General features: G+C 48.2%; 36 protein-coding genes and 1 pseudogene (1 of these 37 running past the window's edge). 16 read left to right on the top strand and 21 right to left on the bottom strand.

What is annotated here, in order from left to right; genetic code table 11:
* Positions 1-207, top strand: a pseudogene (locus ACJMM9_RS10880) (biotin attachment protein); the annotation flags it as partial.
* Positions 208-338: 131 nt separating this feature from the next.
* On the opposite strand, the gene ACJMM9_RS10885 reads toward ACJMM9_RS10880, so the two are convergent.
* From ACJMM9_RS10885 to ACJMM9_RS10900, 4 genes are all read right to left on the bottom strand, one after another.
* Positions 339-1,103 (bottom strand): hypothetical protein, encoded by a 765-nt coding sequence (locus ACJMM9_RS10885; RefSeq protein ID WP_405326706.1) that lies wholly within the window; start codon positions 1,101-1,103, stop codon positions 339-341.
* Between the two features lie 71 nt (positions 1,104-1,174).
* A complete protein-coding gene (locus tag ACJMM9_RS10890) occupies positions 1,175-3,673 on the bottom strand; it encodes a hypothetical protein (protein ID WP_405326709.1) in 2,499 nt (832 codons plus the stop codon).
* On the bottom strand, positions 3,673-4,941 hold the full coding sequence (locus tag ACJMM9_RS10895; RefSeq protein ID WP_405326712.1) for a hypothetical protein: 1,269 nt from the start codon (positions 4,939-4,941) through the stop codon (positions 3,673-3,675). Before ACJMM9_RS10895 ends, ACJMM9_RS10890 begins: the two co-directional genes overlap by 1 nt.
* A gap of 185 nt (positions 4,942-5,126) precedes the next feature.
* Positions 5,127-6,392, bottom strand: coding sequence for a sensor histidine kinase (locus tag ACJMM9_RS10900; RefSeq protein WP_405326714.1), 1,266 nt, complete (start codon positions 6,390-6,392; stop codon positions 5,127-5,129).
* Between the two features lie 134 nt (positions 6,393-6,526).
* Here ACJMM9_RS10900 and ACJMM9_RS10905 point away from each other — a divergent pair, with 134 nt between their 5' ends.
* The 7 genes from ACJMM9_RS10905 to ACJMM9_RS10935 all read left to right on the top strand — a co-directional run bounded on the left by ACJMM9_RS10905 (position 6,527) and on the right by ACJMM9_RS10935 (position 14,204).
* The gene (locus ACJMM9_RS10905; RefSeq protein ID WP_405326717.1) at positions 6,527-7,378 is read left to right on the top strand and encodes an RNA polymerase sigma factor RpoD/SigA; all 852 of its coding nucleotides are present in this window, start codon (positions 6,527-6,529) and stop codon (positions 7,376-7,378) included.
* A 153-nt stretch (positions 7,379-7,531) separates the two neighbouring features.
* Positions 7,532-9,283, top strand: a complete 1,752-nt coding sequence (locus tag ACJMM9_RS10910; protein WP_405326720.1) for a S41 family peptidase — start codon at positions 7,532-7,534, stop codon at positions 9,281-9,283.
* Between the two features lie 21 nt (positions 9,284-9,304).
* Positions 9,305-10,078: an ABC transporter permease gene (locus ACJMM9_RS10915; RefSeq protein ID WP_233138544.1), complete on the top strand. Its 774-nt coding sequence runs from the start codon at positions 9,305-9,307 to the stop codon at positions 10,076-10,078.
* Between the two features lie 18 nt (positions 10,079-10,096).
* Positions 10,097-10,420 (top strand): DUF721 domain-containing protein, encoded by a 324-nt coding sequence (locus ACJMM9_RS10920; protein ID WP_173467965.1) that lies wholly within the window; start codon positions 10,097-10,099, stop codon positions 10,418-10,420.
* A 20-nt stretch (positions 10,421-10,440) separates the two neighbouring features.
* Entirely contained in the window at positions 10,441-12,381 is a 1,941-nt protein-coding gene (gene gyrB / locus ACJMM9_RS10925; RefSeq protein WP_405326723.1) for a DNA topoisomerase (ATP-hydrolyzing) subunit B, read from the top strand.
* Entirely contained in the window at positions 12,382-13,386 is a 1,005-nt protein-coding gene (locus ACJMM9_RS10930; RefSeq protein ID WP_405326726.1) for a polyprenyl synthetase family protein, read from the top strand. It begins immediately after the preceding gene.
* 125 nt (positions 13,387-13,511) lie between these two features.
* Entirely contained in the window at positions 13,512-14,204 is a 693-nt protein-coding gene (locus ACJMM9_RS10935; RefSeq protein WP_405326729.1) for a hypothetical protein, read from the top strand.
* A 65-nt stretch (positions 14,205-14,269) separates the two neighbouring features.
* Here the strand turns inward: ACJMM9_RS10935 and ACJMM9_RS10940 are convergent, their stop codons facing one another.
* From ACJMM9_RS10940 to ACJMM9_RS10955, 4 genes are all read right to left on the bottom strand, one after another.
* The gene (locus tag ACJMM9_RS10940) at positions 14,270-15,202 is read right to left on the bottom strand and encodes a magnesium transporter CorA family protein (protein WP_014545607.1); all 933 of its coding nucleotides are present in this window, start codon (positions 15,200-15,202) and stop codon (positions 14,270-14,272) included.
* Between the two features lie 175 nt (positions 15,203-15,377).
* Entirely contained in the window at positions 15,378-17,993 is a 2,616-nt protein-coding gene (gene secD / locus ACJMM9_RS10945; RefSeq protein WP_405326732.1) for a protein translocase subunit SecD, read from the bottom strand.
* A gap of 235 nt (positions 17,994-18,228) precedes the next feature.
* Complete coding sequence (locus ACJMM9_RS10950; protein WP_405326735.1) at positions 18,229-19,488, bottom strand: glycoside hydrolase family 13 protein; 1,260 nt, start codon at positions 19,486-19,488, stop codon at positions 18,229-18,231.
* Positions 19,489-19,607: 119 nt separating this feature from the next.
* Complete coding sequence (locus ACJMM9_RS10955; protein WP_405326738.1) at positions 19,608-21,581, bottom strand: 4-alpha-glucanotransferase; 1,974 nt, start codon at positions 21,579-21,581, stop codon at positions 19,608-19,610.
* An 877-nt stretch (positions 21,582-22,458) separates the two neighbouring features.
* On the opposite strand from ACJMM9_RS10955, the gene ACJMM9_RS10960 reads away from it, so the two are divergent.
* A complete protein-coding gene (locus tag ACJMM9_RS10960; protein ID WP_405326741.1) occupies positions 22,459-24,276 on the top strand; it encodes a BatD family protein in 1,818 nt (605 codons plus the stop codon).
* A gap of 27 nt (positions 24,277-24,303) precedes the next feature.
* Positions 24,304-25,071: a tetratricopeptide repeat protein gene (locus ACJMM9_RS10965; RefSeq protein WP_405326744.1), complete on the top strand. Its 768-nt coding sequence runs from the start codon at positions 24,304-24,306 to the stop codon at positions 25,069-25,071.
* A 1-nt stretch (position 25,072) separates the two neighbouring features.
* On the opposite strand, the gene ACJMM9_RS10970 is transcribed toward ACJMM9_RS10965, so the two are convergent.
* From ACJMM9_RS10970 to ACJMM9_RS10985, 4 genes are all read right to left on the bottom strand, one after another.
* Positions 25,073-25,549 carry a hypothetical protein gene (locus ACJMM9_RS10970; RefSeq protein ID WP_405326747.1) on the bottom strand — a complete coding sequence of 159 codons (477 nt, stop codon included), beginning with the start codon at positions 25,547-25,549 and terminating at the stop codon, positions 25,073-25,075.
* 113 nt (positions 25,550-25,662) lie between these two features.
* Positions 25,663-26,730 carry a tRNA 2-thiouridine(34) synthase MnmA gene (mnmA, locus tag ACJMM9_RS10975; RefSeq protein ID WP_405326750.1) on the bottom strand — a complete coding sequence of 356 codons (1,068 nt, stop codon included), beginning with the start codon at positions 26,728-26,730 and terminating at the stop codon, positions 25,663-25,665.
* 13 nt (positions 26,731-26,743) lie between these two features.
* Entirely contained in the window at positions 26,744-33,856 is a 7,113-nt protein-coding gene (sprA, locus tag ACJMM9_RS10980; RefSeq protein ID WP_405326753.1) for a cell surface protein SprA, read from the bottom strand.
* Positions 33,857-34,034: 178 nt separating this feature from the next.
* Positions 34,035-35,927 (bottom strand): AIPR family protein, encoded by a 1,893-nt coding sequence (locus tag ACJMM9_RS10985; protein ID WP_088640366.1) that lies wholly within the window; start codon positions 35,925-35,927, stop codon positions 34,035-34,037.
* Between the two features lie 253 nt (positions 35,928-36,180).
* On the opposite strand from ACJMM9_RS10985, the gene ACJMM9_RS10990 reads away from it, so the two are divergent.
* The 3 genes from ACJMM9_RS10990 to ACJMM9_RS11000 all read left to right on the top strand — a co-directional run bounded on the left by ACJMM9_RS10990 (position 36,181) and on the right by ACJMM9_RS11000 (position 39,727).
* Complete coding sequence (locus ACJMM9_RS10990; protein WP_405326757.1) at positions 36,181-36,933, top strand: leucine-rich repeat domain-containing protein; 753 nt, start codon at positions 36,181-36,183, stop codon at positions 36,931-36,933.
* 125 nt (positions 36,934-37,058) lie between these two features.
* The gene (locus ACJMM9_RS10995) at positions 37,059-38,387 is read left to right on the top strand and encodes a S41 family peptidase (protein ID WP_405326760.1); all 1,329 of its coding nucleotides are present in this window, start codon (positions 37,059-37,061) and stop codon (positions 38,385-38,387) included.
* Between the two features lie 50 nt (positions 38,388-38,437).
* On the top strand, positions 38,438-39,727 hold the full coding sequence (locus ACJMM9_RS11000; protein ID WP_405326762.1) for a S41 family peptidase: 1,290 nt from the start codon (positions 38,438-38,440) through the stop codon (positions 39,725-39,727).
* Positions 39,728-39,732: 5 nt separating this feature from the next.
* Here the strand turns inward: ACJMM9_RS11000 and ACJMM9_RS11005 are convergent, their stop codons facing one another.
* Positions 39,733-41,043 (bottom strand): M23 family metallopeptidase, encoded by a 1,311-nt coding sequence (locus tag ACJMM9_RS11005; RefSeq protein ID WP_405326765.1) that lies wholly within the window; start codon positions 41,041-41,043, stop codon positions 39,733-39,735.
* Between the two features lie 174 nt (positions 41,044-41,217).
* Positions 41,218-42,030 (bottom strand): FKBP-type peptidyl-prolyl cis-trans isomerase, encoded by an 813-nt coding sequence (locus ACJMM9_RS11010; protein ID WP_088640361.1) that lies wholly within the window; start codon positions 42,028-42,030, stop codon positions 41,218-41,220.
* 129 nt (positions 42,031-42,159) lie between these two features.
* On the opposite strand from ACJMM9_RS11010, the gene glmS reads away from it, so the two are divergent.
* Both glmS and ACJMM9_RS11020 read left to right on the top strand, forming a co-directional pair.
* The gene (glmS, locus tag ACJMM9_RS11015) at positions 42,160-43,989 is read left to right on the top strand and encodes a glutamine--fructose-6-phosphate transaminase (isomerizing) (protein WP_405326768.1); all 1,830 of its coding nucleotides are present in this window, start codon (positions 42,160-42,162) and stop codon (positions 43,987-43,989) included.
* A 289-nt stretch (positions 43,990-44,278) separates the two neighbouring features.
* Positions 44,279-44,659, top strand: a complete 381-nt coding sequence (locus ACJMM9_RS11020; RefSeq protein ID WP_405326771.1) for a hypothetical protein — start codon at positions 44,279-44,281, stop codon at positions 44,657-44,659.
* Here the strand turns inward: ACJMM9_RS11020 and ACJMM9_RS11025 are convergent, their stop codons facing one another.
* Positions 44,660-49,507 carry a RecQ family ATP-dependent DNA helicase gene (locus ACJMM9_RS11025; RefSeq protein ID WP_405326774.1) on the bottom strand — a complete coding sequence of 1,616 codons (4,848 nt, stop codon included), beginning with the start codon at positions 49,505-49,507 and terminating at the stop codon, positions 44,660-44,662. It abuts the gene before it with no gap.
* Between the two features lie 248 nt (positions 49,508-49,755).
* Here ACJMM9_RS11025 and ACJMM9_RS11030 point away from each other — a divergent pair, with 248 nt between their 5' ends.
* Complete coding sequence (locus ACJMM9_RS11030) at positions 49,756-51,909, top strand: segregation/condensation protein A (RefSeq protein WP_405326777.1); 2,154 nt, start codon at positions 49,756-49,758, stop codon at positions 51,907-51,909.
* A 12-nt stretch (positions 51,910-51,921) separates the two neighbouring features.
* Here the strand turns inward: ACJMM9_RS11030 and ACJMM9_RS11035 are convergent, their stop codons facing one another.
* The 6 genes from ACJMM9_RS11035 to ACJMM9_RS11060 all read right to left on the bottom strand — a co-directional run.
* The gene (locus tag ACJMM9_RS11035; RefSeq protein WP_405326780.1) at positions 51,922-52,554 is read right to left on the bottom strand and encodes a GNAT family N-acetyltransferase; all 633 of its coding nucleotides are present in this window, start codon (positions 52,552-52,554) and stop codon (positions 51,922-51,924) included.
* Positions 52,555-52,651: 97 nt separating this feature from the next.
* Positions 52,652-53,500, bottom strand: a complete 849-nt coding sequence (locus ACJMM9_RS11040) for a TIGR02172 family protein (RefSeq protein WP_405326783.1) — start codon at positions 53,498-53,500, stop codon at positions 52,652-52,654.
* Between the two features lie 154 nt (positions 53,501-53,654).
* Positions 53,655-54,371, bottom strand: a complete 717-nt coding sequence (locus ACJMM9_RS11045) for a zinc metallopeptidase (protein WP_405326786.1) — start codon at positions 54,369-54,371, stop codon at positions 53,655-53,657.
* A gap of 155 nt (positions 54,372-54,526) precedes the next feature.
* On the bottom strand, positions 54,527-55,708 hold the full coding sequence (locus ACJMM9_RS11050) for an ABC transporter permease (protein ID WP_405326789.1): 1,182 nt from the start codon (positions 55,706-55,708) through the stop codon (positions 54,527-54,529).
* On the bottom strand, positions 55,705-56,853 hold the full coding sequence (locus tag ACJMM9_RS11055; protein ID WP_405326791.1) for an ABC transporter permease: 1,149 nt from the start codon (positions 56,851-56,853) through the stop codon (positions 55,705-55,707). The genes ACJMM9_RS11050 and ACJMM9_RS11055 overlap by 4 nt, the downstream gene beginning before the upstream one ends.
* Before the next feature lie 86 nt (positions 56,854-56,939).
* Positions 56,940-57,671, bottom strand: partial view of an HlyD family secretion protein gene (locus ACJMM9_RS11060; RefSeq protein WP_405326794.1) — the 3' portion only. Its footprint extends 267 nt past the window's final position; only the last 732 of its 999 coding nucleotides appear in the window; the start codon falls outside the window, past its right edge; the stop codon is at positions 56,940-56,942.

Here is a 57,671-nt window from a genome sequence, read left to right on the forward strand (position 1 = left end):
TTCATCACGGGCTGCCTCCAGACGAAGGCTGGCAACAAGGGTATCGAATTCCTCAAGGGCAACCGCCACATTGGCGTGCCGAAGAAGGACCCGAATGCAGCACCTGCTGTTGACACCAAGAACATGAAGGCAGGGGCAGCAAGCACATACCGTATCGCCCTCGGCAACCAGAGCTGGGACGTTCAGGTTCAGACCCTCAGCAAGTAAGAGGCTTTCGCGAAAGTCTAAAGACTTCGCCCCAAGCATTGAAAAGGCTTCGAGCAAATGCTCGAAGCCTTTTTTGCTTCAATTCAACAAGAACACAGAGCCTATCGAACGGCGTCACGCGTTATTATCGACTAGAAGCTAAATGTCTTGCCGACATTCACGCCATAGCCAACCTTTTGCGCAGCAAAGATACCGCCGTGGAATCCAGACGGATGGAAGTAATTGAGCATAAATCCGACATTCAGCGTTTTGAGCCACATGAAGTCGGCATCAAAAGCAATTACGCCATATTGCCCAAGTCTAGCACCAACGCGAGCCGTAGAATAAAGTTTTGCACCATACCCTTCGTCGTCATTTTCAGCAAGGCTCTTCCCGAGATAGTCGCGAATATCGTCATAATCGCCACCGCCTTCAAACGTCTGGATCCCAGCACCCACGCCTAAGATTACAGGGCCTACGTCAAAGTCAGCGCCGATGGCGATACGTTCTTGCACATTCCAGAACGAATACTTTTTCCTGCCGTCCGGAGTTTCAAGCCAGGCCATATAGCCATCATTGCACTTGCCCGCTTCCGAGCAATTGAGCGATACATTGCCGCCCTTGCCCCCAAAAGCAGCCCCGACATACAACGGTGAAGAAAATCCAAACGGCCTGTAATTCAACGCAACTGTTGCACCCGCAGAAAATCCGTCCTTAACATTTCGTCCCTGCATTTTGGCTCCGCCAAAAGCATCGACAGACAAAGTCATCGCAGAGGAATCCCCGTTAACAGCTAGCCGCGGCTGATGAGCGACAATCATCGTCGATGCCCCCATCGAACCCAAATGCGGATTCAGGCAGCCGCACAACGACAACGCGACGGCGGACAGCATACCTAAAAGAATTGTTTTTTTCATTTTTTAGTTCTCCTACTTATTTGTTTTGCAGAAATAATATACCATAATTTGTTCAGCATATCAAGATAACATTACTCCAGCCTTATTGACTTTACAACACAGCGTTCATTTGCTAAAGACGATTGCAAATTCAAGCGGTGAGCGGATTCAGAGCCATGTGGCGTAACATTCAAATCTATGATTTCGGCCAAAGGTAAAATTTTGCGTACAAAGCCATTTTGCAAACTACCGTTAGCAAGATTGGCCTCAGTCATTTTTTTCGAGTCAAAATAAGCATACGTCCGCTGGCAAGTTCCAGGCCAATAATCAACAACAAGATTTCTATAGTCATCCATCGAAACCAGCCTTCCAAATTCAAAATGTACACCATGTCTAGCTTTTTCATAAAGAATTTCAAGTCCTGAGCCAGACATATCATCATACGGTTTTACATGGACTCCAGAATCCCACGGAACAACCTCATAACTGCTTGGATAAATGCTTGCCGAGCTGATCTTTGGCGGAACAGGAACATCTCCGCGTGTATTCAAGACCATGTGAGGATTCATAATGGTCACATCACCACCATCAGAATTAAGCACTAAGCGGAACCAACGCATTCCATTTAGCGCCCCATCATTTGCTGGCATCCGCCAGCGAAGTGTATGCGTTTTTCCATCAACAGGGACAGGCACTTCCGTCAACTGCAAATAGCCCGAACAACTTTTCAGTCTACAAACCAAAAGCTCCGCCTTCATCCAGTTACCGTTCAGGTTATTCACTTTAACATCCACTTCAAATGAGGAATTTGCCTGAATGTTTACGCCATGGTCCCAAAGAGACACCTTTTTCCAGCCTGCCGGAAGCTTAAACCTCACAGCCGCATTCTTTTCCGAAGCGTCTGCATTGTAGTCATAACGCGCATAGGCAAAAGGATATTCCTGGACAGCGCCCGCATTTCGGATGACATCTGGCATCTTGTTCGCATCCAGGCACTTTGTATCTGGAGAAAAGAACCCAACCAGCTTAGGATTTCTGAATTGCCCCAATTGCGAATCAAAATCATACTTGGCAACCTCACATAAAATTCTCCACAGATCGACCTGCATGCCATTCAGCACAGAAGCATTGACACTTCCATTTTCAAAAGGCATTTCCACATGGCGTCCGCTAATCGCTTCATTATAACGCGGATGCGTCGGATCCACAGCAAAAGCAGCATTTGCCGAACTTCTGTTGCCTGGATTTTCAAACGGGAACCCTATAGAAGACTGCGTAAAGCCACAATCCGACTTGACCGCCAGATCGCCATTGCATTTCAAGTCCATCGCACTTACGGTCGGGATAAATGTGCTACGATCTTGAGTCAGAACATCCTTAGTCCAGGACGCATTCAATTTTATGCTTAACCCAAGCAAATTCAATTTCATGTCTTCCGGCATTGCATCGAGAAATCCCTGACGGAACGAATTGTAAAGCGTCGCTGCAAAAGGATAAGTAGAACCTTGAATAAAATCAAACTCCGTCCTTCCACGAAAATCAGACTTGCTCTCATCTTCCGTTTTTTCTTTCTTGCGATTATAGGCAATCTGACCGTTTTCCGTTTCCGAATAAAACATACGGCTAATAGCAGATCCAAGCGTAAAAGGACCTTTTTCCACATGTCGTTCCAAGCGGAAATACTCATCCTTGTGTTCAGGGATAAAACCTTTCAACTGCCCCTGAGCAATCAATACAGTCGGAAATCCTTTGTATTCAGCCGCCTTACGATAATCCTCAAAAAGGAACCGTCCCTTCGTATTCACTTCCGACTTACAGGATTTTCCTTCACACTTGTTTTCATACAGCAAAAGATCTGCGGCCCCTTTCGCAAGCAAGACATCCTTAAACATCTCCGCAGCAGAAGAACCACCCTCATCGCTCCAGAATGCAACTGTATTAAAAAGGCCCTTCGGCATAACGGCGCCCTGGTGAGGCGAATCCAGTGACGAGAATAAACGAATCGGAGCATCGTTTTTACCACGATGAGTATCGTACAGATATGCACCATAACGTCCAATAACGCCACCTTGGCTTATGCCCATCACGACAAAGCCATCCTCTTTTGCTCCTGGAAACGGGATCTGCTTATTGTTATTCAAAAAAGAAAACAGCTGGCTCAGCACCTTTGAATTTTCCTGTAACGATCGCCGCACCGTTTCTGTAAATTGAACAAGAATCGGCGTATAGCCAAGACTCTTGAGAATCTTTGGAAGGCCAACCTGCTGAACTTCAGCTTCTAAATCCGTCAATGTTTTCTTTTCAACCGGATCCAAATTGATCCCGTCAATAATCATAAACGGGCGTTCCAAGTACACACCTGCCAAAGAACTTTCATCAACAGGAGCATCAACTATTCGGATCCGAACCGATTCCGTTATACCATGACAAACATCTTCGGCAGCATCAACCCCAAATACATTTATAAAAAATTTACTCTTTTCCATGCATAGCCGATCCTGGCTATCCACAAAGAAAGAATAATCTCTATTTTCAGCCATAGCATTTGTCGAAAGCATGGCAACAACGGCAAGCCATATATAGCGCATCATTATTTCACCTCCACAAAAAGATTCTGTTCAACAGTTCTATCACCACGTTTCATCTTAACAACAATCTTTTGCGTTCCCGTCGAAGCAAATTCCAGTTCAGTCTTTCCATTAACCGATAAAACATTGCACTTCCCAGAAACGCAAACAGAAATTGAAGGCAAATCCCTCTGTTTCGTCACAAAAAAATACGAGTCCAGCACAAGAATCATTTTCGATCCCCGCACAAAAGAAGTCGGCAATCCCGCCGTAAGTAAATGCGCATTCACGTTCTTAGCCGTCGAGCAATCCGCATCGGCACACGCCCTATATACATAATCCAGATCCGCAACAAGCAAGGGAATTACCGTATAATCAGATCTTGCAGCAATCGCCTCAGCCTCAAAATAAAGCTGCTTGGGGTTTGCAATTACATTTTCGCGCAACCGGTTACGCACTACAGAATACAAATTATCATACCATGTCGTTCTTGATTTCTGGGGAGTCATTTCAGCAGCGTGAACAGTATTCACAATTTTCATATGCTCTAGTTCACTTATCAGGAAATCACCATTCGTACTTGAAATAAGCGCGTTTCTCAATTGTGGAGAATACGCTGCGCTAAATTCCGTTTCCACGGTCGGTAAAAGTCGCGCATTACGTTGACTAGACCAAGCATCTACATTTGAATATTCATATTCCAAATCGCCCGGTGAATCCGTCACCGTGACAGAAGACGAAGAACTTCCTGCACTAACGCCGTTCTTGACACAGCTGAATTCAACATCATCGATAAAGAGCGTTGTATACTGATACTGTGGAACATTAAACAATCCCACACCCACATTTGCAACATCAAACGCTCCCGTCACGCCAAGACTTGCAAGCGGAATTTCAAGTATTTCCGTTTTTTCCGCAATCAAATTCGCATAGTGGACGCGGCTTTCCGAAGCCTTGCCTTTAAGCCAAACTCCAAAAGTTGCATTTTGTGTAGAACGCACTTTCAGAAGCAGTTCTCCCGCATCAACGCGCAAAGGTAAAGCCGGAAACGAAAGCAATCCTTTCCAATCACTCTGCACGTTCTTTATACCCGACAATCGGATATACGGAGCTTTCATTGCACCGAAATTTCCCCAGTTAGCCCTCCATTCCGGCGGTTCGGGGAAGGTCCTCCCCGTTTCAAGCATTAGACCACTGTCGCTGCCGTTCGAATACAGCGCAACACCCTTACATTCTTCGGCATGGCTATTAAAAAAGCACAAGGCTCCCGCTAAGGCCATACCCTTAAACATCCTACAAAGCATAGGATTTTCCTTCTATTGATTTTGAGAATAAACAGGCTTATTCAGCCGTAAGGATTTATTAAATGATGTAAGGAAAAAATTTAAGCAAGAATATAATAAACCGCCCCGACAAAAATGGAGCGGTAATTAAACTACAATATTTTTTTTAAAGTGTAAAGGGGATTTTTAATAATTTATGAATTTTCTTCTTTTAGGTGAATAATCAAGTCGCTAATATAAACATCATCGACAATATTCACAGAATACTCATACGAGCCAGAATAAATTAAATCCAGGCGCTTTTCAAAAGTCGAAAGGCCAAGCCCGCTATCCTTGCGACTGGATTTTCTCGGGAAATTAGAATTCTCGGAATGGAACCGAAGCTCATTTCCCTTTTGCACAATTGTCACATGCGCAAAGCTTTTGCCTTTGGGATTAACGCAATGCTTCATCGCATTTTCCATCAAGGGCATTATCAACAAAGGCTCAATCATCAAGTTCGGATTTTCAAGATGCACATTAAATGAGAAATCAAAACTGTCATCCAGGCGCAGCTTTTCCAGATCCGCATACTTCTGCAAAATATCCACATCCTCCTGCAACGTGATATATTTATCTTTCACCTGATAAAGCATGACCCTCAAAAGTTGCGAAAGTTTATTCATAGAACTTTCAGCGCGCTTCGAATCGATCTGGATAAGCGCAGAAATATTATTCAAGGTATTAAAGAGAAAATGCGGACTCAGCTGGTTCTTCAAGAAATCAAGTTCATACTGCAATTCCATCCGTTTCCGTTCACGCAGCACAAACGCGCGCACAATCTGGCGAAACATCAAATGGTACAAAACACATAGCACACAGACAAAGCAAACCAATATTACAAAAGATACAACGGCACTTAAACTAAAGTGCCCTTTAACAAACAAAAAACAATATGTTTTAAAAAATTCGCTTACACCTTCGCCAGGCATTCGCTCCATTAAAAAGTACGTCACCTCACGAATAAACAGCGCAACGACCACGAGTAATGAGTTTAGAGCAAAATAACTAGCATAGCGTTTTTTAAACACATACGATGGAACAAGGAATTTTTGGTTCAATGCGAAAATAAACAGAGAACTCAATAGCGGAAAGTAAAAGCGGATTATACCTTCTAAGCGAATAGCAAAGTGCGTCGAGTTCGACGTATCAAGAATCAACACCAGCGGGAACAAAATCATAAACAGCCAGACAAAGAGGACCGGCATGAACAAAGGAATCGGGAACTGGATCAATTCTCGTTCGTCTTTCAAGAGTTCGCGCAACTTCTTTTCATTACGTTCAAAGTCACTTTCTTGTAATACAGCAAGTTTATCGCGTGTCTTTTGGAAAAATCCAGCACATTTTTCCGTGCAATTTGTAGTGCTATTGTCTTTCATAGCAAAAAATTTAGTCATTTGACCACTATTTTTGGCGGTCATGACAATTTCGTGACAAAAATCACGAACTTTTTTAACAAAAACTCAATTTAACTTTTGCACGCAGCACTCTAAGTAATGACACAAGGATTTCAAACTGGAGGTAAATTTGATGATGTAAAAATGAGGAGGTCACCATGAAAACCCTTAACAATCGAGATCAGAAAGACATCTACATGCAATACCTGAATGACATTTCACGCTATCCTTTGCTCACTAGAGAACAGGAAGCCGTATTGCTCCAGAAGTCCGCCGAAGGCAACAAGACCGCTTTGGATATGTTGGTCAACTCCAATCTCCGCTTTGTCGTGAACATCGCCAACCTCTACAAGGGTCGCGGCCTCGACATCATGGAACTGATCAACGAAGGGAACATGGGCCTCATCGAAGCAGCACGTCGATTTGACCGCTCCCAGAAAATCAAGTTTATCAGCTACGCCGTGTGGTGGATTCGCCAGAATATCACTCGCGCCCTTTCTGAAAAAGGCCGCATGATCCGTATCAGCGCCGAAAAGGAACTGATGCTCCGTCGCTTCAACCGTCATGCAAAGGACATGCACCAAGTGATCGGCGGGACATTCACCGTCAACACCCAGAATCTCGAGGGTCTCTCCAAGTACAAGGCCGACGAAATCGAAAAGATCCTGATGATGGGCAGCTCCGCTTCTTCGCTCGATGCTCCGGTCAATGAAGATGGCGACGCAACGCTTGGCGATACCATTTCGGATACGCAGAACCGCACCGACGAGCTTGCTGACAACAACAACCGCGCAGAAGTTTTCGACAAGGTCCTGAACAAGAACCTCTCCAGCCAGGAAAAGGAAATCATCAAGCTCTATTACGGTTTCAAGATGGATTCCGACCTGAACCTGAAGGAAATCGCACCGATGGTGGGTCTTTCCAAGGAACGCGTACGCCAGCTCAAGGAAAACGCCTTGAACAAGCTCCGCGAAGCCGACGTCGAACGCCTCCTCTGCGAAGCTGCATAACGCCCTTATTGCTCCAAACAAGTTTCATACTCTCTCCTTTCATAAAAAACCGGCTATTCATAGCCGGTTTTTCCTTACAAGGTGGTGTTTTTTTTTAGGAAATTGTATTTTTAACGTATGATGTTTAAATCTTTTTGTTTCCGCTCTGTATTTATGGCAACGCTGTCCGCGCTTTGCATCGCGAACGCAGCAACCGACAAGAAAACTCCTCCCGGAGATTTCTACGATGAAGTTTCACGATTGAACAAGGTCCTTTCCGAAGTCAACCGCAAGTACGTTGAAAACGTCAACCCGACGGAACTCACGGACGCCGCCATCAATGGCATCAGAAACATATTGGACCCGCACACAACCGTATTCTCCCCTAAAGACTACGAAAGCCTCCGCGTTTCCATGGAAGGCAAGTTCGGTGGCGTGGGTATTACCATCAGCCTCCGCGACAACATCCTCACCGTCATTTCGCCGCTTTCCGGCACACCGGCATTCAAGCTCGGCATCCGCGCTGGAGACCGCATCCGCAAAATTGACGGCAAGGAAACGAAAGGCATGTCGCTTGATGACGCCGTCAACAAACTCCGTGGCAAGATCGGCACAGACGTGACCGTCGCCATTGAACGCGAAGGCGTTCCCGACCTCATGGACTACACCATTACAAGAGCCGAAATTATTGTACATGCAGTTCCTTACTACGGCATGGTCACTCCGGAAATCGGCTATATCAAGCTTGCAACCTTTAGCGACAAGACTACAAGCGATGTCGAAAACGCCATCCGAGGTCTCCAGAAGCAGGGCATGAAGAAGCTCATCCTCGACATGCGCTACAATCCCGGTGGACTTCTGAACCAGGCTATCGAAATCAGCGAACTTTTCCTCAAGCCGGGTAACGTCATCGTGAGCACCCGTGGCCGCACACAGAAGACCGAAAGCGCCGCCCGCAGGACTCCACTCGTGAAGCCCGAAGTTCCGATGGTCGTCCTTGTAAACCAGGGTTCCGCAAGCGCTGCTGAAATTGTTTCCGGCGCACTGCAAGACTGGGACCGAGCCTTGATCGTCGGTAAGACCTCGTTCGGTAAGGGTTCCGTGCAGACCATCTTCCCGCTCGACAACCAAGGGAACGCCCTCAAGCTCACAACCGCATTCTACTACCTCCCCTTCGGTCGTTGCATCAACAAGCCTGAAAACGGCATCAAGGGACTCAAGCTCCAGGAAGAAGAAGACATCGATGCTGACGAAAAGGAAACCGCCAAGGCTGATACTGTCAAGGCAGACACCGCAAAGCGCGACACGTTCTACACGAACAACGGCCGTATGATGTTCGGCGGTGGCGGCATTACGCCGGACGTCGATGTAGAACTCGATCCGATGCCGTGGGTCGTCCAGGTGCAGGAACGTATGGCCATGTACTTCAAGTTCGCTGTCAAGATCCGCCCGAGCCTCGAAAAGGCAGGCGTCAAGGTGAATTCCGAATGGGCAGTGCCGGATTCTCTCTTCACGCAGTTCAAGGCGTTCTGCAAGAAGGACACGAACTTCATGAAGGTGAAGAGCAACGCACTCGTCGGCGTGGACCAGCTCGAAAAGAGCATCATCCGCGAACAGAACTACATGGGTGACAGCGCAAAGACCATCTCTGATTCAACGCTCGTGAAGCGCATCAGCGAAATGCGCAAGGCTCTTGAAGATAACCGCGATGCCCAGTTCGAAGCCAACAAGGACTACATCAAGGATGGCATCAAGCGCGAACTTCTCACGGCATTCGTGAACGACTCCGTCAGCACGGCATTCTCGCTCAAGCGCGACAAGCAGTTGAACGAAGCTATCAAGTACCTAAGCGACACGCAGCTTTACAAGAAAGCCATCAGCGCTCCGCCGAAACAGAAGAAGAACGCCGCAAAGCCAAAGAAATAACGGTTCAAATTGATTTCGTTAATGAATAAAATGGCCGAGGGCCTCGGACAAGCCGTAAGACGCTTCCTCAATAAGGTTGTAGGTTACGTGCTGTTCATCTGGGAGCTGTTCAAGAACATTCCCGGAGCCTTCACCAACTTGCATACGACCGTAGAACAGATGCATCACGTGGGTATCACGAGTATTCCCGTGGTGTTCGCGGCCTCGCTTGCCACAGGCGCCATTATGTCATGGCAGCTCGCCTACCAGTTTGGCGACATGATTCCCATGATGTTTGTCGGCATGGCTGTCGGCAAGTCCGTGATGGTGGAACTCTGCCCGATTCTTACGGCGATGGTGCTTGCAGGGCGTATTGGCGCTTCGATGTGCTCCGAGCTTGGAACCATGGCGGTTACGGAGCAGCTTGATGCATACAAAGTATTAGGACTCAATCCTTACAAATACTTGCTTGCACCAAGACTCATTGCAACCGTCATCATGCTTCCGGTGCTTACAATTTTGAGCATCTTTATCGGCATTGTCGGTGGTTACGAAGTCGCCCACCTCTACAAGGAAGTTTCGTGGTCGGTGTTCTTCTACGGCGTACGCATGTTCTACCAGAACTGGGATCTGGTCGTTGGCCTTATCAAAGCAACACTTTACGGGTTCTTCATTTCGAGTTACGCCTGCTTCTTCGGTTTCTTTACCCATAGCGGTGCAGAAGGCGTGGGCAAGAGCACCAAGGCAACCGTGGTCGCCGGCATGACAAGCATCCTTATTGGCGGGTTCACCCTCTCCAAATTGCTGCTTGTCTAACGCGATAAATTTGTACAAATGTTCGAAACAAAACGCACGAGCAACAAGAGCTATACGGGGAACAAAGTTCAGGACATCCAGGTCCTTTTGGAGCGCGTTCTCCAGAAGAACCATATCACCGAAGATATCAACTTCAAGACCATTTCGGAGCGGTTTTCGGAGGTGGTTGGGCCCCTCCTGGTAGGCCATGTAAAACCCGAGAAAATCGACAAAAATATATTGGTACTTAAGGTCGCCAATTCGGCGTTGAAGTTCGAAATGAACCTCCAAAAAAAAGCTATTATTGGGAAATGTAATACCCTCTTAGGGAAGCCATTTATTCAAGGAATACGGTTCATCTAAGAGGGGTTTAAAGAGGAATTATGGCAGAAGAAACAGAAGAAGTAAAGAAGGCGGAAGCAGATTATAGCGGTTCAAGCATTACCGTTCTCGAAGGTCTAGAAGCAGTTCGTGTCCGCCCTGCAATGTACATTGGTTCCACCGATATTCGCGGGCTTCACCACCTCGTTTGGGAAGTGGTCGATAACTCCGTGGACGAAGCTTTGGCTGGCTTCTGCAACCATATCGAAATTTCGATTTTGCCGGGTAACGGCATCCGCGTCACCGACAACGGCCGTGGCATTCCGACCGACATCCACCCGAAGGAAAAGGTGGGTACCATCCAGGTCGTGATGACCAAGCTCCACGCCGGTGGTAAGTTCAACAATAGCTCCTATAAAGTTTCCGCCGGTTTGCATGGCGTGGGCGTGAGCTGCGTGAACGCACTTTCTAACAAGCTTATCGTGACCGTGCGCCGCAATGGCCGCGTTGTCCGTCAGGAATTTGCACGTGGCATTCCATGCGGCCCGCAGGTCGATATCGGAGAATCCGACGGAACGACCGGAACATCCGTTGAATTTTATCCGGACGATACAATCTTCTCCGAAACCGTTTACGTGTACGACACGCTCGCCACGCGTTTCCGCGAACTCGCATTCCTCATGAGCGGTCTTCGCTTGACACTCACCGACGAACGCGATCCGGAACACAAGCAGACCGATACGTTCTGCTTCCCCGGTGGTGTTTCTGAATTTGTGCGTTACGTGGACGAGCACCGCACACCGCTTTTTGCAGAACCGATCCACTTGCTGCTCCCCGATGGTCAATACCCGCTCGAAGTTGCCATGTGGTACAACGACGGTTATCAGGAAAACTTCTTCAGTTTCGTCAACAACGTCAATACTTACGATGGCGGTACGCACGTGACGGGTTTCAAGACAGCCCTCACCCGCGTCATCTCGAAGTTCGCACAGGACATGCCAAAGGGCAAGAAAGAAGCGCAGATTACCTCGGACGATATTCGCGAAGGCCTTACCGCTGTTATCGCCATCAAGGTGTCGCAGCCGCAGTTCGAAGGCCAGACCAAGCGCAAGCTCGGCAACTCCGAAATTGCAGGCTATGTCGCTTCTGCATTTGGCGCGAAGCTCGAAGAATACTTCCAGGAAAATCCGGCCGCTGTCAAGATTATCTTGGACAAGGTTTATAACGCTGCCGTGGCTCGTGAAGCAGCCCACCGCGCACGTACACTCGCCCGCCGCAAGAACGTCCTCGAAAGCGGCGGCCTTCCGGGCAAGCTCGCCGACTGCTCCAGCCGCGACCCGAAGGAATGCGAAATGTTCATCGTGGAAGGTGACTCTGCAGGTGGTTCTGCAAAGATGGGCCGTAGCCGTGAATTCCAGGCAATCCTCCCGCTCCGCGGTAAGATCTTGAACGTCGAAAAGGCAAGCCTCCACCGTGTGCTCGACACCGAAGAAATCCAGAACCTGGTGAATGCTATCGGTACCGGCATCGGCACGGAATTCAAGATCGAGAAGCTCCGCTACGACAAGATCATCATCATGACCGATGCTGATGTGGACGGTTCCCACATCCAGACGCTTCTCCTCACGTTCTTCTTCCGCTACATGCGCCCGTTGATTGATACAGGCCATATTTACCTCGCCATGCCGCCTCTGTACAAACTCAAGGTTGGCCAGAAGGAACGCTACCTGTTCGACGAAAACGAAAAGGACAAGGTCATGGCCGAAGTCGAAGACAAGAAGAATGTCACGATTACCCGATTCAAAGGTTTGGGCGAAATGTCGCCGGAACAGCTGAACGAGACGACCATGGACCCGAAGACACGCTTCCTCAAGCAGTGCCATGTAGAAGACAGTGTGCTTGCCGACCAGATTTTCAGCATGCTCATGGGCGAAGACGTGGAACCGCGCCGCAAGTTCATCGAAACGAACGCATATAAAGTCTTGAACGATTTGGATATTTAAATGAGTCCGACAAAGGCAGACTTCAAAGCCGTTTTATCCCAAGCACGAGACTTGGTTAAAGTGGAGCTAGACAAGACAGAAGAAGTCATTATGCAGGTGGCAAAGAACGCCCCCGCAGGAATTAGTGACCGACTTGTAACACTTTTTAGCCGCAAAGGCAAACGCATCCGTTCGACACTCCTTTGCCTGCTCGCAAACTGCGGGACGCAAAAGCCGGACATCGACCGCGTCGCACACGCCTGCGCAGCCGTAGAGCTTTTGCACCTCGCCAGTCTCGTCCACGACGACATCATCGATGGAACGGACGTCCGCCGTGGGCAAAAGACGGCCCACCGTGAGTGGGGTACACAAGTTGCCGTATTGATTGGCGACTATGTGCTTTCGCAGTCCATGCGCTGTGTCATTGACGAAAAAGCCCGTAACGTGCCCGTCATCATCTCCGACGCAGCCGACAAGCTCATCATCGGTGAAATCATGGAACTGGACCATTGCGGCGACATGGGACTTTCCCGCAAGTCTTACAACGAAATCATCGATGGAAAGACGGCTGCGCTCATTGACGCCGCAGCGCGCATCGGTGGCATTTTGGCAGGTTTCGATCAGCCGATGGTTGATGAATGCGCCAAGATGGGAACGCACTTTGGCATCGCCTTCCAGATTATCGACGACCTGCTGGACTATGGCTACGGTTCCGTGAACATGGACAAGGCGAAGTTCACAGACCTCTCGAACGGACTTATCACACTGCCACTCCTTTATTACTTCGAGGACTGCACCGTAGAAGAACGCCGTGAAATGGAAAGCTTTATCGCAAAGGCTTCTGCAGAAGGCATTCCCGAAAAGATTCAGGACCGCTTGTTTGCAAAGAAGAGCTTTGCGAAGGCAAAAGCCGAGGCACAGGAACACATGGAACAAGCGCTCGCCATTGCCGACAAGTTCCCGAAAAGTAACTTCACCGAAGAAATCACCGCCATGTTCGCCAGCATGTCGGAACGCGGGAACTAAGGCGGCTACGCCGCTGTAGACAGTAACTAGTTTTTTACAACGCTTTCTAAAAAAGACAACGTGACATGCGTTGTCTTTTATATTATTTTCTTTACAAGTGTTATGGGGAGCAAGAAGGAGATTTTATGAAAAACAAGCTTTGGGGGCTTGCCGTTTTGGCGTTATACTCGGCGTTTTTCTTTGTAGGCTGTGCACAAAATAATCCAACCGTATCTATAAATCCGACCTGGACTGAAAAACCAACAAAAATTACCGTTGTCTTTACAGAACCTTTTGTTGACAATGTTGACGACCTCGAAGACGATCTCGAAGAATACACCGAAAAATTCACCGACTGGTACAAAGCAGAACTTAAGAAAAACTACGACAGCCTTGTCCATAAATCCATTGACGTGGATTTCAGGCAAGTCAATATTGCAGGCATGAGCATTGAGCACGATTCTGTAGGAGCAACGGAATTCAACATTCCAAAGCCGTCAACGATCAACATGAATGAAGGCTACTACATCGCCATTTCAAATGCGGGCTTCAGCCGCAAAGAAGAAACATACGCTTACCAGGCTTATAGCAATTCAAATTTTTTATTCGGTAGCGCAAATGATTCTAGCTACGTTAAAAATTCAGGGAACGTTATCACAGACAGGGGACTTTGGTTCTTCGCCGATTACGCCATTTACAACCAGTCAGGCGAACGAGTCGCTTTTGGGCACGAAGCGTTCCACAACAAGTTCCCATACGCCATGCACCGCAAGCACTGGGAAAAATGCGTCGCTGAATTTGTGAAAAAGAGCCTCGAAGAGACTCCAATTTTAAATTAAACTATCAAAAAACGCGGCCACAGCGGTCGCGTTTTCATTCCTAATTCCGAACTCCGAAATCCTCACTATTTCTTGCGCATCCAGACGGCAAGGAAGACAAACACAGAGAGGAAGCAGATGGCGATGATGATCCAGAACGCCACCGGGGAGCCGACCGTCGCATCACCATTCATACCAAACGGAAGCTTCACGTTCATACCGAACAAGCTTGCGAAGAACGTCGGGAGCGAAATAGAAATCGTCACGATAGTGAGGTTCTTCATCAACTGGTTCACGTTATTGTTGATGACACTTGCGCGCGCATCCATCATGGATGTCAAAATGTTAGCGTAGATGTTTGCCTGTTGCAAGCTCTGCCCGTTTTCAATCTGAATATCTTCCAGGAGTTCGCGTTCAGCTTCAGTCCAGTTGAGGCTGCGGCCAAGCTGCAACTTACGAAGCAACGTATCGTTACTGTTCAAGGCGCTCACGTAGTAAATCAAGCCCTTGTTCAAGCTGAACATCGAGAGCAAATACTTGTTCTCCATCGACGTATTGAGGCGCAGTTCCAAATCGTCATTGATGCGGTTGATGATCTTCAAGTGTTCATTGAAGTGTGCAATCGCAAAGCTCAACACGCGAAGCACAAACGTATTCAGGCTGTCAATTTTCGAGAACTTGCGTTCATCCATCACCGGGATGTCGCTATCAGTAAGGAGCAAGACCCAGTCCTTGAAAATGAAGATGCCAAAAGATTCCACGCGGAACTGGAAATTATCCTCGGCAGAATAATTCTTGGGCTTCTTAAACACGATGGTCGTAAAATCATCGTCGTATTCGATACGGGAAAGTTCGTCCGAGTCAAATGCGGAGGCAATCGTATGTTCCGTTATCTCATATTCCTTAACAAGGATGCTGCGCTGTTCCTGGCTTAAAGAACCCATCATAACGATGTCAGCAGCTTCTTCGTTCGGAGCTACTGAGAGACGACCGGATTCGATTTTGTAATACTTGAGCATACCGCCCCCTTTATCGAACATGAGCAATATAGAAAATTAGACGAAAGACGAAAGATGAAAGATGAAAAAAATCCATTAAAAACAGCAGATAATAGCAACAGAAAAGCCCCGGCAAAAGCCGGGGCAAATCTCTAGTCTTTAGTCTGTAGCCGCGTAGCGGCGTACTCTCGTCTAACTACACACCCTTCTTGAACTTCTTGCTCCACCAGAGAACGATCGGAGAGCAGACGCACACAGAAGAGTAAGTACCGATAAGGATACCGAAGCACTGAACGAGACCGAAGTCGCGGATGGAAGAGCCACCCTTAACAGCGAGAACCACGCAAACGAAGAGTGTCGTGAGAGAGGTAATCACCGTACGGCTGAAGCACTGGTTCAAAGAGCTATTGATGGTCTGTTCGTACTTAGCAGAACCGAAGAGAGCGGTATTTTCACGGATACGGTCGAAGTTCACGATCGTGTCGTTGACAGAGTAACCAATCATCGTGAGGAGCGAAGCAATCAAGGCACCGTCGAAAGAAAGGCTGAATGCCGAGATGAAGCCGAGCGTGATGATGGTATCGTGAATAAGGCCGAGCACAGCAGCAACGCCGAAGCCAAGGCCGAGCTTACCGAATCGGAACCACACGTAAAGAGCGATGCCAAGCCATGCGAGAATCACAGACAAAATAGCATTGAAGCGGAGTTCCTTACCGATGGTCGGACCGACAGCGTCCTTAGCCACGATTTCGCACTTCTGGTTAGCGGCTTCGAAAGCCTTAGCCATGGCGAGTTCGAAGCTCGTGTCATCACCGCGAACACTGATCTGGTAAGAGTTAGCAGACGTACCGCCGAGAGAGCGGACGCGAGCACCCTGGATGCCAGCCTTGCTCAAAGCCTTGTTCAAGTCGGTTTCGTGCTTAGCGTCATCCTGATACTGGATCGTATAGACCTGACCACCCGTGAAGTCGATGCTGAAGTCAAAGCCCTTCACTGCAATGCAAGCGATACTTGCAATAAGGAGGATGATAGAGAGAGCCTTGAACTTGCCGCGGTTCTTCATGATCTGGAGGTTAGCATTGTTCAAAGACTTGAAGCCAGAACCGATAGAGAGCGTCGTTCTGTCGCGCTTAGCAAGTCTCCAGTCGAACACAGCGCGGGAAATCGTGATAGCGCAGAAGAGAGAAGTGAGGATACCGATCGTAAGCGTAAGACCGAAACCCTTGACGGAACCCGTACCAATCTTGTACAAAATAAGACCCGTCAAAACAGTCGTCAAGTTGGAGTCCAAGATGGCGCTGAATGCACGTTCGTAACCCTTGGCGACAGCGGCGCGAGCCGTGAGGCCGTTCTTGAGTTCTTCACGGATACGTTCGAAAATAATCACGTTCGCGTCGAGAGACATACCGACGACGAGGATGAAACCAGCAATACCCGGGAGAGTAAGCGTGGCGTTAAACACAGACATCACAGCGGCAGTCACGAGAGCGTTGACCATCACGCCGATACTTGCAATGAAACCACCGAGACGGTAGTAAGCCACCATGAACACCAAGCAGAGCAAGAGGCCGATAGCACCGGAACCGAAGCCCTGGACAATGTTTTCTTCACCAAGAGTTGCACCGACGCTACGGCTTTCGATGATCTGCATCGGAGCCTTGAGGGCGCCAGCCTTGAGCACAACAGCGAGGCGGTTAGCTTCAGCCATGTCGTCGAGACCCGTAATCTGAGCTTCACCATTCGGGATACGGTCGCGAATGACCGGAGCGCTGATGACCTGGTTATCGAGAACGATGGCCATCTGCTTACCGACGTTAGCAGCCGTAACAGCAGAGAACTTCTTAGGACCGATGCCGCCGAACTTGAGGTTCACGGCAACTTCACCGGCGCTCATACCATCGCTGACGCGGTACGGACGAGCATCCGTGATATCGTCACCGCCCATTTCTGCACGGCGCTTGAGGAGGTAAAGACGCTTGGCCTTGATGTTTGCATCGCGGCGGAGCTTTTCGAGACCGCTACCGAAAGCGAAAGCGACATCGCGCGGGATGAGCTTCTGGACACCTTCAGTGGCGAGGAGTTTTTTCACCTTTTCGACGCTTTCTTCAGCAATGAAACCGCCATTGCCGAAAGAGATGAAGAAAGAGGAAAGGGACTGTCCAACCACGTCTGCCGGAGCGGCTTCAGCAACAGCGGAATCCTTCTTTTCAGCGGATTCAGTCTTTGCGACACCACCAGCAAGGAGTTCGTCATCAGACATAGCCTTTTCGTCCTTGACTTCAGCCTTCTTGGCGGTATCCGTCACAGCAGAATCAGCAATGATGTCGGTCGTCTGGCGAGTAAGGTACTGGTCGATAAGACCAACAACCTGCGTAAACTTTTCAGATTCGGCGAGAATCTTGAATTCGAGCTTAGCCGTAGAACCCACGAGAGCCTTAGCCGTAGAGTCATCCACACCAGCCAGTTCAACGACAATGCGGTCGTCGCCAGTCGGAGAAATCTGCGGTTCAGAAAGACCGTACTGGTCAACACGGTTACGAATAATTTCAAGAGACTGAGCCTGGATGTCCTTAATATCTTCGCCATCCTTGAGGCTAGACTTGTCGATCTGGAGCGTGATGCTCGTACCACCGGCAAGGTCCAAACCGAAATTGATGGACTTCGTGCCCAGCTTCGGATTTTCCTTAAGGAAGGTCTGCTTGGCTTCACCCTTCTTGGAGTGAACCTGAATAGAAGGCCATACAGTGTAGGCCGAAAGAATGATGACTGCGAGAATGATGAATTCTCGGAAGCCGAATTTGTGTTTATTCATTTGTAATCCCTTAATAAGGCATTATACATACTAGTTGCGGGGTCAAATTTAGAAATTTAGACGAAAGACGAAAGACGAAAGACGAAAGATTAGCACCTTGAAAGCCTAGTATTATTATAAAAGGGGGGAAGAATCCCCCTGATTGCAGCCCCTACGGGTCTTCCATCACCCCTTCAAACGGGCTTCAGACGCCAGCTAGAGCCTGCCCCGGACCTGTTCCGGGGTAACGCCCGGCTTATTTTATCTCAAACGCAGGGTCCGGCTTTGCCGCCGAAATCGCAAGTGTCATCTTCTTCTTGCCAAGAGTTCGGACAATTTCTAGGCGCCCAGCACTATAAGCAATCTCCAGCGAACCATCGCGCAGCACCTGCGACTTTCTACGAAGTTCGATCAGCTCCTTGATAAAGCCGAAAATCGGCTTTTTCATGCATTCCTCAAGTTTATCCCACGGGAATGCCCTGCGATTGTCAGGATCCTTGCCGCCCAGCATGCCGATTTCATCACCATAATATATACAGGGAGCACCCGGCAAAAAGAACAGGAGCGCAAGCGCAAGCTTCACGCGCTGCAAATTTGAGCACGGGAGCGAAGCCAACCGAATCGTGTCATGACTCCCGAGCAAATTCATTTGCACACCGAAACGACCTTCTGGGAACGCCTCGCGCAAACGAGTCGCAAACTCAGCAAGCACAATCGGACTTTCGTCAAAGAGGTACTTAAGTACCGCCTTACGCAAAGGATAATTCATCACGCCGTCAAACTGGTCGCCCTGCAGCCAGCGCGAAGGCTCATCCCAAATTTCACCGACAATATAGGCATCCGGGTTAATCGCCTTGATGCGGCGACGGAATTCCTGCCAGAAGCTATCGTCATCAATCTCGTTCGGAACATCCAGGCGCCAACCGTCAATACCGCGCTTCATCCAGTACTCGCCCACCGAGAAAAGGTAATCGCGAACATCGGGATTGTCGGTATTGAACTTCGGGAGCGCAGGGTAGCCCCACCAGCAATCGTAATTGGGCTTGCCCGAATACGCATGGAGCGGCCAGCCGTGCACATGGAACCAGTCCACGTACGGGGAGTTCTTGCCGAGTTCCATCAAGCTGTTGAACTGGAAAAATCCGCGCGAGCAATGGTTGAACACACCATCCAGAATCACGCGAAGCCCAAGCTTGTGCGCTTTCTTGACGAGCTTATCAAAATCCTTGAGCGTCCCTAAAACCGGGTCTATTTCAAAATAATCAACCGTATGGTAGCGGTGATTCGAATTGCTCTTGAAAATCGGGCAAAGGTAAATGGCATTCACGCCCAAGGACGCAATGTATTCCAGATTTTCGCAAACGCCAGCAAGGTTCCCGCCGAACATGTTTTCACGGGTTGGGATCGTATCCCAATCCACAAACTTCCCGACCGCCCTGTACTTTGCACTACGACAAAAACGGTCCGGAAAAATCTGATAGAAAACAGCGTCTTTAGTCCAATTGGGGAATGTCATAACAAAAGAAGCTACTAAGTTAATTCGGAATTAGGATGTAGGAATTAGGAAATATTTAATTTGGCGGCTTCGCCGCGATTATTTCAATTCCGTACTCCGAATTCCGAACTCCTAATTATCTAAATCTTCCAGAGGGCACGGGCTTTACGTTCTTCGACAAGTTTGCTAATCTCCGAAATCAAGCCCGCATTGGCAAGCAAGTCCTCGACACTGCACGGTGTGCGATACGTCCAGTTCTTGCCACCGACCGTTCCCGGAATGTTGACGCGTTCTTCCTTCGGGTCGCACTCAGAAAGCGAAGCCGAAAGCGCAAAGTAGTCCTGGATCGGCGGGATGCAGAACAAACTATTTGCAGTAAACACATGCGACAAGATGTCGTGCACCACCGGCGGCGTAAGCTTTTCAGGAGCAACGCCCGGCAAGCCCGCATGAGACCAATAGAAGCCCTTGTCAAAATCGCTCTCTTCCCAGAGGCCGCGCAAGGTTGAAGTATCGTGGCAGCTTGTCGTGCAAACAGAAAGACGCGGGTATTCATCCATGCTGTAGTACGGAGAATACGGAACGCTCCAGTTGCGAGCCCAGCGCTCAATACGAAGCGACATGATGTCGAGCTTCTTGAGCACAGTCGGTACACACGGTGGCACAGCACCAAGGTCTTCGGCGCAAACGAGCATATCCGTTTCGTTGGCGAGTACAGACAAAAGTTTCATGGCATTCTGTTCCCAGAGTGCGTTCTGGGCCTGTTCGTTCTGGCCAATCAAATCATGGAGTTTATCTTGTTCGTTCTGCGGGAGCGTAAAGAGCACCGGCTGGTTATACCAATACCAGTACGGGTAGAACGTGTTTTCGTCACCCGTCGGGATAAACACGCGGTTCCAGTAAACGCGGAGCATGGCATCCTTGACTTCCTGCGGTTCGTCAAGCGAAAGAATCGCGCGTTCGGACAAAAGATCGGGCTTGATGACAAAGCGGTCGAACTTTCCCGGCAAATTTTCAAAATACAGAGATATAAGCCTGTCCGTTTCGTTGCCGAGGAATTCGCGCAGCTGGTCCACGGAGTAGTTCGGGCGGCGCAAATATTCAAGCGTTTCGCGGCAGAATCCCGCATTGCGAAGCACATCCCAAGTAAGCGGGATGGACGGCTGGAAGCGGCCCAGGATGCCCGTCGATTCCTGTTCTGGAATTGCCCAGATGCGGAAGAATCCAAGCACGTGGTCAATGCGGTAAGCGTGATAGAACTTGCTTGCCTGCGCTAAACGGCGACGCCACCAGCCAAAGTCATCGGCTTCGAGCACGTCCCAACGGTAAGTCGGGAAGCCCCAGTTCTGGCCACCGTAGCTGAACATGTCAGGAGGAGCGCCCGCGCGGTCAGCAAGCGAGAAGTACTTGCGGTCAAACCACACATCGGCACTGTCTTCGTTGATGAGGATAGGCACGTCGCCCTTCAAGCGAAGCCCGAGTTTAGAGACTTCGTTCACGGCAGCGGTAAATTGACCTTCGGCGGTGTACTGCATCCAAGCCTGGAACAGCACATCCCTGTAGTTTTTCATCCAGAGCTTGTCGACATCGGCAGCGGAGGGGTTCTGGAACTTTTTCCAGTCCTTCCAGCTGGCTTCGTTGTTTTGCGCCTTGAGCGTACAATAGACGCAATAGGACTTGACCCAGGCATTCTGCTCAATCCAAGCAAGCAATTTCTTTGACGTCTTGAGATTCTCGTAACAGGAATCAAAAATCTTACGCAAAATGGAGCGTTTCCAAGTCGTAATGCGGTAGTAGTCTACACGCTCTATATCTGCAAACTGTTCGCGAGCCTTTTCAATTTCATTTTCAAAATTAGAAGCACCTTCAACAGACTGCACATTGATGAACACAGGGTTCAACGCAAATGCGCTGCGGGCACTGTAAGGACTCGGCTCGGTGCCGGTATCGTTTACAGGCAAAAGCTGAATGATATTGAATCCGCAGAACTTGGCCCACTGAGCGAACGGAATCAAGTCCAGAAATTCGCCAATGCCAATGCTGTGCTTGCTGTGAAGACTGAAAAGAGGAACGGCTACGCCGGTTTGAAAGGAAGTTAAATCACCATATCGCATGCTTCAAATATAACTCTAATTTTGTAAAAGAATCTTTCAAATTGCTAGCAAATAAAAAAAGGCTCGGAAACCCGAGACCATTTCTTATTCTTAATCGTCCTTTATAGAATTAAGCGCGCTTGGCGTACTTTCTAAAGCTCTTGATCAAGAGGGCGGCGAGAATGCAGTACATTGTTTTTGACTCCTTGTTTTGACGGCGCCAATATTAACAAATTTTTACTAACACGTCAAGGTATTTTAGTATATATTTCGGCAACTTTTTTGGACATTTCGTCCATACCAAAATGCCACCCGACACTTGTCACCCCGGCCTCCGTGCCGGGGTCGCCATACACATCTTCATAAAAAAGCAAAGCCACGGAAAGTCCGTGGCGTCGCGATCGTTAATTGGAGAGAGAAAAATCTTTTTCGATTAAGCGCGCTTTGCGTATTTCTTAAAGCTCTTAATCAAGAGGGCGGCGAGAATGCAGTACATCGTTTTGACTCCTTGTTTTTGACGGCGCCAATATTAACAAATTTTTACTAACGCTTCAAGGGGGAAAAATATAAATTTGGGCAAATTTTTTGAAACGTGCTTTTTGCAAATGTAAAAACATGCGGGCGGGGCCCCAGCTCGGAGAATACTTAAGCCCATCCTGGCGCAAGCGCCAACCTTAAGGCTCAACCATGACCATACAAGTATGGTCGCGGCACTCGCCTTTTAAGGTTGTGGCCGACGCTTTATTATCTTGACGTTTTTCAACTTTTTCATTTTAAAACAATATCCCGCTCTTACCTATATCATGCTGGACGCAATTCCTGTCGCAAAACACTTTTTCAGACGCAATTGGAATCCCATAGTATATCTCCGAGGTGGAAATTTGGTAAATTATGAGGCATGAAACGATTTTTGCTTTTATGTCTCGGTTTAACAGCATTTGTAAGCGCAAAGCCTTCTCTTCAAGTCGATAGTGACCGCATCGAAGCGGGTCAGACATTCAATTTGCAGTTCATCGTTCCAATTCAGGAACTGCCACAGAACAGGGGTGCACTCCGCCTCGAAACACGCAACAACTTTAAGCTCCTCGGGCTCGACAGTGCCGATCAGGTGATGCGCCCGGACATGGACGATATTTTCAACTCGTTTTTCGGCGGTGGCGGAAGAGCCTACAAGGCCCGTGTCTATTCGTTCAAGGTCAAAGCCCCGAAAAAGACAGGTACGCAGGACCTCGGAACGCTCACATGGATGATTGGCGGCGAAGCCAACACCATCAGCAGCAAAATCCCGGTCACCGTGCAGCGTTCCTATAACGACGACGCACTCGCCGCAAGCCTTACCCCGAGCAAAAAGTCCATTTACGAAGGGGAACAGTTCAGCGTCACCCTCAGTCTCCACACTTTTGAGCATTTCCAGGGCGGCCTCCAGGCTACCGACATGAGCACCGGCAACGACTTCATCGTCCATCGCAACGACCTCTCGAATCTGGACTTCAAGCCGGTCGAAGGCGCCCGCCGCGAGATGAAGGCATCCGCCAAATACGCATGGCTCAGCCCGACCAAGAGCGGTACGCTCCAAATTCCGTCTTTCAAATTCAAGTACACCAAACTCGGTGAACCCAAAGTCGTCGAAGAAAAGAAGCAAATGGGCGGCATGTCGTTCTCGAGCCGCAGCGTAAAGCAGGAATCCATCGAAACGGAAACCTCCACCGCCCCGCTTTCCATTACCGTTCTCCCGCTCCCGACCGAAGGCAAGCCCGCCGATTTCTCGGGAATGGTCGGTAACTACAGCTTTAGCGCAAACTTCGACCGCACAAACCTCAAGGTCGGCGAAGCTTTGACACTCGCGATTAGCATCAAGGGCGACGGCACTCCGGGAACCATCACGGACCCGAAACTCCCTGACTTTAGCGAATTCCGCTCCGTCCCGCCCGAAAACAGCATCAACAAGAAGGTGAAAGGCAACAAGGTCATCACCTTGAAGGATATCAAGGTTTTCCTCTACCCGAAGAAAAAGGGAACTTTCGAAATCCCGGCCATTACCTATTCCTGGTTCAACCCCGCCAAAAAGAAATACGAAACCGCTTCGGCAGGCCCGTGGACCATCGAAGTTGAAAAGAGCGACGCCCCCGCAGAACCCGTTTACCAGGCTCCGGTCTCCGCAGGCACGGGCACCTCGGCTCCTGTCGTCCAAAAGCAAGAAATTGAATTCCTCGGCAGCGATATCCGCTTTATCCACCCGATCACGGACAAGTCCGAGTCTAGCGCCCCGCACAGGAGCATTCTCTTCTGGATTCTGTTTGCAGCAGCAATTCCGTTCTACCTGATTGCAAACTTCGCCATCACGAGAAAGCGTAAGCGCAACAGCAACACGGCACTCGTCCGCAAGGGCAAGGCAAACAAGCTCCTCAAGGAAAAGTTCGCAAACGCACGTACCGCTCTCAAGAACGGCGACGGCAAGGCATTCTTTGCAGCACTCGAAAACGGCCTTATCGATTACCTCAGCAATTTGACGAACGTCGAATTCAAGGGCATGACCCGCCCGCAAATGAAGCAGGATCTCGCTAAGCGCGGCGTCAAGGAAGAAACGATTGAAGCCATCAACAGCTGGCTTGAAAAATGCTCGTTCGTGCGTTTCGCTCCGGTCACGGCCTCGACCGAAGAACAGTCCCAAATGCTCGCAGATGTCGAAAAACTTTGCGAGGCGCTGAAGCTATAAAAACATGAATCTCCAATGGACGCTTTTATGAAACTGAATAGAATTATTTTGACAATCGCCGCAGCGCTCCTCCTCACCTCCGCAGCAAGCGCTGCCGACAAATGCAATGGCCTCGAAGCAGGCACAAAGGCATACAACGAAAACGACTTTGAACGCGCGATTGACGAATGGCGCACATGCGTTGACGAAGGCATCGTCAATGCAGACCTCTATTATAACTTGGGCAACGCCTACTACCGCAGCGGCAAGCTCGGCTTCGCCATTTTCTACTACAAGTCGGCACTGCGCTTGCACCCAAGCGATGACGACATCCAGCACAACCTGAATTTCGCACAGACCAAGACCCGCGACAAGGAAGGCGACGAAGAAGAGAACCCGATTCTCGAAGGTCTCATGAACTTGCACCACGCGATTTCGCTCAAAAGCCAGATGAACATTTCGCTCGTTCTCTTCTGGGCAATTGCGCTCGTGATTCTCGCCCGTAGATTCGTGAACGGCAGCCGTGGCAAGAACATTTGCACAGGCGTCGTATTCGGCATGAGCGTCATCCTCTGCACGATTGGCGCAAGCGCACTCTACAAAATGTACACGCTCGAAACAGACATCACAGGCGTCGTGACCGCCTCAAGCGCCGACGTGACAAGCGCCCCGAGCGACAAGTCTCAAACGCTCAACACGCTCTCCGAAGGCACTAGCTTTGAAGTCATTGGCGAACAAGGCAACTTCGCAGAAATCCGCCTCGGCGAAAAGATCCGCGGCTTCGTGAAACTCAGCGAAGTCGGGATTGTGAAGTAAGTTAGTCCCAGGGACTAACCCATGTAGAATCCATTCGTGTAATAGGAATCGTTACTCCCGCAGGGAATTTTCCAGATTCCTTTGTTGGAATAATAGCTGTTGCAACAGCAACAGGAAGTGCAATCATATCAAGAAACGCAAAAGTCATCACTGTGCTTGGGTGGCCTCTACCATCCGAAAAGAACGGCCAGTAACGCAACAGGCCTGCACTAAAGTGATATGAGGACTCGCCGCGATTCACTAGCAAGCTGCCGTAAACAACTTCATTTTTTCGTGCTTCCAGATAAATCGTATCTTCACTTGTTGAAGATTTAATGCGGCAATTATCGCTTGTCGGGCAAACCTGTTCCCCATCGCAATAAATGGAATAGTCACCTTTACCATCTGATACGGAAACCCACATCTCATAACTAGATGCACACCCTACAAAAAGTAAAGATATTGCAAACACTAAAACAGAAACAACATATCGAAACATATTGCGCTTAAAATACAAATTTTAAGGAAAAATGCTATACCAAAAATCCACTGTATGGATCCTCCTAGCGGAGGATGACTTTTCCTAAAGCCTAATACCTATAACCTTAAAGTTTACACAATCTGGCCGCCGCCAAGGACCATGTCGCCAACGTAAAAGACGGCACATTGGCCAGGAGTCACAGCAAAGAGCGGTTCGTCAAAAACAGCGACCGCCTTGTTTGTATCGACGATGGTAACTTCGCAGCCAACCGCACGTTGGCGGTAACGCACCATGCCTTCGGCGCGGAACGTCGTCCCGACCTCCCGCGCACCGCCGTGCCATTCGCAGTTCACCATTTCCACGCGGTCAAAGCAGACCGACGACTTGTCGCCCGTCACCAGAATATCGCCCGTTGCCGGGTCCACATGCTTCACAAACGCAGGCACACCAATCGCCACGCCCAGACCTTTGCGCTGACCGACCGTGTACTTGTGGAACCCATCGTGCGTGTTCCACACCTTGCCCTTCTCATCCACGAAGCGGCCCGGGCGGGTCATCTCGCCAAAACGGTCCTTCAAAAATTCCGTGTATTGTGAGCCGTAAATGTCAAAGCAAATGTCCTGGCTGTCGCCCGTCTTGGCATTCACAAAGCCGTTCTGTTCAGCGATTTCGCGCACTTCGCTTTTCACGTATGTTCCAAGCGGCGTAAGCACATGATTGCGGCGTTCATCGGGAACCCAGAACAAAAAGTAGCTTTGGTCCTTACCAGGATCACGACCGCGCAAAAGCCTGCGGACGCCATTCACTTCTTCAATGCGCACGTAATGCCCGGTCGCCAAGAAGTCCGCGCCAAGCGATTTGGCGAAATCCATCATCCAGCCGAACTTGATAAAGCGATTGCAGTAGCAGCAAGGGTTCGGCGTACGCGCATGCGAAAAGTCCGCATGGCAGCGCTTTAAGACTTCTCCCGTAAAAGCATCGGAGCAGTTCGCCACATGATGCTCGATGCCGAGCTTTTCGGCAATCGCACGTGCACGAACGACACTCGGGTCGTTTTCTGCGTCAAAGGCGCCATCGACATCAGGCAAAACGCGGAGCGTCACACCCACGACTTCGTAACCCTGTTGTTGCAAAAGGAGCGCCGCGACAGACGAATCCACGCCACCGCTCATGCCGACTGCGACTCTAGTTTTAGACATGATGCAAGCGCTCCTAGTCAAAACGCAACATCAAAGCAAGTTCGAACTGGAGGATCTGACGCATGTGAGCCGTTTCGTCATCCAGCTTTTCATAAATCTGCCTGTACTCGATGTACGAACTCAGCGAAGCCATCTTGTTGAACGTGTAAGATGCACTCGGACGGATAAACCATTCATGCGTTCTCGACGGAACCGTGCGGTAGTTAAGTTCCAGTTTCGGCTTATAAGCAGTAAAATCAACGCCCCACTGCTTATAGATTCCATCCGTACCGGATTCCTTGTTCGTCATCTCGTAGCCGTTCACAGGTTCATATTCCTTGCGAATGGTCTTCTTGTAATCATAACCGGCCGTAAGCTTCAGGTCGATATCGTTCTTAAGCTTAAAGAACCATTTCCAAAGCTGGAATCCCTTGTCAAGCTTGAGCGGGTACGAAATCGAGAAATCATCACCGATGTTGATACCAAAGTCGTTGTAAAGCGCGGTCGGCATCCACGGTGTTTCAAGGAAGTACTTCGTCGTATCAGAACAGTCTTCGCGTTCAGGATCATCAGGCAGCCAGCACGGATTCGAAATTACTTCCTGCTTCGGACGGCGGTCTGTCGATTCGATTTTCATACGGACGCTATTTTCGATACGCAAATTATTCTGAGTAAGAATCGAAACTCGAATAAGCGGGTTAAAGTTCCAGACCCTGGCCCAAGAATCTTCGGCACTCTGGAACGGACGCCTAACCACAGTACGGGAATAATCAAAGCGGCTATTCAAGCTCACACTGCGGAAGTCATTGAGGAACGACACCTTCTGGGAAATATTCGGAATTGAAATACCGATGCCAAATTTCGGAAGAGTCGTCGTCGTGTCAATGTACAGCGGGTATTCACGAGACTGCGAGAAGTCCTCCTTCCACTGGAAATCCGTCGTCAAGGAAATATCCCAGATCGGCAAAGTGAGGCCCGTGTTGATCTGCAACGAACGAGACACCGAGTTGCGGAAACTGCCCTGATAGACAAGAGTATCCACATGCTTGTTCCGATACTGAGCAAAGCCGGTATAATCACCACGATCGGTAAGTCCCATGTTACCCGTCATGATATTCCAGAGGCCACGACCGCCATGGCCATCGCCAAGTCCAAGGCCGTAAAGATAATACTGGAACGGAGTCACACCCTGTTCTTCATACAGCTGGGCAAGCGTAAAGTTTTCACCGATGGTATTGGTACTTGCGTTCCAGTTGAATTTGATTTCACGCCACTTCAGCTTGTCAAAGAATCCAGCAACCGCATTTTCCTTTCCAAACAAATTGGCAAGATCCATAATCTTAAGGGCCGGAGTAAACTCGAAACGGTTCGTCTGCGAAATCGTCCAGTAATTCTTCTCAATATTTGAAGGATCCTTGAAACTGAAGTCATTCGGAATGGTCTTCTGCTGGTTAAAGTCAGACGAGAACTGCATATTGAACGGGATGAAAGGAATCAGCTTGGGATTAAAGGTCAACCTGAACTGCTGATTTCTTGAACGTTCATTGCGCAAAATTCCGTAAGCACGGCCATATTCGCGATGTCCGACGCTATCCACCTTGTAGAAGGCCGTCGTATCGTAACGAATTTCATAAGAATCCGGATTCTGCATGTCAATAGCAAGCGGCTTGCCATTTGCATCCGTCTTTGCAATCGTATCGACCGGGAAAACTACAAGGCTGTCACGAGAGACATAAACCTTTCTATCAGAATGGTCATGGTCAAAAATGTAGCCGCTTGCAAAAAGACCGCCCTCGGAGAACGTAAAGAAGTTTTCCTTTGTGAAAGCTTCACGGTCACCGCCGCCAAACATGTCACGCTTGATATTGACAGAATAGCTTGTCGTCAAGAACGAAAGAATATTCCAGCGCAAATTCAGCTTATGGTTGAGTTCTGCGGTGTAGGTCACGACCTTGTCCACCTGCGGTTCCACAAAGTCCGGATCGCGGGTCTGGTTCACATAGCGCACATAGTTAAAGTCAAAGAGCGTCAAGTCGAAAGTTTGCGGCCACGGCTCAAACTCCGTCTTTGCAATATCCTTCAACCAGGAATACTTTGCAAGCCCTTCGAACGGCTTGAACTTAAACATGCTAAACGTACCCAGCTTATATTCGAGCATCGTGTGGTACGAATAAGTAGAGTCCGACGCTGTCGTTGCGCGACCTTCGGTCTGGTGGTAAGAATAGCTAAGGGCCGGACGTTCCAGGAATGCCTGCGAGAAGAATTCTCCAAGCTTCGTTTCACTGGCCTTGTAATCCTTATGGTAGCTAACGCTAAAGCTCAAGTCCTGTTCATAAGATTCATAGCCCTTAGATTCCGCACTGTCACGCAGCGCGTTTTCTTCCTTGTCCGACTTCACGGCGAGATCGCTCTGGAACATGTCTCCAGTAAGGTCCACAAAGCTGCTCTTCTTAAGCATCATGTCATCCGTAGGCTTCATGTACGGGCGCTTTGTCGTGCTATGGTATCCAAACGACATCGGAATATGGAATCCCAGAGAATCGTTCAGGAACTTGTTCAGGGCAATCGAGATGTCCGCCGAAACGTCAAGCTGCGATGCAGCCGTTGCAAGATCCGGCTTCGGGGAGCGTCCAGAATTGGAAAGTGTCGCGAAGTCGCCGTCCTGGTAGCGCACAGCGCCAGAAAGCGAAATGAAATCAGCAAGGTTCACCTGGGCATTCACACGGGCTGCATAACCCCATTCCGTATCCATGTCAGAAAGGCGGAGGTCATTGACCCAGAATGTACCCTTGAGGTCACTGGGTGAAGCCGATGAATCGGCGATAATCACAAAGCGCATCCAATCGACCTTGGTAATCGACGGGTTACCGACCAGGCGAATGACTTCTTCGCGATCGCCATCAAGCTTCTTGACAACAGGTTCCAAATACGGCGGGTGGCGTCCACGCTTGAGATCCGAGAAATCAGACAAGTTCATTGCAAAGGCGTTGTCAAGCCAGTTCTGCTCGTGGCAATCTTCTTCACGGGAACAGTCGTAACGCAAAGCCTTCGGACGGAAGCTCCATTCGTAATAGTCCTTCGAACCGTCAATCGAACCTTCACCAAACTGCATGGCAAAACGCACAGGAACCTTATCGGTCTTTGCGCCGTTCACATAGTGAATTTCCATTTTCAGGGACTTGTACGACGAGAAGTTTTTCGTGTCCGTATCAAAAATTCGAGTCACGCCAACTTCCTGGCCTGGATTCATATTGTGGTAATCCAGTACAAGCGCCGTTTCCTTGAGCGGGGCATTAGAATCGGCATCGCGTTCCGTCACCGTATTCGGGGACTTGTAATACGTTTTTGCATTTTCACGGTTATTGATCGTGGAAACCTTGACATATGTCGTATCATGCGTCGAAACAGATTCGCTGATTCGATTTTCAGCACCATTAACTTCGACAATCTGCGAATTTTCATTCGTAGAAGTACGATAGAAATCGGCAACCGTAGTTTCTTCCCAGGCGTTACCCAAGACGCCAAGACTTACGATCTGCACCTTCGCTTCGGAAACACCCGGACTCAGCCTGCCAAGCCACATACGCGTATACTGGGCTTCCGAAAGAATTTCCTTGTAGCTGTTCCCCGTCGGAGATACAATTGTATCGTACTGGTTCAGAGGAATACGCCACCTGCGCCAGCCATTCTTCAGCTTATCCACATACAACGATGACGTATCCGTCAAGTCAATGCGGTAACGGACAAAGCTAATATCGGTATCAAGGGAACCATTCTTGTTGATATCTTCGGTATCATACGCACGTTCACCCAGGTTACCTTCCGTTCCGTTAATGCTCTTCGGCGGGTCGCTCTCATCGTCAAAGTCCTTGAAGTTATCCCCTGCAATGTCCCTAGTCGAAGGATCGACATTTCCCTGGTTATATTCCTTGCCCTTACAACCGGCAACACGGCAATCCCATTCTATTCTAGTTTCATCAGCACCGGTCTTACCATCAAGGCCACGGTCATGCTGGGCTGTCGTCATACCAATCTGGTTTTCGCCATCATAACGACCATTAGGCGCTTCACCATTGATAGAAAGGTCTTCACTCACAAGGCCCAAGTCAATGAAGATGGAACCCGAATTACCGCGGGCGACAACCTCAATGTACTTCATTTCGCTCATATCATGGTAGTACGAGCTGTTCGGGCGCATGATACCGCCCCAAGAATTTCCCATAAGGTTGTCATTCGGACGAAGAGTCATCTTAAGGACTGTCAAATGCTGATTATCGACATCGGAGTTACCGACGTTGTCATAAATGTACTTGTAAAGTTCCGTATTGTTGCTATGCCAGATAAATTCACCCTGGTGCTTGTAATCCTGACTTTCGATGTAGGTTCTAGAATCCAGGGTATCGCCACCCGGAGGAGATGCCTGGTACCATGAAAGTCTAGACAACGGATAAACAAGGCCAGTCGAAGTCGATTCAAAATCTTCCACAAGGGCGGTCCGAGTCTTGCTCGTATTGGCGTTATGACGGCTACCCGCGAATTCCGCTTCAACGCGCCAGTTCGAAGCGACTGTCGTCTGGATTCCCGGAATAGCGTTCACCAAGTCCGTAAGAGCCTGCACAGAATCCTGCAAGCGGACGTTGAAGCCCCAGAGGAAGCTGGAATAAGGTTCGTTGCCAAGCGTCGGAACTTCAGCCGTTGTGCTCTGGCTCTTATAAAGTGCGGTAACACCGAACACCGAACCTGAACCAAAACCATAAAGATCCAGAGGCAATTCCGCACGGGCACCGAGAAGAAGCTTGTTATCGACTTCGAACATCGGTTCACATTCAAACTTGACCTTGATTTCCTTATTCGGGTCAAGGGCGCGTTCACTCAAAAGTTCAATCTGGCCAAGTTCATAGTTGACTTCGTAGTCCGTTCCACGGATAAGCGTCGTAGAACCGGCAGTCACCTTTTCAGATCCCGGAGAGATATCCATGCAGCTTCCGCTGTTCACAGAGTAGCTCGAATTCGGGTCACGTACACTAATCATGGAATTGCGGCGCTTACCGACAGATTCAAAGTAGAACTGGCTCGTGTAACGGTTCAAGTTATAGACCGGCAAGGTATAAAGCTGATTCACAGCCGCCGAAGAATCCAGGTTGCGCAACGGTTCAAGACAGTTTTTCTTGGCAAGTTCCACAGCGTTGGCATGTCCGCTATAAATAGAATCCGTCCACGGCCTACAGGGCAACCACATTTCACCAGTATAGCTGCCCGAAGAATCCTTCTTAAAAATCGTAGCATCGTTTACTAAAGGAGTACCGTCATTTTCATCGGCAAGGCCAAGAGTTTTCAGATAAGTTCCAGAGATGCCCGACTTGTTTTTCATGCGAAGAACAAAGCTGTTCGCGCTTGCATCCGAAATGCCGATGGCATAAACATTGCGGAGCATCAATTTATCAATATCCTTGAGTTCACTGAGCGTTGCATCCCACTGGATAAGGACAGCTTCGCCGCCATTGCGCAAGTCCTTACCCTTGCGCTGTTCATTCTCGCTGCTATAGTTTGCGGCAATAAGGGTATTGCGATTAACACCGTTAATCTTCAGGACACCCGTCTTAGGATCATACTTATAGTCCGAACGTGGAATTTCCACCATGCGGTCAACAGTCTTTGTAATTGGCACACCCTGCGGAGTCTTATAAACGACCGAAATATTCTTGAACACGTTGTCCGATTCATTCAACGCACTTCTCTTGTACAATTTCAGATCGGATACCGGATAATTGATGGAACCTTTTTTGACAGTAGCATCAATGTAAGCGTTCCTCACATCGTGGTTCAAGAAGTAGTAGCGGTATGCAACAAACTGCTTATCGGTCACCTGGAATTCGGTCGTCGATTCATTGGCCTTGATGGAATATTCTTCCTGTTCGCCGCCATCCTGGGATGCAATCGTCGTGAGCTTCCAGTCGCCGAGTTTCCAGTCCGCCTTGATACCAAAAAGGCCCTGGTGGTTTTCGGAGTAACCCGTAAATTCAGTACCCGTAAGCGAGAGGTTCGTGGTACCAGCTTCAACACGCTGCAAGATGTAATCTTCAAATTCGCCCTTGAACGACTCCTCATAAACAACACGGACTTCGTTCTGCGAACCGAGACCTTCATCGACATTCTTGATTTCAACCGTGATGTACGGACCAATCTTACCTTCAACCATGAAGCTCGGATTGTAGTCCAAAGACGGAGACGGCCAAAGGCTTGTCTTGGTGCTACCCTCGGCATCATCCTTTTCGCCATACCCTTTAAGACGGACATCCATCGTACCCTTGAGCATGAGCTTAGGCTTATTGAAGCCGAAGTCCTTCATCCAGGCAGGCATGTTCACCGGGATCGTAATGTCAAAGACGGACCCCGTCTCCGGAGCTTCGTAACCGCCATCGTTCTGACCCACAAGGCCATTGAGCCAAAGACGCTTGCGCCCCACATCGTACATGTCCGAAACATAATCCGCAAGTTCGGGATAGTGCGATGTCCAAAGCACTGTCGTATCCGTACGGGAAACCGTATTCACGCGCTTTTCGGTCACATCGATTTCACGAGTCGCTACGTCAATATCATGCGTAAAGACTTGTCCCTTCGAGGCATTCATCAACCCCGGACGCATTCCAATGCCACCTAGCGGGAGCAGGCCGTCTAACGGAGAAGTGGACTTGGGAACAGGCATATACTTGATCGCAGGAGTCCAAGCATCTGCCGGCCCTTCGGATGCGGGTTCCGCCACGGAAGGATTTTGTGCAAGCGGGCGCGATTCCTGGACTGTCGGCTGCTTGGTAGGTGCAGGCGCCGTCGAAGACGACGACAACTCAACCGCAGAAGAATATTCGACTTTAATCGACGAAGAAGACTCAGCCGCACTAGACAACTGTTTCGCCGAAGACGAAGCAGGAACCGCAGAACTCGAAGCCGGAAGCACAACACTTGAAGAAAGCTCCGCTGCACTAGAAGCGATCGCCACGGACGACGACGACATCACCGCAGACGAAACCGCCACAGTCGGTTGAGACGAAGACTTCGGGGCAGGCACATCCTGGAAAAGCTCATCGTCAAAAAGAGATTCATACGAGCTAAGCGTTCCGTCCTGAGACCAGACGGAACCCACAGCCACAAAGCTGCATGCAGCAAAGCCCCAAAGGGCGGATTTAAAAAACTTTCTAAAACGCAACGGTCACAAAATACAAAAACGGGACATTAAAAATTAACACCGATAACATAGAAAAAAAGAAGCGCCCACATTTAACGTGAGCGCTTCAAAATCGGCTTCTAGCCCCTATTTAAAGGATAAACTAGAGGAATACTTCAATGCCACCGCGGCACTTTTCCCAAGCCGGGTTCTTTTTGCACAAGAGATCGATCATCTTGTCGTAAGTAGCCGTGTTGGAGAAGCCCTTCCACAGGCGACGTTCCACAGATTCACCGGAATCCTTGTCGATTGTCGTGATGGTATCGTAGTAGGCCGTGTTGTCCTTGAATTCAGAAATCAAGATGTTCTTCAAGTCGTCCGTGTAGATGCGGGAGGCGTACTTGAGGATGGAATCGTTGAAGTTGAGTTCGTTTTCGACGAGCCATTCGAAATCCTGGATCGGATTGCCGTAGATGAGCCAGTGACGGAGTGCGAGAGCGACCACGAGGTCCTTCACGGCACTGCGGAAGATAAACTTGTCTTCAAGGCGGCCATTCCACGTGATACGGGTCAGCGGGTTATCGTCGTTAGCTTCGATAGACACGCCCTTACCCGGAGTAACCTTGCGGATCTTGATCGGGAGACGGCTAAGGAGCTGCCATGCCTTCGTGAAGGCGATGGTCTTACGGACAAAATCCTTTTCCTTTTCAGGGGCGACGCGAACAAACGCACCGAAGCAGCGCTGGTAGAGCGTTTCCTTGTCGAAGATGCAGTCGCTGGAGCGGCATTCGCTGAGCTTGCCATCCATCATGAAGAGGGTCTTTGCAAGTTCCGGGCGCATGCGGACTTCGAGCTTACGGGTACGGGCCTTGAGGCGGACACCGTCCTTGTAAACGTAGGTAAAGCCTTCTTCCTGGTAACGCTGCCAGATGAAGAACTGCAGGTCGTCAGCAGCACGCAGATGGTAGCTGAACACCGGGTTCTGGCGGTTGTTAGCCATGGTCACCTGGTTCAAGAAGTTGTCGGCGCCCTGGTACGGCACAACGACCTTCACGAGCACCTGCGGATTCACCGGGTGCTTGCTCTTCTTGGCATACTGTTCGTACGTGAAGAGGGACTGGGCACCGTTGATGATCTTCGGGCGTTCAATGAAAAGCACCTTCTTGCCATCGCGTTCCTTGAGGCGCAGGTCGTCACCCGTGAGGGTCATACCGTTGTGGAGGAACGGGAAGTCATCGACGTTCACGTTCTTGTCGTCATTCCTTTCCATGGTCTGGAAGGCATCGATAAGAGCGGCGTTCGTATGCGTGAGGTTACCGAGGTAAGTACGGATGTTAGAGCTTACAATAGCCATGTTGTGCTTGGTCTTGAGGCGCTTACCAAGGGCAACGTGGTAGTCAAAAATCGTGCGGATCGGGCAGAAGCCGAGGAAAAGCTCGCCGTGGTCCGATGTGAGGTGGAGCGGTTCGGAATCCATCTCGATTTCAAGCTTGTCGTCTGCGCTGCGGAAGTCGCGGGTAAGGTCGTCATGTTCGGCAATGATTTCGAGCTTTGCCTTGACATCAGCCTTCCAGAGCGTGAGCTTTCTGCGCATGTCCTTGAGGGTACGTTCGAGTTCGGAGTCCGTGATGTCGCGGCTTGCACGAGTGCGGAGCACAGTAATTTCGAGCGTTTCCATGTACGGACGGCTTGCCGGAGCATCAACATCTTCTTCAGCTTCTTCGTCAGAAATCTTGTTGACGGCCCACGGGTCAGCCTCTTCGCGGAGCGAGAGGAAGAACGGATTTGTAGGATCGCTTGTGCGGAACACTGCAATCTGGAGCTGTTTCAGGTCTGCATTCAAATGAGCAACGACCTTTTCGAGCGGAGTATCTTCGTCCAGGAAGATGAAAAATTCCATGAAGCCCTGTGAATACTGGAAGCCGTGGAAGCATCCATTTTCATCTAGGTTCAGATGCCGGAGTGCCTTGATTCTATCGTTTGGGTCGTTAGGGTTCAAGCTCAAGAGGCTAGCGACAAATGCTAAGCGGCGTTCCTGCGATTTTGTTAGTTCCATTTTTTCCTCAATAATTACACTGAAAACCAATATACAATATTATTATATATTGGAATATTCGTAATTTGCTCCTTAAAAATAGTTTCAAATCATAATATTTGCGTGCAAAAAAGATAAAACATTTGATTTTTTTTTCTAATCTAGCAAATTTTAGGTGCCCAGATGTGCAAAATTCTCATTTTTTACATTTTTTTTTGCCAACTTTACGTTTTTTCGGACAAAAAAGCTATGATTTAAACATTAGGAGCTTTTTATGAATTTACTAGATGTTATTGCCAAAGCTAAAGCTGAAAAAGCAAAGACGCTCGACCTTTCCCAGAAAGGGCTGCGCCTGTTGCCCCCGGAACTCTTTGAAATTGAATCCCTCGAGGAACTCAACCTTGACCGCAACTTGCTCGTCGAGATTCCCGATGACATCGGTCTCCTCAAAAACCTGAAGAGCCTCTCCGTGAGTGAAAACGATCTCATGGAACTGCCGGAATCCATCGGAGAACTTACAAAACTTGAAAACCTCTACCTCGGTTACAACAGCCTGTCGGACCTTCCAGAATCTGTAGGCAAGCTCGTGAACCTCCAGACGGTAAACATCGCGAAAAACCAGCTCCTGGACCTGCCGCTCGAAGTCGGCAACTGGCAGAAAGTGGTCAAGCTCTCGCTCCACGACAACATGCTCTCCGAAATTCCGCCGACCATCGGCAAGATGAAGAGCCTCGTGAAGCTCTACCTCGACAATAACGAACTGACAACCATCCCGGCAACGCTCTCGCACCTCGAGAACCTCGAAATCCTCATGATTTCCGGTAACCGCCTGGGCGCCATTCCGTCGGAATTCAGCAACCTGAAGAGCCTCCGCGAACTCGTGCTCGACGCAAACCAGCTTGCCTCCCTCCCGGAAAGCCTTGCCGAATGCGAAAGTCTCCAGACCATCTCCGTGATCGAGAACCCGCTCGAAGGCGGCATCCCGCGTGTGCTCCTCGACAAGAAAGGACTGAGCATCGATCAGTAATTCGGAATTAGGATTTCGGAATTAGGAATTTTGAAATCACGAAATATCGAATTGTCATTCCCGGCATAGACCGGGAATCTCCTTTTTAGGAGCAACCCAAAGTCAAACGATCAAAGGATAAAGTCATGTTTCTCCGAATAATTCTAGCTGCTACACTCTTGAGCTTGCTCGGTTGTTCCGACTTTATCCATCCAGTCGAGAGTACTCCCAAACCAACGGAATACTCGTTCAATTACTGGCTCCTGCAAAAAGTTTATCTGTACGAAGATGAACTTGCAAACCTGCCCGAAGACGGGGATTCAGTCCAGGTCCTTTATCGGACACTAGTAGACCCCTACACGCGATATACACCGCCATCCAAAAGCGATGATGCGATTACCGCCATCAACACGAGCAAGATTGTCGGTGGCGATATCGGGATGCGCTACTACAGCAACACGAACTTAGAACACCCCATCATCATCACTCGGGTATATCCCAACAGCCCGGCAGCAAGGGCCGGAGTTCCAAGATTTGGGAAAATCATCAGCGCAAACGACATTGAACTTACCGGGGAAAAGGCAAAGGCCACCTACGACTCCATTCTAAGCTACAGTAAAACGATTGACTTGCTTGTAGAACATGACGACACAAGCACCTTATATAATCTCACAAAAGAAACCCTCTACGCGCCAACGGTCTTCGTCGATACGTTGTTCGTTGATTCCGCAAACGGCACCCCGGGCATCGTATTTATCACAATCGAAGGATTTAAGCCAACAACGGCCGACCAGAAGAATGGATCTTACGGAGAACTTAAGGCATATCTGGACTCAACCGCATCCGACAAACGCGTACGCGTTCTCGACTTGCGCAACAACCCTGGCGGGCACGTCAACCAGTGCATTGCGATGGCAGACCTTTTTGTAAAAGAGGGAACACTTTCATCAAGGAACTGGCGAGCATTAACAGCCGACGGTGAATCCCAATACTATTCTTCAACAACAAAGGCAAAAGCAGGCGACCCGGGAGAAACCGGGAAATACCTAATTCTTGCAAACCGAGGTTCCGCAAGCTGCGCCGAGATATTCATTGCCGCCGTCACCGAAACGACCGACATTCCGCTTGTCGGAGAAAAGACCTACGGGAAAGGCATCGGGCAAACCAACTACAGCACATTTGCAGGCGGACTTGCGACAATCACCGACCTTGAATTTCTAACCCCCAAAGGCAATTCCTATCACGGCATCGGGATCAAGCCGAAATACGATTGCGAAGGAAGCCCGAGCGAAAATTGCGCCGCACAAGTTGCAAACAAGCTCTACGGAGCCAAGATTCCCAACCTCAACAAAGTCCTTGCTAAACAAGCTAACCATTTTGTATATTATAACACCAGCCCGAATTTAGAGGGAGGAGCTATAGAATGGAACAACGAAAGCACTTATCTAAAGGCATTCAAAAATTCGCTTTTTTAAATTACGCGATAATTTCGCTTTCTGTTTTTTGCTTGTTTTTTACAGCATGCGTGTCCGACAACGGAGTTTCATCGTCGGATAAAAAGACTCTTCAAAACACATCTAGAGAATTTCAGTACAACTACAGGCTTCTCTATTATTACTATGTAGACCAGGATAAATATCTGGGGGAACCGCAGGACTATGTCGATAAAGTCGATATGCAGAAAATGTACGAAAAGGAAATTCCCTGGGACTATTACGACCTTTACTACATGTATGCCATGATGAACGACAATTTCACATACTATGTAGACGCATCACGAGCATACAGCTTGTTAAACAGTTTAAGGCAATCCGACGAACTCACTGGCGCAGGATTTAGGCTAGACTCTCTTGCATTTCCAGACAAGTTTATTATTCAGAAGGTTACCAAGAATTCTCCAGCCGACAGAGCCGGCTTAAGAGCAGGCGACGAGATTGTCGAAATCGAAGGTGTCGCCCCAACAAACGAGACCGTCTTTAGAAGGCTCGCCGTTGCCACTAAGGGCGAGACAATTACCTACACCATCAAGCGCGACTCTACTCGGATTACAATACCTGTCGTCATCGATTCTTACCTTTCTCCGACCGTTGAACTTTCATTCTACGACTCCATACCAGTCATTAAAATATCCGAGTTTGTCGCCAATACTTCTAATGATTCCGGCACATACGGAGAATTTGTCCAGTACCTCCGCGAAACAGAGAAATACAAAGCTACAATTATAGACTTGCGGGACAACGGCGGAGGAGACGGCGACCAGTGCAAAGCAATGACCAGAGCGCTCCTATCAAAAGGCGACACCGCTATTGGAATCATCGAGACAAAAGCAGATACAATCCGCAAAAAGCAAGCTTTCGACACGACATTCGAAATCAACACCGCCGACGGAATCGCCAAAGACCGCTATTTCGTATTCCTGTCCAACAACAATACAGCCAGCTGCTCGGAACTCATGATTGCAGGAGTCGTATCGAACAAAAAGTATCCCATTGTTGGTACAGTCTCATACGGAAAAGGCATTGGGCAAACACGCTGGATTACACCATCATTTTCTATAGCATCGATCACCAGCATGAAGGTCATTGACAAAGACCGTAATAGCTACCACAAGTATGGAATCGAGCCAGACTTTTCCATCCAGGACAATGACTTAGTACTCGCAACAGCCGCAGAGCTTGCCAAAGACATGAAATTCAAGCGAATTGCCGGCTATGGCAAGACCAATACGGGCCACTTCGCAAAGCAAGCGGTCGCGCAGGATACAATGCCTGGATTCTATCTCTTACCGGAAGAGTACAGAAAGAAGTTTGAATAGGTAAATTATTTCAATACACGCATGCGAACGAGGACATCCGTAGAATCGTTCGCCTTGACCGCAGGAGAAGCAAGCGTAAGCTCGATTTCCTTGCGGATATCAGCCACTTGCTTTTTGAGGCGAGCGAGGCGCGCACCTTCAAGCTTCGGAGTCGCAATCATGGTCTTCTTTGCAGGATTCATCCAGTTGCCACGATTGTCCTTGAAGCCCAAGTGCAAATGCGGCCCTGTGCTGCGGCCCGTAGAACCAACCTTACCGATTACCTGACGCGGCGCTACCTTAGCACCAACATTGACGCCTCGCACAGAAAGGTGCATATACCAGCTTTCGGAATTGTCCCTATGGCGGATAGCAATTTTGTTACCGCTCAAGTCGTCATAACCAGAAACAGTCACAACACCGGCAGCAACAGCGTAAACCGGCGAACCCTTGGGGCTACCGTAGTCGATTCCGTGATGCACCGTGCGACGGCCCGTAATCGGATGGATGCGGGCACCGTAGGGACTTGTGATGTGCAAACGGTCGAGCGGGTAACGGAGACCTTCAAAAACGAGAGCTTCGCCCTTTTCAGTGTAGTGGGCGTTAAACGTACTCTTCGGATCCGGGTCTTCGTAGCGGAACGCTTCATGATGGCCAACCGTATGGCCGTTAAATTCAGCATAGAGGACCTTGCCGCTAATCCAGATGGAATCCTGGTAGAACTTTTCTTCGAGCAAGATGCGGAACTTGTCTCCCGGACGTGCAAGCTGGAAGGACACCTTGCACTGCAAAATGCCACTCACGACCCCCACCATGCGCCCCGGAATTCCCACCTTATAGAGAATCCCGTTCAGGGTACTCCCCGCTTCAAGAGCGCCTTCAAAAACAGACTGGCGAACCGACACGGGCTTGTCTATACGGCTATAGGCAAATCCAGATTCAACCTTGCTCAACATGTGGACCGTCGCCGGGTTCGGCGCAAAGCGGAAACGCTGGACATCGCCAGCGGAATCAAGAGCCACATAGAAGACCTGCCCTACGCGGAGAGCCGACAATTCAACAGAGTCCTGCAAGGCAATAACAATCTTGCCGCGTTCCTTTTCGTTGATGTTCATGCGGTAAAGCACCTGGAAAAGCCCATCACCAGCGCGAACGGTATCGTTCTTCACAAGCCACTTAGAAGTTGCACCCTGCGCTTCGGCAATCAAAGCCCTTAAAGAATCAGCCGAAGCTTCAAGCCTCGCATTTTCTTGCATCAGCGCATCAATTTTTTTCTGTTCGTTACATCCGGTAAGTGCTATAGCAACAGCGCACAATAAAAAGAAAATTCTGGACATAAACACCCGCTCTTAAAATTTCAAAAGCAAAGATAAAATTTTTAGACCACCAACGAGATGGGAATCCCGCCCCGGAACACGTCCGGGGTGACAAAAAAGCAAAAATGACAGGGCAAAAAAAATACCCCGCGCGGGTAGGCGCGAGGCATTCAATTTCAAGCGAATTGCTTAAGATTACTGCTGAGCAGCAGCCTTCTTGGCAGCCTTGGCAGGCTTTGCCGGCTTTGCAGCAGGCTTAGCTTCTTCAACCGGCTTTTCAGGAGCGATCACGTCGAGAAGTTCCATTTCGAACTTGAGAACGGAGTTACCCGGGATAGCGCGGTTGCCACGCGGACCGTAAGCGAGATCGCTCGGGATCCATGCGATAACCTTTCCGCCAACCTTCATGAGCTTGAGCATTTCAGTCCAACCAGGGATAACGGCTGTAACCGGGAATTCGAGCGGCTGACCACGATCGATAGAGCTATCGAACTTAGTGCCATCGAGAAGCGTACCCGTGTAGTGCACCTTCACCTTGTCGTCATCCGTCGGAGTTGCGCCCTGACCTTCGGTAATGACCTTGTACTGAAGACCGCTCTGCGTGGTCACGACACCTTCAGCAGTCTTGTTCTGGGCAAGGAATGCTTCACCTTCGGCCTTGCTCTTTTCAGCAGCGAGGCTATCCTTTCTCATCTTTTCAGCCTGACGGTCCTGAGAAAGCTTGTTGAGCGTTTCCATGATGACGGAATCGTTCATCAAGAACTTGGCAGAATCGCTATTGTAGCGTTCCTTGAAAGCCTGAACAAAGAGATCCAAGTCGAGATCAATGGAATCACGAGTAACGAGCTGGAAACGAGCCTGGTTACCAAAATGGGCACCAAGAGCGTAGCTGTACTTGTCCTTTTCGGTCACAAGCGATGTTTTTTCGGTAGATGCGGATTTGCAAGGTTCGCAACCCGTCATAAGCATGGCAAGAGCGCCAGCTGCAACAATCAATTTAGTCTTCATTTTTATCCTCTATGAAAAAATAGACGTTACTTAAAATAGTAAAAGAATCCAAATAAAGCTTACAATAATTTTCTTTTTACCTTTACTTTTAGTATATTTCCAGCTGACAATTAAAATATCAGGATCATTATGTGCGGAATAATCGGATACAATGGTAAGGGGGAAGCTATACCAGTCCTTGTTGAAGGACTGAAAAAAATGGAATACCGCGGTTACGATAGTTCGGGTGTAGCCGTTTTAGACCATGACACCATAAAAGTTGTTCGTGCTTCAGGTAAAATAAAAGCTTTAGAAGACAAATTAAAAGGCACACCGCTTAACGGTTCCGTAGGCATCGCCCACACCCGCTGGGCAACGCATGGTGCGCCGACCGAAGCCAATGCCCATCCACATACAAGTTATGACGGAAAGATTTCAATTGTTCACAACGGCATCATCGAGAACTATGCAAGCCTCAAGGCAAAGCTCATCTCAGAAGGCATAGAATTCAAGTCCGAGACCGATACCGAAGTCGTAGCACACCTTATCGCCCGCTATTATAACGGCGATTTGAAGTCCGCCGTTCTCAAGACGCTCAAGCAAATTGAAGGCACCTTCGGGCTTGGAGTCATTTGCAGCGAAGAACCGAATGTATTGATCGGAGCCCGCCGTGGAAGTCCGCTCATTCTCGGCATCGGCAACGAAGGCGACTTCTACCTCGCAAGCGACGTTTCCGCCATCATCAACCACACGCAAAAAGTCGTTTATCTTGACGATAACGACGTTGTCCAAATTAAGGACAACGGATATTCCATCGTGAACATGAGCAGCCACGAAGTGCAGCGCGAAGTCCAGGACGTGGAATTTGACGCCGACGCCGTCGCCAAAGGCGGATTCCCGCACTTCATGCTCAAGGAAATTTTCGAACAGCCCGAAGTGCTGCGCAACACCATGCGCGGCCGCTTGCTCACCGCCGAAGGTAACGCAAAGCTCGCCGGCCTTGACACGAACATCAAGGAACTCCGAAACATCAACCGCATCATCATCACCGCCTGCGGCACAAGCTACTACGCAGGCATGGTCGGTGAATACATGATCGAAGACTTGGCCGGCGTCCCGGTCGAAGTCGAATACGCTTCGGAATTCCGTTACAGGAACCCGATCATCAAGCCGGGTACACTCGTCATTGCCATCAGCCAGTCCGGCGAAACCGCCGACACGCTCGCAGCACTGCGCGAAGCCCAGCAGAAAGGCGCAACCGCACTTGCCATCTGTAACGGCGTCGGCTCGACGATTGCACGTACAAGCGATGGTGGCGTTTACTTGCACGCCGGTCCGGAAATCGGTGTGGCTAGCACCAAGGCATTCACAAGCCAGGTCACCGTGCTCGCCATGATTGCCCTCTTGCTCGGTCGCCAGCGCAGACTCAGCTTTGAAACAGGCGCCGACATCGTGAAGGACCTCTTGGAACTCCCGGACCTCGTGACGGAAACGCTCAAGCTTTCCGACAGCATCGCCGAAATCGCAAAGACGCTCTGCAAGGCAAACAACTTCCTGTATCTCGGTCGCCACTTCTGCTACCCGGTCGCCATGGAAGGCGCCTTGAAGCTCAAGGAAATCAGCTACATTCACGCTGAAGGCTACCCCGCTGCAGAAATGAAGCACGGCCCGATTGCCCTCATCGACGAAAACATGCCAGTCGTGGTCATCGCCCCGAAGGATTCGCTCTTCGACAAAATCATCAGCAACATCCGTGAAATCAAGGCCCGCGGCGGCAAGGTCATCGCCGTCACGACGGAAGACTGCCACCCGCTCGACGAAATCGCAGACCACATCATCACGGTCCCGAAGACCCGCCCGATGCTCATGCCAATTCTCACCTGCATCCCACTCCAGTTGCTCGCCTACCACATCGCCGTATTGCGCGGAAACGACGTGGACCAGCCGAGAAACCTCGCCAAGAGCGTGACGGTGGAATAAGGGTAATTCGGAATTAGGAATTCGGAATTAAGAATTACCAAAGCGCAAGCCCCTCCCTGACGGGAGGGGCTTTTGTCACATTTAGAGAGTTATACCGCAAAAAAGTGCTTATAATTCTCTAAATCTCACTTTTTTGAGGACATTTAGAGAATTATAGCGAGGTTTTTGGAGGATAGGGGATTTTTGAAGAGTTGATTTAAATGCAGATTAAAAATTGTCCGCAAGCCAATAGATTCAATTATTCTAAATTTCAAGCCTCAATCCTTATTCAATAACAAAGGACTTCAAGATGAAAAGAACTCTCTTTTTATCATTTGCATTCTTTTTCCTTTATAATTTAATCGCTTGTTCAGAATCTGATTTTAATACTCGATACAAACTATACCCAACCCAAAACATGTGGACATTTTTAAAGTTAGATACAGAAACAGGAAGAATTTGGCAAGTCCATTATTCCATAAAAGGAAAAGACTATCGTTTTGAAGAACCTCTTAACTCAGGCAATATCGCAAAGACTCTAAAGAAAAAGCAAATAATAGGACGTTACGCATTATATCAAACGCAAAACATGTACAATTTTATTTTGCTAGATCAATTTGACGGTGACACCTACCAAGTTCAATGGGGTACAGATAAGGAAAGCCGACTATTAATTCCTATTTCAGAGTAATCACTGATGGATCCGCTCCAATTCTATTTCAGGCAAAACAATAGGACACTCTTTTTCGCGTTCTTTATTTTTCCAAGCTACAATATAACGAACCTTGGCATTTTTCACAATATAACCCAGTTCTTCGAAATGCTTTATTTTTGCCTTCGCATCTTTTGATAACACTGCAATTGCATTTTTAGACAAAGATTGATCATATAAGCAACCATTCCTAAACCGCAATGGCATTCCCGCACACAGCGAGAAGACTCTTTTCTTCAATTCTACACCTTCCCCCGAAACCTCGCCATAGAAATAATCAAGCCACAAGTCCTTATGTCCGAACTGGCAAATGATTTCAACCGGTTCTGGATATCTGGTGTTGTCTATTAATTTTTCTAGTGCATACTTTTCCAGAAATGGGCAACAATGGAAAACATATAATTGATTCTTTGCCCGGGTAAATGCTACATATAAAACACGTCTTCCTTCCGGCGTATCTATCCGTTGGTCTTTCACCATCACATAAACTCTGTCAAATTCACGACCTTTGGCTTTGTGAATCGTTGATACTACAATTTCATTCTTCGCTCCTCTTTCAAAATCCGAAATTTTCGATTCCATCAGAAACAGTTTAAAATCATTTTGATAAAGGCGCTCATTCTGGTTCTTATATACATCAAGAGCCCGCAAGCATATGTTGAGTATGGAACTTCTTCCATATTTCTCTTTCAACTTTCCTACAGCTCGATTCCATTCATTCAAGCTAATGATAGGTTCGTTTTCTTTTTGGACCCACTTCATGAAGCTTCTAAACTCAATCAGTTCATGTAAGGCGAAACCATCGCTATCCTGAATCAACTTCGCCTTTATCTTTTCATGATTCAAAAGTGCCATAACCTTCAACGCGTCATCATTGGTTTGGGTCAAGACACCTACAGTCCCTGTAGGAGGATATTTCTTTATATGGCTCAATATCGGATATTCTAGACTCGTAGACGCAAACCTTCTAATCCTTACAGCTCCAACGCCATCTTTTACAGAAATGATAGGATTTTCTTTCAAGCGATTGGGAATGTCTAGTACAAATCGATTGCTGAAATCCACCACTGATTTTATGCTGCGGTAATTTTCAACAAGTTCATATTTCTTGGCTCTATAAATTTCCATAAATCTGTTCAAATTCACAGAACCTGAGCCATTTTTCCTATGAATCCCTTCAAAAATGTTCTGATCATCATCTCCGACAGCTATTACGCGCATATCGTCATTTTCTTCTATAAGCGTTTGAACAAGTGCGAACTGGTGTTCGTCCATATCTTGAGCTTCGTCGATGACAAGGACTTTCTTCGTTATCTTGCTATGTTCTATTTCTCCTTCGCGAATCATCCGTACCGCCATTTCAATAACGGAATCAGACTCATTAAGATCACCCATTTTTCCAAGCAAATCAAAGGCATAGGAATGGAAAGTCTTCGCCGTCAAGAACGAAGCTGCAGGTCCTATCAACTTACGCAATTTTTCCTTAAAATCAATTGCCGCACTACGCGAAAAAGTCAACATCAGCAGTTGTTCATGTTTCACATCTTCCAGCAACATTAGCGAAGCAAGTTTATGCACCAGCACTCGCGTTTTTCCGCTACCCGGCCCAGCGGCAACCATTATGTACTGGCTGTCCTTATCTTCTATAATTTCCCTTTGCCGGGGCGAAAGTTCGTCAACAATTTCGTGATATTTTTGCGGAGTGATGTTGTGATTGATTTCATCTTGTCTGTTCCCCTTGAAATACTTGTTCAAGAACATTTTATATTCCAATGAGAAGTAGTCACTCACAAAAGTTAATGCCTGCTTGCTATCGCGAACCATCATATTGGCGTATTCACCAACAATGTGGATTTGTTGCATTTTCATCTTGTAGAAATTATTCAATTTCTCATAATCATCAATCTTATATTTTATCAAATTGCTCTTTTCAATTCTATGAATTTCTAGAGCATTATACAAGACCAAGAATCCATCTTCCAACTGTAAAGAATTAGTCTTGGAAAGATAAAGCAAAGTCTTTTCCAAGTCCTTGTAAGATATAGGATCCTTATCAAAGAGCGAAATCTGCCTTTCATAGGCTGTCAGCAACTCTTTCTCGGAAAACTGAATCAAAGCTTCTTCGCGATTATTCACCTTCGCATCCAAATTCGCCTGATACAGATAATCTATTACAAATTGCGACAGCTGAGCCCTATGCTTGAAGTCTTCTTTTAGGGAATCTAGAGAAACTTTCAATTCAATTTTTGTACAGACATCGGAACAATAATTCTTTTCGATAAAATTATTGATCATCCAGAAGAACAATATTGTTTTGAAATCCTTTACACTAGATTTCTTTATCCCCTGTTCCATGGCTTCTTCATTCAACTCTTTCAGATTGAAAATCGTTTTCCCAGTCGCCAATTTTGAAAGAAGAAGTTCTTCCATTTTATTAAAGCGATTGATGACAGCCTTGGACTTGTTCTCGCTTTCAGATTTCTTGATGTAAGCGGTCAAATCTTTTGTATCAGCAAGGATGTTTTCTGCACGCAGCATCTGCACGGATTCTTGGACTGCGCTACATTCCAAGCCTAAAATATCAGCAATGTAATCTATTCTAGATTCCGCCTCATCGCTATTCGCATTTGAAACACTCCTTTCAGAAATCAAGAGACTCATGATTCTACAAGCGGTTTCTTTTCGCGAATCGTCAAAAAGTGTAGACGCTTCAATTTTTTTTCGTGCCTCATCCATATTCTGGACCATAATGCCAGTCGCGAATACTCGAGGGCAATTTTGCTTTCGCTCGATATAACCAGCTTCTTCTAGAGCTAGAATTGCTGTTTTTACGCGTGTTTCTACATCCCCATTGGGGTCATCAAAGCCCGCTTCCCTAGCAATTTCCAACGGAGAACGCTTTAGTATTGTCCGATTCTTGGTGAGACTCTTGATAGCCTTCCAAACTTGCTGAATTTCACTTAAGCTGAGCTTAGTCTGGTTCAATAGTAGAAAATGCTTATCCAAATCTTTTTCGTTGAAAAGGACATAGCAGTCGGCTTCTAGTTTTTGATTTCGACCTGCGCGACCTGCCTCCTGAACATAATTCTCTAGCGAATCAGAAATTTCATAATGAACAACTAGCTGGACATCGGACTTGTCTACCCCCATACCAAAGGCGGATGTGGCAACAATGATTTGAATGTCTCCATGAATAAACGCTTCTTGATTTTCCACCTTTTCGCGACTGTCCATCTTGCCATTGAATGTACGCGCAACAAATCCATCCTGATTTAGTTTTTCAGCAAGTACCGCGGTAGTCTTTGTCCTAGAAACATAAACGATTGTGGGACAATTCTTTTCTTCTATCAAAGACCTTAATGTTTTATATTTTTGGTCATCATCTTCTTGATAAATGACATGATATGTCAAATTGGCACGAGTCGCTGTAGTTGCAAAAATTTTGAGATTAAGATTTAATTTTCGCTTAAAGTAGTCACAGATGTCCTGAACGACTTTCTGCTTTGCCGTCGCAGTAAAGCAAGAAACCGGGATTTTATTTGAACCGTTTTTTTTCTCTTGAATATTTTTGATGAAATCACCGATATAAAGGTAATCTACACGGAAATCATGTCCCCAACTAGAGAAACAGTGAGCTTCATCGATTACAAAACGGGCAATTTGCCTTGAAAGCAATAGTTTTTCGATGGTTTTGGAGCGTAGAGATTCTGGCGAAATGTACAAGAGTGATGCCAGACCCGATTCTACACGCTTAATAGATTCCGCGCGTTCAATCGGATCTAGCAAACCATTTATAGTGACAGCATCCACAATACCTTTGTCACTCAGGTTGTCCACCTGATCTTTCATTAGGGACTGCAATGGAGAAATGACTACAGTCAACCCCTTGTAATTTTCACCAGCCATCAATGCAGGTAATTGGAATGTGATTGACTTGCCCCCGCCCGTCGGAAAGATCGCTAGCAAAGAATCGTTGTTTACCGCAGCTGCAGCCGCCTGTTCTTGTAACGGTTCACCATCGTATGTTCTGAAATTATCATAGTTGAAAATTTCCTTGAGTTTTTTGCGAACATCAAGTTTACTTTCGCAATAGGCACAAGGCTTGTGACAAGGATTATTGCGCAACAAGAAAAGGATGTTTTCAACATTGGGATAATTTTTCAGAACCCACGCCGGTGTTATAGAGCGTTTATCCTTTAAATTGATTACTGCCAAAGCGTAAGCAAGTTCTATGGGATAATCGGAGACAAACTTATCAATGTCAGCATTTTCGCAAATTAAACCTTCAAATCGTTTCTTGATAAGCTTTGCTGTATTCCTATTTTCAGAGCCAATCTGAAAAACACCAAGGAACTTCTTTGTCGAGATAGAATATCCTAAAAAATCAAAGAAGCCCTTAAATTCAACGGTTTCTTTTAAAAGATGCAAATAAATTTCTTTTAAATCTTCATCTAACTCTTTGAAAGCGTTGACCTCATCATAAAAAAGACTTTTGGACTTTTGTGCGTCAAGCAGTGGATTGTTCAACACATCACTAAGGATTTTATCATCTTTCAGAAGCTTGTGGCTCGGTCTCTTGGGAAACATCAAGGGCGACAGGAAAAGAGTGTCTATCGCCTTCTTTTTATCTAACTCTAAATGTGAAAGATATTTTAAGTCGTGATTTATGATATTGTGTCCACCAATGAACTCGGCGTCTTTTACAAAGTTAAAGAAATCTCCTTGACTAGGAGTATGTATTTCTGCACCATTGTCATTAACAGCACCAAGATCCAAAATCTTGTTGCTTGATGTAGAAACTTCTATGTCTATAAAAACAATACCCATAATGGATTTTGTCCAAATATATAATTATTATGTTATCTATTCACCTTCTACAACATATTTTTCGACAAAGCAACTATTAATCTTTTTTTTTCAACGGTTTACGGGGTAGAAACGAATTAAAAATGGAAATCGAAAATTGCGATATCCATACTTTTTGATGAACATTTTGGTGAACTTTCTGCTAATTTCCACAATGGCTGGAGGCATTTCGCTTAATCCCCCTCCTCTAATTTCTATATTATACCACAATGGTTGATTCCGAAGTTCTTGAGCAAGATGACTACGAGGTGAAAATCGGTTCGTTTAACGGGCCGATGGATTTGCTCGTCTATCTCGTTCAGAAAAAGGAAATGACGCTGGACCAGATTCCCATTGCAGAAATCGCAGACGACTTTCTCAAGTGGGTGAACGAGTATTCCGAAACAGACCTTTCCAAGGCGGGCGACTTCTTGTTTATGGCAAGCCGCTTGATGGCGCTCAAGGTGCAGGAGCTGCTCCCGGCCGAAGAACGCGATCCGGAGATGGAAGAGGAATACAACGAAGACCGCGAAAAGCTCATGAAGGAAATGTTGGAATACCAGCGTTTCAAGCAGGTCGCAAGCGGACTCCAGGAAATGGAAGCGAAGAACTTCGGAACGTATTCCCGTGGGCGCCTTGAAAAGACGCAGAGCGACGACGACACGCTCGCAGACGCGAACATCTGGCAGCTTTTCCGCGCTTACCAAAAGAGCTTAAAGACAAAGATTTCCGAGACGATCCACCATATTGAATTGGACTACGTGACCATTCAGGACCGTCAGCAGGCGATCAACAACTTCTTGAACGTGCATGGACGCGCGCTTTTTGAAGACTTGCTCGACAACGATTCGCACCCGATTGTCGCGGCGGTGACGTTCATGGCTATGCTCGAAATGATCAAGACGGACGATATCGTTTTCCGTCAGAGTGAACTTTTCGGACCGATTTGGATTTACCGCAAGAAGAACAACCCCGAGTACGCCGACGAAATGGCGCACGAGACCGTGTTCTTCAGCAAGGATCCCGAAGTCAAGGCAGGGCTTGTGGAAACGATCCGCAGCCAGGCGATTGCGCGTTCCAAGGAAAAGAGCGTGGGCGACCTTGCCGCTACGATGCGCGAAGCCGTACTTTGGACGGAACGCGGCAGGAACGTTACGGACGAAGACCTCAACGCGATGTTGGAAGGTCGCGAAGATATTTCCGAAGTGCAGGACAATCCGTTTGCCGACATGATTGCGGAAGCGGATGCGGCCGAAGGCGCACAGCAGGCTGCAAGCGCACCCGTTGGAGACGCACAAACGGCGGCACAAGATTCCGCGCAGTCTACGAATCAAGTTCCCGCGCAATCCACAGTTCCAGAGAACGCCGAATCCGCACCAGGTCAAGATTCCGCGCAGTCTACGACTGAAGAAAATACACTTGAACAAGATTCCGCACAGTCTACGACTCTGGAAAGTGCAGGAACATCCACCAGCGAAAGCTTCTCGACACCGGCTCAAGACGGTGCAGACATTCCGACGTTCGAATCGTCAAGCTTCGTAGACGAAGCCCCAGTGCTTAGCAAGAGTTCGATTCCTGAATTCAGCGCTGGCGACGATGACGATTCTGAAGAACGCGCCCACACATTTGAGCCTGTAGAAGAACCCGAAGAAGTCGCAGACAAATCCAATAGCGCAAGCATTTCAAGCAATACAATTTCCGGCGGTTCCGGCAGCGCAAACATCAAGGACGACAGTTCAATCAACGACATCCAGGAACTGAACGAACAGTCTGTTCAGCAGATGAGCGACGAAGAGTTTGCCGCTTTCATGCAGAAGGCTCAGGCATTCTACAACAACGCAAGTTCCGCGCAGTCTAGGAACGCGCAGTCTAGTAACGCGCAGTCTAGTAACGCGCAGTCTAGTTTCGCGCAGTTTAGCGATACGCAGTCCACAACAACACCGGCACAGTCAAGCACCGCGCAATCTACAAAAGCATCTTACGATTCCGCAGAATCTCGCAGCACTGGTTCTTACGATTCATACAAGTCCAGCAAGAGCACTTGGGACAAACCCACGCCGGCGGCAGTTCAAAAAGACGAACCCGAAGAAGACAAGTATTCCTCTTACAGTTTCGGCAACGAAATGACAGACGAGGAATACATCGCCTACTTGAACCGCAGCGCCCGCGCTAGCCGCAAGGAAGAATCTAAGCCCGCGGCAGCTCCGGCGAATCTGGAAAAGCAAACAGAAAACAAGCCTGCGAAAAAGTCCGAGCGCAAGTCCTTCATGCCCGAAGATGAAGAAGGCGGAATGACGGACGAAGAATACCAGGCATATCTCGCCGAACACGGCGACGATGACGACGATGAAGGCCCCGTAGTCTACGGAGCCGGTAAAGATTAATTTTTCGACGGGCTAAAGCGTTTTCTTCACGCTCCAGCTTCTCATATTCAGCCCGTCACGGATGGCGATGTCGCATTCATCAAAAACATCAAATCCGCGATTCTTGTAAAATGAAAGATTTTTCTCTGAATTTGTGAACAACGTCAGCTGCTTACCTCCGTGTTCACGAATGTATTCTTCCATAAAGGCAACAAGATGTGTACCAACGCCCTTGCCCTGAAATGGCGGGTCCACCGTCAGCGAACTACAATACCAAATATTTTCGCCACTGTGCTGATAATCGTGACAAGGTTTCCCGGCAGATTCATCCATATCAATCCAGGCTTTCACACGCTTTATACCTGCATCAAAAAAGACTTTCCACCAGCCATGAAGCAGGAACTGAATATCCGAAGGTCTCCTGTAACACGGATCTTCAAGCACTGCCAAGCCCTCAACTTTTCCGTCAATCTTGGCACACAAAAAATGAGACTTTTGTAAAATCAAAGGCCACGTTCCGTACAAAACAGAACAAATCACCTTGCGCCGCATTTCCAAATCTGGGAAAAAACTTAAAAAGTACTCATAATATTCATAGGCCCTAAAAGAAAGTTCCACAGCCTCTTTTAGTTCTTCACGTTTCAGCACACCAAGTTCGATTCCCATTACTCAACTCCGTTCTATTTATATATAAAATAGAAACAATTGCTCAAGCAGTGAGGTTTAAAACAAATTATGTGCAAAAAAAAATATTGAGAAAACTTTATCCAAACAATTTAGCCAGATACGGAAAAGCTTCATCCGGCAACCGGAAATGTTTTGCAATGTCATACATATAGGGAATCTTGACGGCGGCGAACGGCAAAATCCGTTTCGTGGCTTCAGCTATTTTCTGCGGATCAGTCGTTCCCAAATAAGCAGGGAAGAAAATATTCCAATGAGCCTTAAGCTCCTCTTGCTTCATATGAAAAACAAGATCCGCCTTTTGCTCATCCATTTTATTCGTCATGCTCCATAGCATTCCCAAATCCCAGCCTGGTTCACCATAGCAGAAATCGCCCATATCAATCCAAAGCGTACGTTTTCCATCGGTAATGACATTGCTGATCTGCAAGTCTCCATGAACGCAATTTGGCGTATCAGGTACTTTTTCGATAAACTCTAAAACCTTTTGTCTGTAAAAATCAGGAACCAAGTTTTTTTCAAGATAAAAACGACGGAATTTTTCCTTCGCAGACACAAGCTTCGTCGTATCCGCTTTCGTCGAATGCAACTTCTTAGCCATTTCAGCAAACGTCACGGAAAGTTCTTGAAGCCGCTCTGGTTCCTGCGAAATGATTCTCGAAAACGAGCGTTTATTCCTGATAAGCTCATATTCAGCACCAAAACGTTCACCATCCGTCACCAAGCGGATTGGCTTTGGGGTCGGAATACCCAATTCAAAAACAGTACATGACGTCAAGAAATCCGCTTTAGCACGGTCCGCTTCGAATCCGGGATGGTAAAGTTTCGCAATCGTATCGCGAGTCTTGTGCGTGTACGAAATTGCTGTTGCCCCCTCCCCCGTCGCGACATAATCATCCAAATTGATTTTTTCAACTTCTTCAGTCATACTTTTTTGCTCCCCAGAAAAAAGTCCTCTACTTGTAAAGATATCACTTTTTCGGCAAAAAAGAACAAAAAAGCCCCGCCGAAGCGAGGTTTAAACAACCGACCCCGTCCCGGAACAGAGTCCGGGATGACAAGCCAGGATGACTAATCTATCGTTAATCGTCGTTGCGGCCGCCGAGAAGCCCCGCGCGGTACGCCCAATAAAGCAACTGCAAGATAGAAGAAATTGCAGCGGCGACATATGTGAGGCCTGCGGCAAAAAGCACACCCGAGACGGTATTGTATTCGCGACCTTGGGCTACGACTTCCATGCGGGCAAGCGCCTTCTTGGCACGTGCAGAAGCGTCAAATTCTACAGGCACGGTCACGAGCGTAAAGAGCGTCGCAAGCGCAAAGAGCACTACGCCGACAACCGCGAGAGAGTGTCCAAGCGCCTTACCCATGCCCATCAGCATAATGCCGATAATCACAAGCCACGGTCCAAGATTGGAACCAATGTTTGCGGCAGGCACAATAGCAGAACGCAACCACAGCGGGAAATAGCCTTCGGCATGCTGGATGGCGTGACCGACTTCGTGAGCGGCAACGCCTGCGGCACTTGCATTGCGGCCGGAATAGACTTCGGGCGACAAGTTGAGAGTCTTGTTCAGCGGATTGTAGTGGTCCGAAAGGAAGCCCTGGTGCTTGAGGATTTTCACGTCGGTAATGCCAGCTTCCATAAGGATCGCCTTGGCAACATCGGCACCGGTGAGGCCGCTAGAAATAGTGACTTTTTGGCCAGCGGCAAAGCGCGTCTTGACCAACAGGGAAACGGCGCCCGAAAGCACGAGCGTCACCACGAGAATCATCATGTATAAAGGATCGAACATCATAGTTTTTGTTCCTTGTTATCAGCAATGTCACTGGATCCTTCCCCTTACAGGGTCAGGATGACGACATGCGGTATTTTTCATTATCCAATTTACAAAAAGAATGACGAAAGCGTCTGTGACTTCGTCACTCTTTTCATGCTTGTTATCGCCGATTTTTACATATCACCCGTCTTAAAATGAGTCCGGTCACGGAAATGCGTGAGAATCATTCCAAGCACTAGGTAAATAACAGCCTGAAGAGCAAGCAAGTATAACTTTGGCGCTACATCGTAAATGTCGCCACCCATCTGTTCAATCGAAAGCCACGCCGGCACAGCAAACGTACTCGGGAGGACATACGAAAGCCACACCATCCAGCCAGGCATCAAATAACTTGGCCAGCTGAAGTTCGCAAGGAAAAGAATCGGAATCGAAAGATTGAGAAACAACTGCATACTTGATTCACGATGCAAAAAGACCTGCGAGAGGCACATGCCAAAGTTGATAACCGACGCAAGGAATACGACTGCAAATACAGTCATCGGCAAAAGTTCTCCACGACGCGGGAAATCAAAAAGATTGTAAATAAAGCAATGGTAGAACAAAATGAAGCAGCAATAATGCAAGAAATACGCAAGAGAACGCCCTAAGTAGCGATAAGGCATGCTCTCATTTTCTACAGCCGAGTAACGGTTGTTCTTGCGGAATCTGCGATGCCCACGGGCACCACCCATAATGCAAATACCTATAATCAGGGACTGCTGCAAAATGACCACAAGTACGCTCGGAACAACGTAATTAGAATAACTACCCGTATTATTAAACAACGTCTGGACCGATATCGGAATTGGGTCGCGCATGGCCATAGCTTTCGCCGAAGGCACGTGCTTGCTCAGCGCAATCGCCTTGACCTTACTTACAGCACCAACCGTCAAAGCGCACGTTGAAAAAGCCGTTCCAATAGTTCCATGCAACATCACATAGGCGCCATGCGTAAAGATGTTTATGGTCGTCGGCTTCTTTTTCAACAAATCCTTTTCCATATTCTCGGGAATGACCATAAACCCGAAAACATCTTCACGAGCCATCGCTGTTTCCGCTTCAAGAATGTCATTATAGACAGCCTTAACTTCGACCTGCTGCGTTGCCGAGGCCATTCTTGTAAGTTCACGGGACTTTGCAGAATGATCCAAGTCCACAATGGCAACAGGCACACGGGAAACAGTCTGGTTCACATACGCGGTCGGATAGTAGAAAGCATAAAGGATTCCCGCAACAACAAGCAACAGCACCGCAGCCGGATCCGTTACAAACAGCTTCCATTCAGTCAATGTCACTTTCAAAAGACGACTAATCATTTTTTCGCCTCCTGATACTGCTTACGAGCTTCCTGTAAAGCACGTTCAACGTCAATGGGAGTTTCTTCAACAATCACGGGCAACATAGAAGCATGTTCCAGTCGATATTTCCAGCGATATGAAATCGTGAAGCATCCAAGAAGCGCCCAAAATATCGCCATCCCTCCCATAAGCTTAATTACTTCCCAGGACTCAGCCATACCGACATCCCCAAGAAGCATCATGGACTGCACACGAAGCACATGCGTCAGCGGGAGCACAAACGCAAAGCAACGCACAGCAAACGGCATCGCCATCACGGGGAACGTCTGGCCGGCAAAAGCAAAGGCAGGGCCACCGATCACGCCGGAAACACCCGTTGCAATACGCATCACGCCTGTCACACCCACAAAAGTCATACCGGCACCGACACAGCAAACCACCATCAAAAGCTGGGCAACAGAAACCAGCACAAATTCATTAAAGCCCATCGGCATAAGCATACGATGCGTATAAGCATAACAGCCCATGTATTCAAGCCAAAGTATTACAATCATCGGAATAAACAGGGCCGTACCCAGAGTCACCCAGGATTCTTCCGCACTGTGGTAAAGCTCTCTTACGCGGCGATCGCGAAGCGGGAACGACCCCACATAAACGGCCACAAGCATCGCGGCCAGGTGAAACATTGCAGAAACAAGCCCAAGGGCCAAGAATCCCTGGTAATTGCCTTCGATGTTTCCTACTGAATGGATTTCGGTCTTAATCGGATCTTCAAAAGATGCTGTATAAAGTTTTGCGCCTACATCCGTAATGACCGCTCGAATTTCCTTTGTAGCAAACATGTTCGTAAGGTAATTCTGGCCACTAGAATAAACCGGAATTACAGGAGCTTCAAGGCGCAAAGCACGGCGTTCAAGTTCGGTCGGGATTATGATAAAAGTCTGCAAATCGCCACGTATGACAGCATGTTCGCACTCATTCATGTCATGGCAATTCATTTTTATGTCAAGTACAGGGCTAGCTTCAAGCGCCCTTTCAAGACGATCCGCAAGTAAGCTTTTATCTTGCTTTAGCACACCTATCGGTACATGCTGTACAATTTCGGACGAGAACATCTCCAGCATAAAAACGGAGACGCCTACGGGGAGCACAGTAAGAATCATCCACAAAACAATTTTGTGGCCAAAGTAAACTTTCCCGATTGTCCTTAAAAGACCTTTCAGCACGACAACAAACCTCTATCCGAGTATTACTTGAACGCTTCGACAGGGAACAGAACGCTCATGCCCGGACGGAGATTAGGAACTTTTTCTACCGGGCGCATACGCACTTCGAACGTCTTAAGATCGAAGCCAGAGCTTTCCTTAGAGCTACGCCATGTCGCATAGTCGCCAACAGAAGCAATGTAGCTTACGGTCATTTCAGCATCCCTGTCAAGTGCCGGGATATGAAGTTTGAACTTTTTACCTTTGTAGACATTCTTGAGATAATCTTCACGAAGGTGGAACACAGCCCAGGAATCGCTCAAGTCCGTCACAGCGATGATCGGCATGCCAGAGCCAACGACTTCACCTTCTTCGGCAAGCTTGAGAGAAACTTCACCCGTGATCGGCGTACGGATCTTGGTTTCTTCAAGGTAGGCATCGACTTCGGCGTTGGCACCCTTGGCCTGCATCACGAGAGCGTTTGCAGCAGCCTTGTCTTCGCTGCGGGCACCAGCAACGGCTTGGTTGTACTGAGCGCGAGCAGCATCAGCTGCGGACTGGGAAGCCTTCATCTGCGTTTCTGCTTCATCGCGTTTTTGGAGCGGAAGTACGCCTTCGTTGTAAAGCTTCTGCACACGGTTGTAGGTGTTCTTGGCAAGCGTTGCAGCTTCCTGCGCGCGATCGGCCATAGCCTTAAGCGCAGCAATATCTTCACTACGTGCACCATTACGGGCTTTGCTTGCCTGGGCCTTTGCAGCCCCAAGAGCACCGCGAGC

It is taken from the genome of Fibrobacter sp. (genome assembly GCF_045112255.1).
Classification (GTDB): Bacteria; Fibrobacterota; Fibrobacteria; order Fibrobacterales; family Fibrobacteraceae; genus Fibrobacter.

What these genes read in the sequence shown, in the direction of transcription:
- ACJMM9_RS11020 (WP_405326771.1), top strand. Translation starts at nt 44,279, where the DNA reads ATGAAAAGAACTCTCTTTTTATCATTTGCATTCTTTTTCCTTTATAAT.
- ACJMM9_RS10905 (WP_405326717.1), top strand. Translation starts at nt 6,527, where the DNA reads ATGAAAACCCTTAACAATCGAGATCAGAAAGACATCTACATGCAATAC.
- glmS (WP_405326768.1), top strand. Translation starts at nt 42,160, where the DNA reads ATGTGCGGAATAATCGGATACAATGGTAAGGGGGAAGCTATACCAGTC.
- ACJMM9_RS11045 (WP_405326786.1), bottom strand. Translation starts at nt 54,371, where the DNA reads ATGATGTTCGATCCTTTATACATGATGATTCTCGTGGTGACGCTCGTG.
- ACJMM9_RS10940 (WP_014545607.1), bottom strand. Translation starts at nt 15,202, where the DNA reads ATGCTCAAGTATTACAAAATCGAATCCGGTCGTCTCTCAGTAGCTCCG.
- ACJMM9_RS11050 (WP_405326789.1), bottom strand. Translation starts at nt 55,708, where the DNA reads ATGATTAGTCGTCTTTTGAAAGTGACATTGACTGAATGGAAGCTGTTT.
- ACJMM9_RS10930 (WP_405326726.1), top strand. Translation starts at nt 12,382, where the DNA reads ATGAGTCCGACAAAGGCAGACTTCAAAGCCGTTTTATCCCAAGCACGA.
- ACJMM9_RS11035 (WP_405326780.1), bottom strand. Translation starts at nt 52,554, where the DNA reads ATGGGAATCGAACTTGGTGTGCTGAAACGTGAAGAACTAAAAGAGGCT.
- gyrB (WP_405326723.1), top strand. Translation starts at nt 10,441, where the DNA reads ATGGCAGAAGAAACAGAAGAAGTAAAGAAGGCGGAAGCAGATTATAGC.
- ACJMM9_RS11010 (WP_088640361.1), bottom strand. Translation starts at nt 42,030, where the DNA reads ATGAAGACTAAATTGATTGTTGCAGCTGGCGCTCTTGCCATGCTTATG.
- ACJMM9_RS10885 (WP_405326706.1), bottom strand. Translation starts at nt 1,103, where the DNA reads ATGAAAAAAACAATTCTTTTAGGTATGCTGTCCGCCGTCGCGTTGTCG.
- ACJMM9_RS11005 (WP_405326765.1), bottom strand. Translation starts at nt 41,043, where the DNA reads ATGTCCAGAATTTTCTTTTTATTGTGCGCTGTTGCTATAGCACTTACC.
- ACJMM9_RS10915 (WP_233138544.1), top strand. Translation starts at nt 9,305, where the DNA reads ATGAATAAAATGGCCGAGGGCCTCGGACAAGCCGTAAGACGCTTCCTC.
- ACJMM9_RS10920 (WP_173467965.1), top strand. Translation starts at nt 10,097, where the DNA reads ATGTTCGAAACAAAACGCACGAGCAACAAGAGCTATACGGGGAACAAA.
- ACJMM9_RS10995 (WP_405326760.1), top strand. Translation starts at nt 37,059, where the DNA reads ATGTTTCTCCGAATAATTCTAGCTGCTACACTCTTGAGCTTGCTCGGT.
- ACJMM9_RS10935 (WP_405326729.1), top strand. Translation starts at nt 13,512, where the DNA reads ATGAAAAACAAGCTTTGGGGGCTTGCCGTTTTGGCGTTATACTCGGCG.
- ACJMM9_RS11030 (WP_405326777.1), top strand. Translation starts at nt 49,756, where the DNA reads ATGGTTGATTCCGAAGTTCTTGAGCAAGATGACTACGAGGTGAAAATC.
- ACJMM9_RS10900 (WP_405326714.1), bottom strand. Translation starts at nt 6,392, where the DNA reads ATGACCGCCAAAAATAGTGGTCAAATGACTAAATTTTTTGCTATGAAA.
- ACJMM9_RS10985 (WP_088640366.1), bottom strand. Translation starts at nt 35,927, where the DNA reads ATGGAACTAACAAAATCGCAGGAACGCCGCTTAGCATTTGTCGCTAGC.
- ACJMM9_RS11025 (WP_405326774.1), bottom strand. Translation starts at nt 49,507, where the DNA reads ATGGGTATTGTTTTTATAGACATAGAAGTTTCTACATCAAGCAACAAG.
- ACJMM9_RS10990 (WP_405326757.1), top strand. Translation starts at nt 36,181, where the DNA reads ATGAATTTACTAGATGTTATTGCCAAAGCTAAAGCTGAAAAAGCAAAG.
- mnmA (WP_405326750.1), bottom strand. Translation starts at nt 26,730, where the DNA reads ATGTCTAAAACTAGAGTCGCAGTCGGCATGAGCGGTGGCGTGGATTCG.
- ACJMM9_RS10895 (WP_405326712.1), bottom strand. Translation starts at nt 4,941, where the DNA reads ATGTTTAAGGGTATGGCCTTAGCGGGAGCCTTGTGCTTTTTTAATAGC.
- ACJMM9_RS10965 (WP_405326744.1), top strand. Translation starts at nt 24,304, where the DNA reads ATGAAACTGAATAGAATTATTTTGACAATCGCCGCAGCGCTCCTCCTC.
- ACJMM9_RS10910 (WP_405326720.1), top strand. Translation starts at nt 7,532, where the DNA reads ATGGCAACGCTGTCCGCGCTTTGCATCGCGAACGCAGCAACCGACAAG.
- ACJMM9_RS10950 (WP_405326735.1), bottom strand. Translation starts at nt 19,488, where the DNA reads ATGACATTCCCCAATTGGACTAAAGACGCTGTTTTCTATCAGATTTTT.
- secD (WP_405326732.1), bottom strand. Translation starts at nt 17,993, where the DNA reads ATGAATAAACACAAATTCGGCTTCCGAGAATTCATCATTCTCGCAGTC.
- ACJMM9_RS10960 (WP_405326741.1), top strand. Translation starts at nt 22,459, where the DNA reads ATGAAACGATTTTTGCTTTTATGTCTCGGTTTAACAGCATTTGTAAGC.
- ACJMM9_RS10955 (WP_405326738.1), bottom strand. Translation starts at nt 21,581, where the DNA reads ATGCGATATGGTGATTTAACTTCCTTTCAAACCGGCGTAGCCGTTCCT.
- ACJMM9_RS10970 (WP_405326747.1), bottom strand. Translation starts at nt 25,549, where the DNA reads ATGTTTCGATATGTTGTTTCTGTTTTAGTGTTTGCAATATCTTTACTT.
- ACJMM9_RS11040 (WP_405326783.1), bottom strand. Translation starts at nt 53,500, where the DNA reads ATGACTGAAGAAGTTGAAAAAATCAATTTGGATGATTATGTCGCGACG.
- ACJMM9_RS10890 (WP_405326709.1), bottom strand. Translation starts at nt 3,673, where the DNA reads ATGATGCGCTATATATGGCTTGCCGTTGTTGCCATGCTTTCGACAAAT.
- ACJMM9_RS11055 (WP_405326791.1), bottom strand. Translation starts at nt 56,853, where the DNA reads ATGATTCTTACTGTGCTCCCCGTAGGCGTCTCCGTTTTTATGCTGGAG.